At 46.7% G+C, this 57,671-nt stretch carries 50 protein-coding genes and 1 riboswitch (2 of these 51 cut by a window edge); of the genes, 22 read left to right on the forward strand and 28 right to left on the reverse strand.

Annotated elements, in window-relative coordinates:
• Positions 1–95, forward strand: the 3' portion of a protein-coding gene (locus G464_RS0102025) for a hypothetical protein (protein WP_022856535.1). 2,149 nt of this gene lie to the left of the window's left edge; only the last 95 of its 2,244 coding nucleotides appear in the window; its start codon lies off the left edge, out of view; its stop codon occupies positions 93–95.
• On the opposite strand, the gene G464_RS0102030 is transcribed toward G464_RS0102025, so the two are convergent.
• The 3 genes from G464_RS0102030 to ppgK form a co-directional block, all read right to left on the reverse strand.
• A complete protein-coding gene (locus tag G464_RS0102030) occupies positions 82–666 on the reverse strand; it encodes an FUSC family protein (RefSeq protein ID WP_022856536.1) in 585 nt (194 codons plus the stop codon). The genes G464_RS0102025 and G464_RS0102030 overlap by 14 nt on opposite strands.
• A complete protein-coding gene (locus tag G464_RS0102035) occupies positions 663–1,853 on the reverse strand; it encodes a pyridoxal phosphate-dependent aminotransferase (RefSeq protein ID WP_021617993.1) in 1,191 nt (396 codons plus the stop codon). The genes G464_RS0102030 and G464_RS0102035 overlap by 4 nt, the downstream gene beginning before the upstream one ends.
• Positions 1,854–1,929: 76 nt before the next feature.
• Complete coding sequence (ppgK, locus tag G464_RS0102040) at positions 1,930–2,688, reverse strand: polyphosphate--glucose phosphotransferase (RefSeq protein WP_022856537.1); 759 nt, start codon at positions 2,686–2,688, stop codon at positions 1,930–1,932.
• 214 nt (positions 2,689–2,902) lie between these two features.
• On the opposite strand from ppgK, the gene G464_RS0102045 reads away from it, so the two are divergent.
• From G464_RS0102045 to G464_RS0102055, 3 genes are all read left to right on the forward strand, one after another.
• Positions 2,903–3,703 (forward strand): nitroreductase family protein, encoded by an 801-nt coding sequence (locus G464_RS0102045; RefSeq protein ID WP_022856538.1) that lies wholly within the window; start codon positions 2,903–2,905, stop codon positions 3,701–3,703.
• A gap of 379 nt (positions 3,704–4,082) precedes the next feature.
• Positions 4,083–4,203, forward strand: a riboswitch (FMN riboswitch).
• A 6-nt stretch (positions 4,204–4,209) separates the two neighbouring features.
• Positions 4,210–4,806, forward strand: a complete 597-nt coding sequence (locus G464_RS08540; protein WP_230467078.1) for an ECF transporter S component — start codon at positions 4,210–4,212, stop codon at positions 4,804–4,806.
• Positions 4,807–4,837: 31 nt separating this feature from the next.
• Positions 4,838–7,126 (forward strand): energy-coupling factor transporter ATPase, encoded by a 2,289-nt coding sequence (locus tag G464_RS0102055; RefSeq protein ID WP_022856539.1) that lies wholly within the window; start codon positions 4,838–4,840, stop codon positions 7,124–7,126.
• 343 nt (positions 7,127–7,469) lie between these two features.
• Here the strand turns inward: G464_RS0102055 and G464_RS0102060 are convergent, their stop codons facing one another.
• The gene (locus G464_RS0102060) at positions 7,470–10,001 is read right to left on the reverse strand and encodes an ATP-dependent Clp protease ATP-binding subunit (protein WP_022856540.1); all 2,532 of its coding nucleotides are present in this window, start codon (positions 9,999–10,001) and stop codon (positions 7,470–7,472) included.
• Positions 10,002–10,229: 228 nt separating this feature from the next.
• On the opposite strand from G464_RS0102060, the gene G464_RS0102065 reads away from it, so the two are divergent.
• Positions 10,230–11,180 (forward strand): universal stress protein, encoded by a 951-nt coding sequence (locus G464_RS0102065; RefSeq protein ID WP_022856541.1) that lies wholly within the window; start codon positions 10,230–10,232, stop codon positions 11,178–11,180.
• A 40-nt stretch (positions 11,181–11,220) separates the two neighbouring features.
• Here G464_RS0102065 and G464_RS08545 read toward each other — a convergent pair whose 3' ends face one another.
• From G464_RS08545 to G464_RS0102085, 4 genes are all read right to left on the reverse strand, one after another.
• Complete coding sequence (locus tag G464_RS08545; protein WP_021617986.1) at positions 11,221–12,111, reverse strand: DUF3027 domain-containing protein; 891 nt, start codon at positions 12,109–12,111, stop codon at positions 11,221–11,223.
• Between the two features lie 30 nt (positions 12,112–12,141).
• A complete protein-coding gene (locus tag G464_RS0102075; RefSeq protein WP_021617985.1) occupies positions 12,142–12,531 on the reverse strand; it encodes a cold-shock protein in 390 nt (129 codons plus the stop codon).
• 65 nt (positions 12,532–12,596) lie between these two features.
• Positions 12,597–14,642 carry a sensor histidine kinase gene (locus G464_RS08550; RefSeq protein WP_022856542.1) on the reverse strand — a complete coding sequence of 682 codons (2,046 nt, stop codon included), beginning with the start codon at positions 14,640–14,642 and terminating at the stop codon, positions 12,597–12,599.
• Positions 14,643–14,693: 51 nt separating this feature from the next.
• Complete coding sequence (locus tag G464_RS0102085) at positions 14,694–15,425, reverse strand: response regulator transcription factor (protein WP_021617983.1); 732 nt, start codon at positions 15,423–15,425, stop codon at positions 14,694–14,696.
• 198 nt (positions 15,426–15,623) lie between these two features.
• On the opposite strand from G464_RS0102085, the gene G464_RS0102090 reads away from it, so the two are divergent.
• Complete coding sequence (locus G464_RS0102090) at positions 15,624–15,914, forward strand: WXG100 family type VII secretion target (RefSeq protein WP_022856543.1); 291 nt, start codon at positions 15,624–15,626, stop codon at positions 15,912–15,914.
• A gap of 139 nt (positions 15,915–16,053) precedes the next feature.
• Here the strand turns inward: G464_RS0102090 and groL are convergent, their stop codons facing one another.
• Together groL and G464_RS08555 are read right to left on the reverse strand one after the other, a co-directional pair.
• On the reverse strand, positions 16,054–17,667 hold the full coding sequence (groL, locus tag G464_RS0102095) for a chaperonin GroEL (protein ID WP_021617981.1): 1,614 nt from the start codon (positions 17,665–17,667) through the stop codon (positions 16,054–16,056).
• Positions 17,668–17,903: 236 nt separating this feature from the next.
• A complete protein-coding gene (locus G464_RS08555; protein WP_021617980.1) occupies positions 17,904–18,569 on the reverse strand; it encodes a LytR C-terminal domain-containing protein in 666 nt (221 codons plus the stop codon).
• Between the two features lie 144 nt (positions 18,570–18,713).
• Here G464_RS08555 and G464_RS0102105 point away from each other — a divergent pair, with 144 nt between their 5' ends.
• The 12 genes from G464_RS0102105 to G464_RS0102160 all read left to right on the forward strand — a co-directional run bounded on the left by G464_RS0102105 (position 18,714) and on the right by G464_RS0102160 (position 31,934).
• Positions 18,714–19,439: a uracil-DNA glycosylase gene (locus G464_RS0102105; RefSeq protein ID WP_022856544.1), complete on the forward strand. Its 726-nt coding sequence runs from the start codon at positions 18,714–18,716 to the stop codon at positions 19,437–19,439.
• A 108-nt stretch (positions 19,440–19,547) separates the two neighbouring features.
• Positions 19,548–20,639, forward strand: coding sequence for an AAA family ATPase (locus G464_RS0102110; RefSeq protein WP_022856545.1), 1,092 nt, complete (start codon positions 19,548–19,550; stop codon positions 20,637–20,639).
• 115 nt (positions 20,640–20,754) lie between these two features.
• Entirely contained in the window at positions 20,755–21,714 is a 960-nt protein-coding gene (locus G464_RS0102115; protein WP_021617977.1) for a DUF58 domain-containing protein, read from the forward strand.
• A gap of 28 nt (positions 21,715–21,742) precedes the next feature.
• Positions 21,743–22,273, forward strand: coding sequence for a hypothetical protein (locus G464_RS09610; RefSeq protein ID WP_022856546.1), 531 nt, complete (start codon positions 21,743–21,745; stop codon positions 22,271–22,273).
• Complete coding sequence (locus G464_RS0102125; RefSeq protein WP_021617975.1) at positions 22,274–23,359, forward strand: vWA domain-containing protein; 1,086 nt, start codon at positions 22,274–22,276, stop codon at positions 23,357–23,359.
• A complete protein-coding gene (locus G464_RS0102130; protein WP_022856547.1) occupies positions 23,359–24,387 on the forward strand; it encodes a vWA domain-containing protein in 1,029 nt (342 codons plus the stop codon). Before G464_RS0102125 ends, G464_RS0102130 begins: the two co-directional genes overlap by 1 nt.
• Positions 24,384–24,965 (forward strand): DUF6466 family protein, encoded by a 582-nt coding sequence (locus tag G464_RS0102135; RefSeq protein WP_022856548.1) that lies wholly within the window; start codon positions 24,384–24,386, stop codon positions 24,963–24,965. The genes G464_RS0102130 and G464_RS0102135 overlap by 4 nt, the downstream gene beginning before the upstream one ends.
• Positions 24,966–25,501: 536 nt before the next feature.
• Positions 25,502–25,879 (forward strand): hypothetical protein, encoded by a 378-nt coding sequence (locus tag G464_RS0102140; protein ID WP_021617971.1) that lies wholly within the window; start codon positions 25,502–25,504, stop codon positions 25,877–25,879.
• Positions 25,876–27,324, forward strand: a complete 1,449-nt coding sequence (locus G464_RS08565; protein WP_021617970.1) for an esterase/lipase family protein — start codon at positions 25,876–25,878, stop codon at positions 27,322–27,324. The genes G464_RS0102140 and G464_RS08565 overlap by 4 nt, the downstream gene beginning before the upstream one ends.
• Before the next feature lie 38 nt (positions 27,325–27,362).
• Positions 27,363–28,796: an adenylosuccinate lyase gene (gene purB / locus G464_RS0102150; protein ID WP_021617969.1), complete on the forward strand. Its 1,434-nt coding sequence runs from the start codon at positions 27,363–27,365 to the stop codon at positions 28,794–28,796.
• A gap of 136 nt (positions 28,797–28,932) precedes the next feature.
• Positions 28,933–31,467, forward strand: a complete 2,535-nt coding sequence (locus G464_RS0102155) for a lysylphosphatidylglycerol synthase transmembrane domain-containing protein (protein ID WP_021617968.1) — start codon at positions 28,933–28,935, stop codon at positions 31,465–31,467.
• Positions 31,468–31,649: 182 nt separating this feature from the next.
• A complete protein-coding gene (locus G464_RS0102160; protein WP_018143076.1) occupies positions 31,650–31,934 on the forward strand; it encodes an HU family DNA-binding protein in 285 nt (94 codons plus the stop codon).
• 46 nt (positions 31,935–31,980) lie between these two features.
• Here the strand turns inward: G464_RS0102160 and G464_RS0102165 are convergent, their stop codons facing one another.
• From G464_RS0102165 to arc, 5 genes are all read right to left on the reverse strand, one after another.
• Positions 31,981–33,468 carry a proteasome accessory factor PafA2 family protein gene (locus G464_RS0102165; RefSeq protein ID WP_022856549.1) on the reverse strand — a complete coding sequence of 496 codons (1,488 nt, stop codon included), beginning with the start codon at positions 33,466–33,468 and terminating at the stop codon, positions 31,981–31,983.
• The gene (locus tag G464_RS10455) at positions 33,468–33,614 is read right to left on the reverse strand and encodes a ubiquitin-like protein Pup (RefSeq protein WP_420834441.1); all 147 of its coding nucleotides are present in this window, start codon (positions 33,612–33,614) and stop codon (positions 33,468–33,470) included. The genes G464_RS0102165 and G464_RS10455 overlap by 1 nt, the downstream gene beginning before the upstream one ends.
• Positions 33,615–33,741: 127 nt before the next feature.
• Positions 33,742–34,599, reverse strand: a complete 858-nt coding sequence (locus G464_RS0102175; protein WP_021617965.1) for an inositol monophosphatase family protein — start codon at positions 34,597–34,599, stop codon at positions 33,742–33,744.
• A gap of 108 nt (positions 34,600–34,707) precedes the next feature.
• Positions 34,708–36,267, reverse strand: a complete 1,560-nt coding sequence (dop, locus tag G464_RS0102180; RefSeq protein WP_021617964.1) for a depupylase/deamidase Dop — start codon at positions 36,265–36,267, stop codon at positions 34,708–34,710.
• Positions 36,268–36,292: 25 nt separating this feature from the next.
• Positions 36,293–37,885: a proteasome ATPase gene (arc, locus tag G464_RS08570; protein WP_022856551.1), complete on the reverse strand. Its 1,593-nt coding sequence runs from the start codon at positions 37,883–37,885 to the stop codon at positions 36,293–36,295.
• A 112-nt stretch (positions 37,886–37,997) separates the two neighbouring features.
• Here arc and serB point away from each other — a divergent pair, with 112 nt between their 5' ends.
• The gene (gene serB, locus G464_RS0102190) at positions 37,998–38,648 is read left to right on the forward strand and encodes a phosphoserine phosphatase SerB (protein ID WP_022856552.1); all 651 of its coding nucleotides are present in this window, start codon (positions 37,998–38,000) and stop codon (positions 38,646–38,648) included.
• Here serB and G464_RS08575 read toward each other — a convergent pair.
• The 5 genes from G464_RS08575 to rpoZ all read right to left on the reverse strand — a co-directional run bounded on the left by G464_RS08575 (position 38,645) and on the right by rpoZ (position 45,428).
• Positions 38,645–40,144: a transcription antitermination factor NusB gene (locus tag G464_RS08575; protein ID WP_021617961.1), complete on the reverse strand. Its 1,500-nt coding sequence runs from the start codon at positions 40,142–40,144 to the stop codon at positions 38,645–38,647. The genes serB and G464_RS08575 overlap by 4 nt on opposite strands.
• Positions 40,137–41,087, reverse strand: coding sequence for a methionyl-tRNA formyltransferase (fmt, locus tag G464_RS0102200; RefSeq protein WP_022856553.1), 951 nt, complete (start codon positions 41,085–41,087; stop codon positions 40,137–40,139). Before fmt ends, G464_RS08575 begins: the two co-directional genes overlap by 8 nt.
• A gap of 71 nt (positions 41,088–41,158) precedes the next feature.
• A complete protein-coding gene (locus tag G464_RS09615) occupies positions 41,159–43,618 on the reverse strand; it encodes a primosomal protein N' family DNA-binding protein (protein WP_022856554.1) in 2,460 nt (819 codons plus the stop codon).
• 12 nt (positions 43,619–43,630) lie between these two features.
• Positions 43,631–44,887 carry a methionine adenosyltransferase gene (metK, locus tag G464_RS0102210; RefSeq protein ID WP_022856555.1) on the reverse strand — a complete coding sequence of 419 codons (1,257 nt, stop codon included), beginning with the start codon at positions 44,885–44,887 and terminating at the stop codon, positions 43,631–43,633.
• A 271-nt stretch (positions 44,888–45,158) separates the two neighbouring features.
• Positions 45,159–45,428 (reverse strand): DNA-directed RNA polymerase subunit omega, encoded by a 270-nt coding sequence (rpoZ, locus tag G464_RS0102215; RefSeq protein ID WP_018143087.1) that lies wholly within the window; start codon positions 45,426–45,428, stop codon positions 45,159–45,161.
• Positions 45,429–45,836: 408 nt separating this feature from the next.
• Here rpoZ and ilvD point away from each other — a divergent pair, with 408 nt between their 5' ends.
• The gene (gene ilvD, locus G464_RS0102220; RefSeq protein WP_026472541.1) at positions 45,837–47,696 is read left to right on the forward strand and encodes a dihydroxy-acid dehydratase; all 1,860 of its coding nucleotides are present in this window, start codon (positions 45,837–45,839) and stop codon (positions 47,694–47,696) included.
• A 36-nt stretch (positions 47,697–47,732) separates the two neighbouring features.
• Here the strand turns inward: ilvD and G464_RS0102225 are convergent, their stop codons facing one another.
• From G464_RS0102225 to gmk, 8 genes are all read right to left on the reverse strand, one after another.
• On the reverse strand, positions 47,733–48,677 hold the full coding sequence (locus tag G464_RS0102225) for a DUF6788 family protein (RefSeq protein WP_022856557.1): 945 nt from the start codon (positions 48,675–48,677) through the stop codon (positions 47,733–47,735).
• 28 nt (positions 48,678–48,705) lie between these two features.
• Positions 48,706–49,761 carry an NAD-dependent epimerase/dehydratase family protein gene (locus G464_RS0102230; RefSeq protein ID WP_022856558.1) on the reverse strand — a complete coding sequence of 352 codons (1,056 nt, stop codon included), beginning with the start codon at positions 49,759–49,761 and terminating at the stop codon, positions 48,706–48,708.
• An 88-nt stretch (positions 49,762–49,849) separates the two neighbouring features.
• The gene (locus G464_RS0102235; protein ID WP_022856559.1) at positions 49,850–50,806 is read right to left on the reverse strand and encodes a ribokinase; all 957 of its coding nucleotides are present in this window, start codon (positions 50,804–50,806) and stop codon (positions 49,850–49,852) included.
• Positions 50,807–50,940: 134 nt separating this feature from the next.
• The gene (gene uriH, locus G464_RS0102240; RefSeq protein WP_022856560.1) at positions 50,941–51,882 is read right to left on the reverse strand and encodes a uridine-preferring nucleoside hydrolase UriH; all 942 of its coding nucleotides are present in this window, start codon (positions 51,880–51,882) and stop codon (positions 50,941–50,943) included.
• Positions 51,883–52,555: 673 nt separating this feature from the next.
• Positions 52,556–53,665: a LacI family DNA-binding transcriptional regulator gene (locus tag G464_RS08585; RefSeq protein WP_022856561.1), complete on the reverse strand. Its 1,110-nt coding sequence runs from the start codon at positions 53,663–53,665 to the stop codon at positions 52,556–52,558.
• A gap of 94 nt (positions 53,666–53,759) precedes the next feature.
• A complete protein-coding gene (locus G464_RS08590) occupies positions 53,760–55,337 on the reverse strand; it encodes a L,D-transpeptidase (protein WP_022856562.1) in 1,578 nt (525 codons plus the stop codon).
• A 157-nt stretch (positions 55,338–55,494) separates the two neighbouring features.
• Positions 55,495–56,046 carry a flavin reductase family protein gene (locus G464_RS0102255; RefSeq protein ID WP_022856563.1) on the reverse strand — a complete coding sequence of 184 codons (552 nt, stop codon included), beginning with the start codon at positions 56,044–56,046 and terminating at the stop codon, positions 55,495–55,497.
• A gap of 12 nt (positions 56,047–56,058) precedes the next feature.
• The gene (gene gmk, locus G464_RS0102260; RefSeq protein WP_022856564.1) at positions 56,059–56,649 is read right to left on the reverse strand and encodes a guanylate kinase; all 591 of its coding nucleotides are present in this window, start codon (positions 56,647–56,649) and stop codon (positions 56,059–56,061) included.
• 239 nt (positions 56,650–56,888) lie between these two features.
• On the opposite strand from gmk, the gene G464_RS09620 reads away from it, so the two are divergent.
• Both G464_RS09620 and G464_RS0102270 read left to right on the forward strand, forming a co-directional pair.
• The gene (locus G464_RS09620; RefSeq protein ID WP_022856565.1) at positions 56,889–57,374 is read left to right on the forward strand and encodes a hypothetical protein; all 486 of its coding nucleotides are present in this window, start codon (positions 56,889–56,891) and stop codon (positions 57,372–57,374) included.
• A protein-coding gene (locus G464_RS0102270; RefSeq protein ID WP_022856566.1) for an MFS transporter crosses the window boundary here: on the forward strand, positions 57,361–57,671 show its beginning. The gene runs 955 nt beyond the window's last position; only the first 311 of its 1,266 coding nucleotides appear in the window; the start codon lies at positions 57,361–57,363; the stop codon falls past the right edge of the window. Before G464_RS09620 ends, G464_RS0102270 begins: the two co-directional genes overlap by 14 nt.

The following is a 57,671-nucleotide window of genomic DNA, read 5'->3' on the forward strand; positions in this document are numbered from 1 at the left end:
CCAGCATTATGGTTCCTAACCGTTTTGCATCTTTCACCCAGTATGCGCCTGCTGTATATTCGAGCGTGGTTGATGCGCTGACTATTCTTGGTTAGCGTCTTCTTTTTCTGCTTTCCAACGTTCAATAGCCATTTCGGTATGCGCCCATACTGTAGTAATAATCACGCTGAGAATAACGCCTAAAACTGTTCCAATCAGACGAGAAACAGCATAGAAAATACGGTCATCGCCGAACTGCACGAGTATAACTAAAGCGAGCGAAATCATCGTAATTTTCCAAGACGCGGACGGCAACTGAAAAGCGTAAAATAGAGCGCCAATAATCAAAATCGCTGTAAAAGCTAAAGCAACGAATACATACGGATCATTGCCTAATTTATCGTCCAGAAGAACGACTCCTAAACCGAAAATACCGCCAAACATTGTGCCAATAAGACGGATCCAACCGGCTTTACGTGCTTGTTTTCTATCTATCTGCGTGCACACAACTACTGCAGTAGCCATAGATGTAGTCATGTAATGGCTAACAAAAAGAGATACAACTGCCACCACTGCAATGCCTAAAGCTACTTCTACTTCTAAAGTAGTTAAGTGCGGTTTATCAATTCGTTCAGATATTTTATCGATTGTAGAAAAGGCTCTATCGCGAAGCTTCTTCACACTCATATCTCGTCAATCATGCTTTCAATTACGTCAATAGTTTTCGTCATTATTGTGCTAAAAATTTTAGCTTCTGGCAATAAGGATATTGCCATATAGCCATTAGCGTGAAAATCAAAGAAATATCCAGGAGCACTCATAGCATGGAGAGTGTCGAGTAATCTTTCTCCTACAAGGTCATCGTCTAAGCTCGACGGTAAGCGTAACAAAGCGCTCCATCCACCTTCAGCACGCAACACACTCACTAATCCGCGTGTAGCAGACGTATTGCGCGTATAGTTCTTGAGCCATTCGTAATTTCCTTGACACCGCGCAGCTATATTTTGCGTTTGGTTATCAGCGGCAGTCAGTAACGCCGGTATCTGCGCCGTAATCAGTGAAGACATAGGAAGAAAATCATCGGCAATATAATCCAAACGACGCACTGCTTCTTCGAGCATCTCATGCGGCCCACTGGCGTAAATCCATCCGATCTTCACATCCGCAGCAGCTAACATTTTCGAGAAACCATCTAAAGCAAAAGTTAAAACAGAGTTCTCTCCTGCCCAGCGCGATCGCGAGTCGAAAGCATCAAGAGGAAAATCATAAAAGACTTCATCTGCAATAATTGCCACATCATAGCGCTGACACAGAGAAATAATACGTTCGCGCTCCTCAGCTTTTACATACGAAGCTGTGGGATTATTCGGATTAATCAACACTATTGCTTTAATGGGATGCTCTGCTCCTGGCTGATTATAGCGCTCTAAAGCCTGCTCAATACTCACGTAATCAATCATCCACGAACCGTCATAGCTCAGGCGGTAAGAAACGGCATGTGCAGAGGTGAGAGCGCAAATAGATTCAATCAGCGGGTATCCCGGCTGAGGAAAAAGTATGCGGTCGCTCGGATCACACAGCAGCATCATAAGCCACGCATAGGCTTGGGATGTGGAGCTGAGAATATAGAGATTATCGGCGCTCAGCGTGCGGTTATAACGCTGTTCGAGATAACTGATAAGAGCGTCACGCGCGGATTTATCGCCATGCGGATCTGCTGTATACACAAAATCTGAACCATGAACGCTTAATCCAAAATGCGTTGGGTTGGAATCATTGAGGTTGAGCACACTAATGCCCTGTTCTTTGAGCTGCTGCGAGCGTAAAGACAGGGCATTAAGAGATTGCTCACCCGTGCGATGCGAAAACTGCACAAGCAAGTCCTTTGTTGATTGAATTTGTCGGTTGCGGTGTGGAGGTGTTGCGGTGTGGAGGTGTGGGGCGTGCGCTCTATTGCTTGGTCGATGCAAAATATGCTGCACCCACAATACCTGCATCGTTGAGCAAAGCAGCTGGAACAATCGGTGTTTCTATATCGACATATTCGAAGAACTTCTCATGTTTCTTAGAAACTCCTCCGCCAACAACAAAGACGTCAGGGCTAAAATACTTTTCAAGCAAACGATAGTACTTCGTTAAACGCTTACCCCACTTTTTCCATGTCAATTCTTTAGCAGAACGAACAGAATCGGCGGCATATTTTTCTGCATCTCCACCATCTAATTCGAGATGACCTAATTCAGTATTTGGCACGAGCACACCATTAATAATCAAAGCCGTACCAATACCTGTTCCTAACGTTGTTGCAATAACAAGACCCTCAGAGTTCTTCGCTGCACCAAACTGCGCTTCAGCTAAACCGGCGGCATCAGCATCATTAACCACATGAACTGTGCGTCCCGTATGTTCAGACATGAAAGCATTCAAATCCACGCCCACCCATGACTGATCCAAATTAGCCATAAAATCAAGAGGCTTACCTGGTTTTACTGGAGCTGGGAAAGCAATACCAATCGGTGTTCCATCGTGCACATCAAAATGATCTAAAATCTGCTTCACAACTTCTGCCACAGCCTCAGGAGTGGAATGTTCTGGAGTTGGAATACGCAAGCGTTCGTCGGCGAACTTACCATGAATCAGATCAACGGGAGCACCTTTGATTCCCGAACCGCCAATATCAATACCAAAAGCTTGAGCTGTTTCAATCATGAGAATCTCCTCCTATGGGTTTCTCTCCATTGTCTAGCTGGATGTGAATCCATTCGTGTGTGTAGAACCGTTCGTTGATGTTCGTTGCTGTTCGTTGTTGCAAGAGCACTCGATGTGTTTGCGTTGCACTGCAAACTCGTCAGAGATGTTCTTGCTACGCAGTCTTCTTACTACATCAACCTCGGTTCTCTCTTCGCCCCATTATAATGCAAGTATGAGCACTACGCATTCTCAAGTCATTGATGCTATTAATGTTCGCATCTCTAACAGGATTTTTAGTCCTGACCTCATTGAAGAGGGTATTTTACGTCAGCTCATGCAACATATGGACGCGATGAGCGTTATTTCTGGGATTCGCATGACTTTTGTTGAAAATCATCCAGAATTATTTGAACGCATTGTGCGTGAACGTGGCGAATTTGTAGGCGCGGCACACGTGATTGTGTTAAGCGGACCGAAAGACGATCTGCTTGCTTTAGAAAAAGCAGGTTTTTATGGCGAGCGTCTTATTTTAAGTGCAACCTTAATGGGCTTAGCTACGAGCTGGGTTGATCACAGCATTGATTTAGAGTTAGCCAGCTCATTAGCAGGTATTCCTTCTGACGAAATTGCGTATGCCTGCTTAACTGTGGGATATTTCGAAGACCAAGAACACGTTTTGCAACTATCTTACGAAGCTCGTGCACAACTGCAAGCCACCCACCGTGGCGGACAGAATATGTCTGCTTTGGGCGGCGTGACTCCGGAAAGTCCAAGTTGGTATGCCAGTGCGATTGAAGCGGTGACGAAAGCGCCTTTCCCTGCACATATGCAGCCTGTTCGTTTCTTGCTGAGCGATGACGCCACAAGCATGCGCGCCTTTATTGATCTAGATTTCTCATTAGGCACTACCCGTGATTACTTAATTCTCGGCATTGATAAATTACACGCTCAGATTGGTGCAGGTTCGGATGAAAACAATCCAACTGCTGGTCAGTGGCAATGGGGAAATGGCGGAATCTTCAGGACGAAATAGGCGTAGTGGCGTTGTAGTTTATGACGCATCGGATGCACCCTCGCTCACAACGGTTAAAATCCTCAAAATGGACTGATAAAAGTTGTGAGTTATGACGGGGTGAACGCGACCTGTCTCACCACGGGTTTTAGCCGCGTTATTCGTCTTTTTCATGGTGTGAGTTATGACGCATCGAGCGTGCCCTGTCTCACTGCACTCAGAACCCTAACACAATCCCTAGCACGCCTTTCTCTAGCGTAACTTCCCAGCGAGGCCTCCTGTAAATTCCCGACAAAAACACGCCCTCTCAAAAACACACGCCTCGATGCCCAGAGCGTGACCTTACCCACGGACAGCATAATCAGCTCTCATTGCTCTGTCTGGCATGATACAGTAAAAAGGTAGGTTTCAGGGCGAGGCGAAAATCCTCGACTGGCGGTACAGCCCGCGAGCCGCTCACGCGGTTGATTTGGTGAGAGTCCAAAGCCAACGGTTATAGTCCGGATGAAGAGAAACAGGAGTTAGCTATGCCTTCTCGCATGCCAAAAAATAATTCATCGCAGAATACTCAACCATATTGGACCAGCCAGCGCATTGCTGTGTACGCACTATTTTCCACGCTGGCAATCGTGCTGAGTTTTATTCAGATTCCAATTTTCCCTGCAGCACCGTTCCTCAAATACGATCCGAGCGGAATTATTGTTTTGTTAGCAGGCTTCGGATATGGTCCGTATGCAGCCGTTATCGTCAGCATTATTAGTTCGCTGCCTCATCTTGTCACCGATCCTGTTGGCGGCTTAATTATGCTTGCTTGCTCGTTGGCTTTTAGCGTGCCATCGGCGTGGCTCTACAAAAATCATCGTACCCGTGCTTTTGCTTTAATTTCTATGCTGGTGGGAGCTGTCAGTTTTATTGTTGTTGCGCTACTGCTGAATTTAGCGATTACTCCTTTGTATACCTCCACACCGGTGAGCGCAGTAGTGTCTATGATTCTGCCGTTTTTGCTGCCTTTTAACGTTATTAAAGCAGTTATTCATTTGGTTATTACCACTGTGTGCTATAAGCCTATTACTGGTTTGCTCAAGTCATTTATGAAATCTCAGAATGCTCAGCGCCGTGTTTAGCGCATTCTATGCATGAGGAGGGAGCATATAGATGACTGAGTATGAAGCTTTTGCTCTACGGCATGTGAGCTTTGTTTATGAGACTGCTGGGATTAACGCCCATGGAGAGACGGATGCTGCTAACCGTTTAGAAACTGACGCTAATCGAACCGCTGTAGCAAAAAATACTGCACGTGCCGCCGTAGATGATGTGAGCTTGACTATTAAACGCGGTGAGTGGGTCACGATTATTGGTTCGAACGGTAGCGGTAAAACGACTTTATCGCGTATGCTTGCTGCTGTGAGCGCTCCGACCAGCGGTCAGATTAATGTGCTCGGCGAGCACTTGTATGACGAAGAGCGCGGTGCTCAGCGAAGCGTGTATGTACGCGCGAGACGGCATATCGCTTACGTGACGCAAAACCCCGAAGATCATATTGTGGGCGAGACAGTAAAAGACGATGTTGCTTTTGAACCGGAGAATCTAGGCTGGGCACCTTGTGACACTGCACGCACTGTAGACGAGTCGCTGCATGCCACGGGCATGATGTACGCCTCTAATAGTGACCCGCACAATCTGTCTGGAGGCCAACAGCAGCGAGTGGCGCTTGCTTCTGCATTGGCGGCACATCCAGACATCCTTATTTTGGATGAGCCTTTTGCCTATGTGGACGGTTCGGCGAGGCGAGCTTTGCTTGCAACTCTAGAGCAGGCGCATGCGCGCGGGGTGACTATTGTTATTATTTCGCATCACCTGTCTGTTGGGCGCTATGGTCAGCGCGTGATTGAATTGAGTCGCGGGCGCATTGTGCGTGACCTGAGCGCTGGCGAGTTTGAGGCAGAGTTTGAGGCAGAGTTTGGCAACGGGGATTCTTTCCACGCATGTAATCGAGAGAATATTGAAAAGGCAGGGATTGCCGTCAACGCTCAATCAAGTTCCAAAGAACCACTTCTGTCCACGCAAAATCTCAGTATTACATTCGCTGGTCATGCAGTGCTCTCTAACATCAATCTGAGCGTTAATCACGGTGATTTTCTAACAATCAGTGGCGCTAACGGAAGCGGTAAAACTACCCTCGTATCCGCTCTTGCAGGCATTACTCAACCTCAATCAGGCAGCGTGCACTTTCATGGTCAGCGTATCGGCATAGCCATGCAGAAGGTCGAAAAACAGCTTTTCGCATCGACGGTTTACGAGGATATTGCTTTCGGCCCGCGCAATCTCGGATTATCCGAAACAGACATTCACCACAGCGTGCAGTCTACCACCGAGCTCCTAGGAATTACTCATCTTCTGGATTCATCTGTATGGAATTTATCGGGTGGACAGCAAAGGCTGGTTGCGCTTGCAGGAGTTCTTGCTATGCAGCCTGATTTAATTATTCTCGATGAACCTACAGCAGGTTTAGATGCATCGACCACGCAACGCATTCTCGGTATTTTACGCTCTTTGCATAAGCAGGGGTTAACCATAATCATGGTGACGCACGAGCTGGAGCATATTAAGACTCTTGCCACGCGCGCTTTTGTTTTGGATGTTCCTGCACAGCGTGCTGACGAGGCGATGCAATCGACTGTGCGCGCTCCACAGTCCACTTTCGACCCTCGTGCTTTAACGCTGACTACACTTGCCATACTTTTCACGTTTTTTGCTCTGCAATCGCCTGCACAGCTTCTGCTTGGATTAGCAGTAACGGTTGTCTATGTATTCATGACTCGCATTCGACTGCGCGATCTTCTCACATGGGTTACACCATTTCTCTTCTTCATCTGTGTGATGGGATTATTCAATCTCTTTGTAGATCGTAGCGGTTCTGCTGTGTTCGCTACTCCCATCTTCACTGTTACGACCGGCGGAGCTTGGTCAGCACTTTTGTATGCAGGACGTTTTGCTCTGCTCGCTGTGATTGCTGTGTCTTATCTGCATATTCTGCCGCCAACACGCATTTCCGATGCTGTAGAAAATATGGCTCAGCCTTTAACGCGCGTTGGAATTCCTGTGCATCAGCTTTCTTTAATGTCTACGCTTGCTTTGCGTTTTATTCCTCTTTTATCCAGAGATTTTAAGGATTTAACCGCGGCTCAGGAACTGCGTGGCGCTACGATTACTCATGGTCCACTCGGCACGCGATTACGGTCGCTCCAAGCGCTGATTGTTCCTGCTTTTGCGAATGCTTTGCGTCATGCTGATAAGTTGAGCGTTGCGCTTGATGTGCGCGGATATGATCCGGATAATGCTCGTGTTCCGTGGCGCGTTATGCGCATGACATGGCGTGATTATGCGCTTATCTCTGGGTATGTATGCTATCTTGCGGTTATTGTTACCTTAGCATTTATATAGTTTTTGCTTTCTCATGCGCTGCTGATTGCCTCAGGACTGATAACAGTAACGTACTTTTTGATGAGGTTTGCGTTTTCTGCTTTATCTTTCATAGCTGAGCTTAGCAGTGAGTGGTAAAGCTTTTACCAGCTGTGATTTGGGTGGTCAAATAGCTTTAACGAGTAGCGCTATCGATAGCGGTGAAAGATACAGCACAGAGCATTAATTCTTGCTCGCATCGCATGCAGGTCTACCTTACTACCACTTCACGAGCACATAAGATTGAATCACCCAACCATAGAAAACGGCTATCACTAGGTATTCACCAAGCGATAGCCGTCTATTCAGAACAATAAATCAGAAGTTATTCTGCTTCAGCAGTCTCAGGCTCAACCACTTCTTCAGTTTCGACCTCAGACTCAGCTTCTACAAAAGGCTTTGCTGAGAATGTGAATTCACCAAGAATACCTTCACCTTCCGAATCCACCGTAATCTGCTCATTATCGTGCAAATCACCCAGCAGAATCTTCTCGGAAATAGCATCCTCAATATCACGCTGAATAACTCGGCGCAAAGGACGCGCGCCCAAAAGTGGGTCAAATCCCTTTTGCGCCAGCAAATCCTTAGCCTGATCAGTCAACTCAACAACCATATGACGCTCGAACAAGCGGTCGTTCAAGCGCGCCACGTCCAAGTCAACAATCTGACGCACCTGAGATTCGGTGAGCTGCTGGAATACAATAATGTCGTCCAAGCGGTTCAAGAACTCTGGGCGGAACTGTCCCTTCAGCTCAGTGGACACTTGATCCTTCATACGCTGGTAGGACGTTTCCGTATTGCCCCCAATATTGAAACCGGTATTTGCACTTTGAGCAATCTTGCTTGTTCCCAAGTTGGTGGTCAAAATAATAATCGTGTTCTTGAAGTCCACTTTACGACCCTGACCGTCAGTCAAATGACCGTCATCCAATACCTGCAACAAGGTATTGAAAATATCAGGGTGCGCTTTCTCAATCTCATCGAAAAGCACAACGGAGAATGGCTTACGGCGAACTTTCTCAGTCAGCTCACCGCCTTCATCGTATCCCACGTATCCCGGAGGCGCACCAAAGAGTCGAGAAGCAGCGTACTTTTCGCCGAACTCAGACATATCAATGCGAATCAAAGCATTTTCATCGTCAAAGAGGAACTGAGCCAAGCTCTTTGCCAGCTCGGTCTTACCCACACCTGTTGGGCCAGCGAAAATAAACGAGCCAGATGGACGCTTCGGATCCTTCAAGCCCACACGTGCACGACGGATAGAGCGTGCCAAAGCAGACACAGCCTCTTCCTGACCTATAATACGCTTATGTAACTCAGCTTCCATGCTCAGCAACTTCTGAGATTCTTCCTGAGTCAGCTTAAAGACTGGAATACCCGTGGTGGAGGAAATAACTTGAGCAATTACTTCTTCGTCAACCACCATGGACACATCAGATTCGCCTTCGCGCCATGCCTGTTCACGATTTTTGCGCTTTGTCTCCAAAGTTTCCTGCTCGTCGCGCAAAGAAGCAGCTTTCTCAAAGTCCTGCTGAGCAATAGCGTCGTCCTTCTGAGTCTTCAACTCAGTAATGCGCTTATCCATCTCCTTGAGCTCAGGTGGAGCAGTCAAGCGACGAATACGCAGACGAGCGCCGGCTTCATCAATCAAATCAATCGCCTTATCTGGCAAATGACGGTCTTGAATATAGCGTGCAGACAGTTCCGCAGCGGACTGCAAAGCCTTATCCGTAATAGTTACACGATGATGATCCTCATAGTTCTTACGCAGTCCCTTGAGAATTTCAATCGTATCGGCAATACTTGGCTCATTAACCTGGATAGGCTGGAAACGTCGTTCCAAAGCAGCATCTTTTTCAATGTACTTACGATATTCATCCGTAGTTGTAGCCCCAATGGTCTGCAGCTCACCACGCGCAAGCATAGGCTTGAGCATGTCGGAAGCGCCCATCGCACCATCAGCAGATCCAGCGCCCACAATAGTGTGAATCTCATCGATAAAGAGCACAACATCACCGCGAGTTTGAATTTCCTTCAGCACCTTCTTGAGACGCTCTTCGAAATCACCACGATAACGCGAACCAGCAATCATCGAACCGAGGTCGAGAGAATAAATCTGCTTATCTTTCAGTGTTTCTGGTACATCACCATTAACCACTTTTTGAGCCAAACCTTCAACAACAGCGGTTTTACCCACGCCAGGTTCGCCAATAAGCACAGGATTATTCTTCGTGCGACGGCTCAGCACAACCATAACGCGCTGAATTTCCGCACTACGTCCAATAACAGGATCAAGCTTACCGTCACGTGCCTGCTGAGTAAGATTACGTCCAAACTGGTCGAGCAGAGCAGAGCCTGACTGATTCTGTTTATTCGCCACGCTTCCCGAGTTTGCCAACTCACCTTGAGCACTCGAATCGTGCGTATCACGAATAGCATCAATAACAGAGGTACGCAGTTCGGTGAGATCTACATTCATCTTCACCAGAACTTGTGTGCCCACGCCTTCGCCTTCGTGAATAAGCCCTAAAAGAATATGTTCAGTGCCAATATAGCTGTGACCCAATTGCAAAGCTTCACGCAACGACAGTTCCAGCACTTGCTTAGCATGAGGTGTAAAAGGAATATGACCAGACGTTGTGGCATTACCCTTGCCAATCATCTCCTCAACCTGAGCTTTGGTTGCCTCAAACTGCACGCCTTTGGCTTCCAATGCTTTAGCAGCAACACCCTCACCCTCGCGGATAAGACCCAGAAGCAAATGCTCCGTACCAATATAGTTATGCTGGAGAGAGCGCGCTTCTTCCTGAGCAAGCACGATAACACGTCGCGCTCTGTCAGTAAAACGTTCAAACATAAAGTCCTCCAAAAATTTTTCCTAGCTTAGATTGTACAGATAATTGTGCCGAGCTGCTCAATTTTTATGACTTTTCCACCCTAGAGCCAAAAAACTTGAGTGTTTGCCGCGCAAGTTCAGTAGTTCAACACGGTAAGTTCGGCGTTTTCCTTGAATATCTGTGCGTGTCTTTTATGTAGGACTGTGCATTCAGTCTAAGCGCGGTAGACTAGAGAAAAGGAGGGAATTATGACTGACATAACAATGCATACCCCTACGCCTCTTGGTGAGTTAGCCGTCGGAGTGGACGGCACCGCAGAATCTTTTGCTGCTTTAGAGTGGGCAATGCAGGAATCTGTGGTTACTGGTCAGAAAGTTCATGCTATTTATGGATGGACTCATTCTTGGGATTTAGGTGATGAGCCTACTTCTGCTGAAGAATGGCAACGAGTTCGCGCAATAATCAACGCTGATTTACGCACCTGGGCAGATCAGGCAGCTGAAGGCATTAATTTTGATCAATCCTTACTCAAGCTCACTTCGGTGCACTCTGCAGGCACTACCGCTCTGCTCGATATAGGTTCGAGAGCACACCAAATTGTGGTTGGACGACGCACTATGAGCATTGTGGCTCGCTGGTTCCTCGGCTCTATGAGCGAAAATTTGGTGTATCAATCCTCTACCCCGGTTACTGTGGTGCGTGCTGTCGATGCTTCTGATTCTTCTCGGGACCAGCAAAAAGCATCGGTTTCCGAAGAATTGTTGCTCGGTTCTAACCATCATTTACCGTTGGTAGTGGCGGTAGATGGTTCGCAACCAAGTTTACGCGCTCTAGATTTCGCTGTGGAATCTGCCCGTGCAGAGCATCGCGATATTCACGTGTTATATGCGTGGCAAACAAAGACTTTAAGCCGTTATATGGAACAAGGACATGCTGTTCCATCTGTTGATGAGGGGCAACAGGTTGCCCAGCGCGTTCTGGCAACGCTCGTTGAGCAAGCTGAGATTCCGAATGAAATTTCTGTGGTGCAACATGCAATTCATGCGGCTCCTGCTAAAGCGCTGATTGATGCTTCTCATTATTCACGCCGCATTATTATGGGTTCGCGAGGTTTAGGCAAGTTTGACCAGCACGTTCTGGGTTCAGTAAGCCGTAAACTGCTTGACTGCTCATGGGCTCCGGTGACGATTGTTCATTAACAGATAAGTGCGGGTCGTATCTAACGACCCGCACTTATCTTTATTCTTCATCTACTAAATCATCTGGATTATCTACATCTTCCAAAATATCGGCAATTCGCCTCTCTTCTGCAGTAGGCTGAGCAACACGTGGACGCGAAACAATAATAATGTCATCTCCATCATCCACTGTAGGCTCTGGCTGTATCCATAGCTGAGAAGGTTCTGGAGGATTAATATCTGAATGTTCGCCACACCCGTGATCAAGCGAAACAATACGACCGTCGTCTTGACTCCACTTATTGGCACAGACACCAAACATCGTGCCTAACTCACCTTGAAGTTGAACGAAGAAACCGCAAGTTTGGCATGTTTTACCCGCAGCTACACGTGTAGACAATGATTTTGGACCATGAGGACCGTTATACCAACGCTCAGCTGTTTGTGCGCGACCTTCAGCAGATAATACGCGAGAGCGAGATAAATTCAGTTCTTCTACTATCTGAGTGTATTCTTCTACCTCGGTTTTTCGAAAGCTATCTGAGGCTTGACCGCCACTTACTCCTTGCTCTAAACGCTCATCGTCAGGCTCAGTCCCCAACACATCTGTGGGAGAAATATCGGAAGGAAGTAAACGATCTTTCCACGGTATCCACTCAGGAGCAAGCAAAGCATCTGCAGTAGGTACAAGAGAAGACTCGTTAACAGTCCACTTATCTGCCTGAATATCGTGATACATGGTGATGGACCACTGCCATCCCTCGTATCCTTTCAAAGCAGAGACAAAACGCATATCGAGAACATTGCTGTCTACTATCCACGCGCCAACAAAGTCTCCAACATGGTCTGCACTGTCTGCAATATCAAGTAAAGCAAAGCGAGCCTGCTCAATAACAGGCTGTTCCACCTCTACTGCTTCGTCAGCGCTCTTGTGCGGGGATTGTTCCGTCATGATTTCTCTCTTCCAGATGTGTGGTCTGGATTAATCCTGCACATCAAAATTATCTGCTATAGCACGCAAAACATGTGCTAGCTTTTGCGATTCACGTGCCTGAGGGTAGCGTCCTCGACGCAAACTATTACCAGCCGAGTCAAGAAGCTTAATCACATCTTCCACAATACTTGCCATATCTTCAGGCTTTGGTCGCGTTGCCTTCACCACAGACATAGCAGGACCAATAACGCGAATATCCATCGCCTGAGGTCCTCGACGGCTTTCAATACGCGAAAACTCAACTTTTGTTCCCGGACGTAAAGTTGTTGCCCCAGCAGGTAAAGCCATTGCTGGGACGAAAACATCTTCGCCGTCTTCGCTACTGATAAAACCAAATTTCTTATCAGCATCAAACCAACGTACTTTTCCGCTTGGCATTTTCGTCCTTACCTCTTACGTGTATCTAAAACTCTTCGGTCTATTATTGTAACGCAAAGATAATTTTATTTCTTGGTTGATGTGTCCTTATTCGACCCGAGCGAAATTTTGATTTCAGTTGTAGTCATATCCGCATCAGCGTTTTTCTTACGTCGTCCAAAAATAGCAGGAGCAGTATTTTTCTCGCGCATCCGCTCCTGAGTAGGGTTCGTACTACTAAAAAGAACTGTTTGCGAAATAGGAACTACAACAGTTGTAGTCAAACCTCCGCCAGGGGTTTTCATAGCGCAGATAAGACCGTGATGAGCCTTCACAATGGATTGCACAATAGACATACCTAAGCCAGTGCCACCCTTATCGCGAGCGCGGGAAGGATCAGCAGTATAGAAACGTTCGAAAATCTTGGTATATGCCTCGTCTTTAACGCCTGGACCGTGATCTCGTATTTGAATAATCACGTATTCCAAAGTATTAGATGCCGTGCCTGATTCTTTCACATCTTTCAAGAACTTATCTAGCGTTTCAGCAGTGGACGCTTCATTTTCTAAATCTCTCACAAGCGCACTGGCACGCACCACAGTTGCTCCCACTTCTACTGGCGAATCAGAAGGAGTATAACGGTGGATATTGCCGATAATATTTGTCATCACTTGACGCATACGAACAGGGTCTCCCCCAGCATCAATGTGTGGCAACTGACCAGGAATAAAGGCAAGAGTATTATCTGTAACCTGCTCATCACTGTGGGTATCGTTCTGACCTTGCACCGGCTGCACTGACTGCATAATCGAGCCCATATCGAGACTCAAACGTCCTAAAGTAATAGTGCGCTCAGGATCGAGGGCATGTAAATCTTCTACGGAATCACTCAAAATATCAGTCATATGCACTGTTTGAGCTAAATCAATTCCTCGCCCTTCATCTAAACGGGCGAGCGATAAGAGATCTTCAACAAGCGCGGACATACGTGTGCTGGATTTATCGATATGGTCAATAACCATATCTGCACTTTCTACAGGATCAGCTTGAGGTGATTTTCTCTGCATTTTATACAGTTCTGTGCTGCCGTGAATAACAGCAAGAGGAGTGCGCAACTCATGAGAAGCATCTGAAACGAAACGCTTCATTTGCAAGGTAATATCTTCCTGCTTTTTAAAGCTTCTCTCAATCTGCGAAAGCATCGTATTGAGGGAATTAGAGAGAGAACCAATCTCGGTATTTAACGGGGCTCTTTCTACACGCTGAGATAAATCACCGGCAGCAATTTTTTCTGCTGTCTGTTCCATCTTCTTCAAAGGACGCAGAGAGCGACGTACAGCAAGCAAGGCCAAAAATCCTGCAGTAATAACAATACCTACAGCCGACCAAACGAAATACACTGTTAAGGCTTGGATCGTATCGTTCACATCAAACAAAGACAGACCAATATAGACCACATATTCCATTCCTGTTGCACGGTTCACGTATTGCGCTGCAATAACACGCCACGGTGAATGAGCCATTATTGCTTGACGTTCTGTTAACGATACATTTTTCGACACATGAACACTAGCGGCAACAGTTGTTGGTTCACCATACAAGAAAGTTGCTGATTTACCTTCTTGAGGCAAGGTTGGTATGGATTCTACGCCATCATGTGCAATAGGAATAAGTGGCGTGCTCAACACATTATTATCGTTATCACGGATTTGCACAAAATAATCTGTTGGTCCGAGGTTCTGATTTCCTGTTGTAGAGTATGGAGAAGGACGTTTCTGTGATGCTGTATCAGAATTCTTAAAAAATTGTTCTTTTAGTTGATTTCCTAAAGACGGACTCTGCTCGCTACTGCTCTTTTGGTCGCTTGCATTTTCTGACTGTAATAAATCAATATTGTTAATAACCAGCGTTGCTTGACGCATTAACTGGGTATCTGTTTTCTGCATCAGCGCTGACGATACGAGTTGCCTCGATGCCAAGACAAGCACAGAACTAGCAACAATAAGAAAAGCAAGCACCAGAGTCATGAGCCTAGCAGCCAAAGGAATACAACTAAGTTTCCATTGAATATTGCTCAAGAAACTGCGTTTTTTGCTTGACATAGGCGCAGTTTTATCCGTAGATTTTCCCATGACTCATGCCTTAGTACTTATGCTGTTATGTGCAGATAGTAATGACTACAATTAGTCGCGTGGCTCGCGAATCATATAGCCGATACCGCGTTTTGTTAAGATAATTGGCTCCACTTTTTGCGTATTACCTTCGTCATCCGTATACGTTACGCCATCAATCTTTTTGCGCAGATAAGAAATATATGATTCAACAATAGCGGCGTCTCCGCCCCAATCGTATTGCCATACATGATCGAGAATCTGAGCTTTGCTGAGCACACGACCCTCGTTATCCATGAGATAACGCAGTAATTTGTATTCAGTTGGGCTTAAATCAATGAGTTCTCCATGACGAGTAACATCGTGAGAATCTTCGTTAATCTCTAAATCAGCCACACGAATAACAGGATTATCTTCAACTTCTTCGCGTGTACGGCGCAAAATAGCGCGAATACGTGCCACTACCTCTTCAAGACTAAAAGGCTTGGTTACGTAATCATCACCACCAACGGTTAATCCCATCACCTTATCTTGGGTATCGTCACGTGCTGTGAGGAAAAGAACTGGCGCGTCAATTCCTTCTTGACGAATACGGCTTGTTACCGTAAAGCCGTCGATATCTGGCATCATCACGTCCATAATGATGAGGTCTGGTTGAGAGTCAACAATAACCTCAATAGCTTCAGTGCCGTTAGACGCGGTAATGACTTCAAACCCGGAAAAACGCAAAGAAGCGGACAGGAGCTCGCGAATCGACGGCTCATCATCTACAACTACCAAACGTGCTTCTTGATTATTTACCATAATGACTATAGTGACAGAGCTTCCTGAAAATTAACTGAAAGCAATCTTGGATTTTAACGAGATTCTCTGTTCTTTCTCGGCGTGTTATTCACATTGGTTCACATATTCATTTTAATTTTATTCCTGCATATAAGACTCCTAAAGTGAGAAGTACTTCTTTCTCGCATATCTCTACCCCAACCTCGAAAGGAGGTTATTATGTCTACATATCATGTAGATTCTGAGCATATTCTCAATGCCAGCACACAGGTGAATTCATCAATCGAATCTATTCGTTCTTCTGTGTCCACCATGTGCGCGCAACTGGCTGATTTAGAAGCTTCTTGGCAAGGCAGCGCTGCCACACAATTCCACGCTGTTATGCAGCAATGGCAAGCTGCTCAACGCACCATGGAAGAGTCTTTAGTATCTATTCAGCAAGCAATGACGCATGCCGCGCAATTGTATGCAGATACAGAAGCGCAAGCTAGTCAGCTCTTTGCTCAGTAGTTCAGCATCTCTGCTGCTCAGAAGTGCAATATAGGTAGTGCAATATAGGAGAAGTCCTACCGCCCGTCGGGACGATAGGACTTCTCCTCTACTAGCTTCTATCAGCTCTATCAGCTAAAGTTCAGTAATTTCGAACTCTTTAGTAACCCATGTCTGGTGCTGCTGGAGCTGGAGCAGCTGGTTCTGGCTTGTTAGCCACAACTGCTTCAGTGGTGAGGAACAGACCAGCAATAGATGCTGCATTCTGCAGAGCAGAACGAGTTACCTTTACTGGATCGGTAACGCCTGCTGCCATGAGATCTTCATATTCGCCGCTTGCAGCATTGAGACCATGACCTGCTGGCAAGGAGCGTACCTTGTCGATAACAACGTCGCCAGACAAACCTGCGTTAGAAGCAATCTGCTTGATTGGAGCTTCTACAGCACGGAAGACGATGCTTGCGCCAGTTGCTTCGTCGCCTTCGAGCTGTACAGAGCTTTCCACAGCTGCAGCTGCCTGAATAAGAGCAACACCACCACCAGGTACGAGACCTTCTTCGATAGCTGCCTTTGCGTTGCGTACTGCATCTTCGATGCGGTGCTTGCGTTCCTTAGCTTCAACTTCGGTTGCAGCGCCAACCTTAATAACTGCTACACCACCAGCGAGCTTAGCCAAACGCTCCTGCAACTTTTCGCGGTCGTAGTCGGAATCAGTTGCGTCAATCTCTTGACGAATCTGAGCTACGCGAGCAGCTACATCGTCAGCAGATCCTGCACCAGAGACGATGGTTGTTTCATCCTTAGAAACAATCACCTTAGCTGCGTGACCAAGAACAGTTTCGTCAATAGAGTCAAGCTTTAAACCAACTTCTTCAGAAACTACCTGCGCACCAGTCAAAATAGCCATATCCTGGAGCATAGCCTTACGACGGTCACCGAAACCTGGAGCCTTTACAGCAACAGTGTTAAAGGTACCGCGAATCTTGTTGAGTACGAGAGTTGGAAGAGCTTCGCCATCAACGTCTTCAGCGATAATAAGCAATGGCTTACCAGACTTCATAACAAGTTCAGCCACATGCACAATATCCTGCTGAGAAGATACCTTGCCAGATGTGAGCAAGATGTATGGATCTTCCAAAACAGCAGTCTGGTCTTCTGGGTTGGTTACAAAGTAAGGGGAAATATAACCCTTATCGAAGCGCATACCTTCAGTGAAATCAAGATCGAGACCGAACTTATTGTTATCTTCAACGGTTACAACACCGTCCTGACCAACCTTGTCCAAAGCCTCAGCAATACGCTCACCAACCTCTGGATCTGCAGCAGAAATAGTTGCAGTTGCTGCAATCTGTTCCTTGGTCTCTACGTCCTTTGCAGACTCAAGCAAAGACTTAACAATGGCGTCTGCAGCCTTTTCAATACCACGACGCAAAGCGATTGGGTTAGAACCTGCAGTAACGTTCTTCAAGCCTTCGTGCACCAAAGACTGAGCCAAAACGGTTGCAGTTGTGGTACCGTCACCAGCAACATCATCAGTCTTCTTTGCAACTTCCTTAACGAGTTCTGCACCAATGCGCTCGTATGGATCTTCCAGATCAATTTCCTTCGCAATGGATACACCATCGTTGGTAATAGTTGGAGCACCATAAGTTTTGTCAAGAACAACATTGCGACCCTTTGGTCCCAAAGTTACCTTTACAGTGTCTGCCAACTGATCAAGACCAGCAAGCATACCCTGACGTGCTTCATCATCATAAGCAATAATCTTTGCCATGATTATCCTTTCCAGACGAGTTTTCTGTCGAGTTTCTTCAAAACCTGAGTCAATTACACTCAAGTTTTGATTTCTTCCTATAGATTAGCACCCCTATAGAGAAAAATGCTAATTTTTATTCAGCGTTTTGCCTTCAGCCTAAGTTTTCTTTACAGAGCAACTTTATGTGCTCCTTTTATGCGTAGCTTTGTACACAATCTCTACGCCCAATTTATACGCAAATTTATGCACCTTGTCTACTGCTGCATAATAACAACCGCGATATCGCCATTGCTCAGTCCAGACACTTTCTGCACAGCAGAAATACCTAGTTGAGCAGCAATATCATCTGCTGTTGCTTTATCAGCATCATTGACATACCACACAGTATTTGCACTTGGTAAACCTGTGCCGCTTGGGTTTGCAGGAGTGACGTTTGTATAGCCAGCGTTCTTTAAGGTCTGAGCTTTCGTAGCAGCTAAACCAGATACTCCCGTACCGTTATATATATACACTGCTTTTGATTTATCAGCTTGAGCTGCTGGCTGCTGTTGCGCTTGCTGATCTTGCTGAGAATTTTGCGATTCCGAGCTATTCGACGAGCTATCTTCTGTAGTTTTTTCTGACTTTTCAGATTGCGCGTCTGCATCCTTCTTAGATGTTGTATCTTTAGATGCACTCTTTTTAGCAGAGGCTACTTTTTTTGATGTAGTTGTGCTCGGGGAAATATTAAGACCATTTTCTCCCAACCAATCATTCGTCCATGTTAAGAAAGCCAAAGCGCATAAAGCAGCAACTATCATGGCAATAATAAAAGGCATCACACGTGCCAGAATGGTTTTCTTTCCGCGGTGTGCACCACCAGCGACTGCGGAAAATGCATCAAATTCATCACGTGGATAATCCGATTTTGCTTGTGCCATATCTTCTCCTTATATAAACTGTGCTCTATTCTACGAAATACTATGCACTTGGTGCTTTTACTCGCACTTTTCTCGTAAAATCTTCATTTTTGCTCACTCTTGGTATTGCTGCATTTCTCAGACCTTACTCTTACACTACGTAGTATGACTACAGCTAAAGAAACCTCATCGTCACAGCACACCGCACCATTATCGAGTATTATTCACCCTTCATGGGCGCAGGCTTTAGAACCAGTTGAACCACACATTCGTGCTATGGGAGAGCTGTTGCGCGCTGAACAGGCTCAAGGAATTCGTATTTTGCCTGCTGGCTCTTTGATTTTGCGTGCGTTTACTTATCCGTTGGATTCCATCAAAGTTCTTATAGTGGGTCAAGATCCTTACCCTACTCCTGGTCATGCTGTGGGATTGAGTTTTTCTGTTGCTCCTCATGTTCACCCTCTGCCGAAAAGCCTTATAAATATTTTCAAGGAACTTGTTGATGATATGGGTGTTCCTGAACCGTCTAACGGCGATTTAACTGCATGGGCAGATCAGGGAGTAATGCTTTTAAACCGTTCTTTGAGCGTGCGTGCTGGCCAGGCAAATTCTCATGAAGGATTAGGCTGGGAAGTTATTACTGAAGCCGCTATTCGCGCTTTGAATAACCGCGTTGATTCCCACGGCAATCCCTTGCCTTTCGTAGCCATTTTATGGGGTCGTAATGCACGAAATCTTAAGCCGTTGCTCACCCATGCAACTGTTATTGAGTCAGCTCATCCTAGCCCTTTATCCGCTTATCGCGGCTTTTTTGGTTCGCATCCTTTTTCGCGCACAAACGAAGCTCTCGCGAATATGGGTGTTCAACCAATCAACTGGCAGCTACCCTAAACAAATAAATCAAACAAAGTCATCAATCTTGCAGATATCCTGTGCAGATTACTTAGCACACAGCGCAATACGGTATATCTGCTCGTCAATCTGCTTTAAGGTGGAACTATGTCTATTTTTTCGCACACATCTGAAAACAGCGATGCACTTGGTCTAAATCTGAGCTCTTCTGCTCCCCAACCTCCTGTAGCATCACCTCTTTCCTCTACATCCACGCCAGAAAGTCCACAACGTTCCATGCAATTAGCTCAGCGTATGCGCGAACGTTTCTCTCAAGGTCTGGTGGGTCAAGAAGAATTACGTGAATCTCTTATTGTTACGCTTATTGCTGGCGGACATATCCTTATTGAATCTGTTCCTGGCTTAGCAAAGACCACTGCCGCTCGCCTACTCGCTTCTTGTGTTTCGGGAAGTTTCAAACGTGTTCAGTGCACTCCCGATCTTATGCCTGCTGATTTAGTAGGAACACAAATTTTTGATTTTGCTACGCAGAAAATGATTACACAGATTGGTCCTGTGCATGCCAATATTGTGCTCTTGGATGAGATTAACCGTTCTAGCGCAAAAACTCAGTCCGCTATGCTCGAATCTATGGCAGAAGGCGCAACCACTATTGGTGGTGAGCGTATTGCTCTGCCGCAACCATTTATGGTTATTGCTACGCAAAATCCTGTAGAAGAAGAGGGCACATATAATTTGCCTGAAGCTCAAATGGACCGTTTTATGATGAAAACTGTTATGACGTATCCAAGCGCCGAGCAGGAAGTAGCGATGCTCTCTATGCTCGGTCGCCAAGCTAGCGATTCTGTGCAGTTTGAGACACAAGAAGCTCATGCTATTTCTTTGAGTGACGTCAGCTATTTGCGTTCTACCGCTCGCCGTGTACATGTGAGCGAAGAAATTAAAAAATATGTTGTCGATATTGTCAGCACATCTCGAGGCTCTGGTAATCATCCTATTAAAGGATTATCGTCACTGGTTCGTTTGGGCGCATCTCCTCGTGCATCTATTAGTTTAATTCGTATTGCTCAAGCTCAGGCATTAATTAACGGTCGCGATTACGTTATTCCTGAAGATGTGAAGTCTCACGCTCATAGTGTGCTGCGTCATCGTATTTTGATGACTTTTGAGGCTTTAGCAGACGGCATTACATCCGATCAAGTTATTGACACCATTATTAGCACTATACCCGTTCCATAAAGGTGTTAGCAGCTCCTGAGCATAGACTATGCCTTCGTTGTATGAGTGCGTCTGTGCTCATGTTTGGATATATGTGAGAAGACTTCGTAAAGCTTTTGGATTATAAGGACGCGCTGTGACGTATCAAAAACATGTTGACCCTATTCGGCGAAAAATTGAGGCTCTTGGACCTCGTTTAAGCCTGCCTATTGTGCGCAAAGCCATGGGTATTATGGAAGGAGAGCATCCAACTCATCGCCGCGGTTCTGGAGATGAGTTCCTTGATTTACGCCCTTATATTATTGGCGATGAGGCACGCTCAATTGATTGGAAAGCCAGTGCTCGTAGCGGTTTACCAATTGTGGTGTCTCGCGAGCACAACGCCACCAGTAATGTGTGGATGATTATTGACGCAGGACGCCAACTCTTAGGAAGCACTCCGGCTGGCGAACGTCATATAGATGTGGCTATGAATGCTGTGCGCATGTTTTCCATGCTCTCGCTTAAACGCGGAGACAATGTGAACTTCGTGCTTGGAGATTCGCATTCTATTACACGCATGCCTTTTACTGGGGGTTACGAACAGTGTGACGCTCTGCTTGAACAGATTTCTCATCATGATTTTCCTTATTCCAGCGATTGGGATGCCATGCTAGATTACGCTGTGCATCTGCGCGATAAGTATTCTTTGATGATTCTGATTACTCGTGATAAAGCATGGTCTTCTGCTGCTTTGCATCGCGTCAGCATTTTAAGCCAAACGCATCCAGTTGTTGTAGTTAATATCAGTAGTGCCAATCCGTTTGAAAGCTCTGCTCATTTTCACAGTATTTATGCTGAAGATAGTACGCGCAACCATATTATGGCTAAAATTCCTGCTTTTATGCGTCATAGTGCGGTCAGCACTGAGGTTGCTATTTCTCGTCAGTTAAGCGCCGACGAACTTCATCACCGTTTAGCGAAAACTGGCGCAACTTTATTTCATGCTGAGTCTAACGAATCAATGTTCTCAGATTTTATTCACCGCATTTCACAAACTCAACGTTCCCCTCATTTCGGTGTGCAGCCTTCACCGGTAAGCACATCTGCGCGCTGAGTTAGGAAGGATACGGTTTTAGTCTTTTATGATGTATTCAGTGACTTTAGCAGGCACTTTCCAAGGAAATCCTGCTGCCACTTTTAGTTCTACTCCTGTGCTTATTGCGCTGCTTGTGGCAGCAGTACTGGCAATAATCTGTATTATTGCCAGCGTTATTACTTTCTTACCTCGAACTGATAAAAATCGTCACCAAAACGAGCATAAGAAAGCTGTTGGCGGTGCTGATTTCACACGTCGCGTGCAGACTGTTAATAAATCTTTCGATGCAGGAAAAATAAGCAAAACCGAGGCTTTCCATGAATTAGCAGCTATTGCTCGGCAATTTGCGTCTACCCGTCTGCACACAGATATTACTTCACATACTTTGGCGGATTTGGAGCATATGAAGCACGCTCATACTCAGCATGCAGAAGGCATGAATCTGTTACGCTCCACTATTGAGGGATTATATCCACCTGAATTTGCCTATGAAGCAACCAACGCGCGTAGCGCTCAAGTCACGGTCAATGATGCATGCCGATGGGTTACATCCGTGATTGAAAGGTGGGATGCTTAAATGTTTTCTTTCCTACCTACACGTCTTATGTGGCCGTTTGCAGGGCTTATAGCTCTTATTATCTGTGCAATAGTTTTCGCTGTTGCGGCGCTTGTTATGCGTCGAGTCCAGGCTTCGTCTAAGCAACCTGATGCGCGCGATAATAATACTGCTATTGTTTATGATGTTGATTCTGATTTAGCTGGAGAAACAGCTTCACGTTTCGCACGCACATACCGTCGTATGACGCGCCTCGTTGTTTCGGCTATGAGTATTGCTCTTGTGTGTGCGCTCATACTTGTGGCACGCCCAGCGTCAGTATCTGCAGAAAAAACTCGCTCCGCTTCGCGCGATATAGTGCTGTGCTTGGATGTATCTGGTTCGGCGCTATCGTATGACCGCCAAATTATCGCAGCATATTCTCAAATTGCACGGAATTTAAACGGAGAACGCATTGGATTGAGTATTTTTAACTCAACATCTAAAACTGTTTTCCCTTTAACCGATGATTATGCTGTGATTAGCAATCAGCTCAATTATGCGTACACCTTGCTGAGCCGAGTGCAAACCCAAGAGTCTATTGATGCCATGAGCGATAAAGAGTATCAGGAGATTAACGATTGGTTGGAGGGCACTCAAAATATTGAAAATTCAACCTCTCTTATTGGTGACGGTCTTGTGTCCTGCACTATGATGCTTCCCCAGCTGACGAGTTCTCGCTCTCAGAACGCTCGATCTGCTTCGATTATTTTAGCCACAGATAACGTTCCTTCTGGCAAGCAAACTTTTACTTTGGAAGAAGCTTTGGATATTGCTAAAAAAGCGCATATTAATGTTGATGCTCTCTATGTTGGAACAGATAAAACCAGTGATTCCGAAGCAGCAGTAACGATGAAGAAAAGTATTGAAGATTATGGCGGAACATATGTTGATTTGAATTCTCACGATACCGTAGATGCGATTGTTCGCGATATTAGTTCTACAAAGTCAGGCGCTCAACTTCATGATGATGTGTCTAATCTTTCAGATGCTCCTGCCTTAATTCTCGCAGTATTAGCAGGTGCGGTGCTTATAACATGTATTGCTGCAGGAAGGATTCATCGATAATGAGTTTTATTCCTGTTTTTGGTCTTATTCCTTCCCTTTTCGTTTGTGTTGTTCTGCTGGCAGCCATGGGATGGCTGAGCATACGCTTCGTACGCGAGCGCCCATATACTGACTCTACTGTTGGCATGATTATTCGACGCTGGATTCTTATTGTGCTTGCTTGCATTATGATAAGCGGACCAAGTATCGTTCAACGTACAACAACGCGCGCTATTAATGCTACTGACGTTTTTATTGCCGTGGATGTAACTGGCTCTATGGCAGTGCGTGACGCTACCTATGGTTCGAGTACACAAATCACACGTATTCGCGCCGCACGAGATGCAGTACGCGATATTGCCGGACTGTATCCAGACGCTCAATTTTCTACACTGAGCTTTGGCGCCAATGCCACGGTTAACTTACCTTTAACTCCTGATGTGAATGCTGTAAATAATTGGGCAGATAGCTTAACAACTGAACCTACCCAAGTATCTGCAGGTTCCAGCCTTGATGCTCCGCTCAATGCCCTGACGGTGGCACTGAAAGCTGCTCAAGATAATCATCCACAAAACGTGCGCGTGCTCTATATTATTTCTGATGGCGAGCAAACCAGCGCAGAATCTGTGAAAAGTTTCTCTGTTTTGCGCAAATATGTAGATGAGGCTGTGGTTATTGGCGTGGGGTCTACTCAAGGCGGTAAAATCCCGATCACACAAACAGGAATCAATGCGATGAGTGAGCAGACGACAACTGCATGGGTTCAAGATCCTGATACTCAACAAGATGGTATATCTCAGCTGAACGAATCGAATTTGAGCACGATTGCCGATCAGCTTTCCGGTATCTACGTACATGCCGATGCTACTGACGCTTTTAAGGCGCAGCTTAAGCAAGGTACGTCAGATAAATACCGTCTCACCGTAACTACACGTACATCTCAGCAGACCGTATTACTTGTGTGGCCATGGGCAATTGTTTTTATTGCGGTTATTGCTTGGGAAACTATTGCGTGGTTCATGCAATCGAGAAAGTTGGTGCGCTTATGAGCATCCCGACACGTGCAAACATTTCATCATCACATACAGAACACCGCGGTGGGCTTGCTACACGCATTTTGTGGATTATTGGAAGTATTGTATGCGTGTTTGCGGTTGGCGTGTGCGGTTTTAACCTCATGGCGGCACGCATATATAACACAGCTACTGAGCAACTCAATAATGCCATTGCTGAGTATTCGACTACAAATCCTGATTTAGCTGCTTTAGCAGCGAGTCAAGTGAGTACTGATAACTTATTTAGTCGCGCTTCTTCCCTATCGTGGATGAAAATTTCTGGCTTGCAATCATCTATTGCGCATAATCAGAAATTATCTGCTCAACTCACCAAGCAGATTGAGGAGGACTTAAAGAAGAAAGATAGTTCCTCCAGCACAGATAATAATCAGGTATCTTCTTCTCCTGATTCATCGAATTCTTCTGGGTCGTCTGGGCAATCGGATAACTCATCGACCACGTTAGATGAAGATACGCAGGAGCGCATGAAAACGCTGTTAGCACAAAATGCAGGTGCGAATAATAGTGTAGAGCCTCAATCTCCTCCAACAAAAACTAAAAAACCGTGGTAAAAACTGTACATGTGGAAAAAGCCGATGACTGCCTTAATCTTGAGCAGTCATCGGCTTTTTATGCGCTCCTCTATCGTTTTGGTACTTTCTAGGCTCTTGGAACTTAGTGGGGTTTAGGGGAGGAAGTTGCTCAGTAGGTTCTAGTTGATTTCTCTGGCAGTCATGTGTCAAGATGTGGTTGCTGTGTGAATGTGGTTTGTTTTCATGAGTGAAGTCGATACGCGCAACCGATATGCCAGTTTTGAAGCCATTTTTGTGCTTCAAAACTGGCATAACAGGTGTATTAATCGGTTAAGCAGAATGCGTCAGAGCAAGAGATCTTCCCAAATCAGAGTGGAATGAATGCTCCTCGATGCATGAATAGACGAAGTCACGATTCACGAACCATTCACACACAACCCCGCTAAAAACCCAAGAGCCACTTTCTAGCACGACGCAGCCGCGCTCTCCATGCGCCCCTTATGGCGTGTTATCCACATTGGTTCACATATTCCTGATAATTTTTTCTTCAGTTCGCAGCGCAAGACAATAGATATATGAACGCTTCTTTTATTGACCTTCAAAAAACATTGCGCCGCCCTCTTATGGAACGCTTAACACCTCAGCGTGCGCCTGCCCATACGCAAGAAGAATTTGATGCCGCATATACTGCAAGTTTTATGAGAGATCCATCAATTCTTCCTCTCACATGCACATGTGCGGATATGTATGCAGATTGCCGTTATCTTGCGGCTAGCGCATTACGTACAAGTCATGACACTATGGTGCAAGCATTATCCCTTGTGCAGTCCAGTTCTCGTATTGTATGGTATGGCGATGCAGGCACGGCTTTTCGTGAGCAATGTGCTGTTTTGGCTAGCGCTTTAGACTGCTCAAGTTCACGTATCTATGCAGATCAGGTGATGATTACATGAGCAGTCCAATCTATACTTTTGCACATATTTTTGGCGGTACCACTGTGCTGGATAATCCTGATGAGTTGCATACATATGCCTGCCAGATGATCAATTATGCCGAGCAATTAGAGATGAATACTAGTGCTATGCAGCAAACGCACAGCTATATACATCAACGCAGTATGACTATTGCCACGTGTGCTGCACACAGCGGAGCTTCGCATCCTTCATCAGCACATTGCGCGAATCTATGCACAGTTCTTGCGCAGCATGTGCAATCAGCGCTCAGTGTTATTGCTCAACTTCGTCATATAGCTGATTGCATGATGCGCTCATATAATCTGTATTCTCAAACCGAGGCACAGACCTCTCGTATCATATCCGCTTTAACTATGGCTGCCGCGTATCACTATCCAGTACCCACAGCCTTTGCTCTGGGCGCGTGGTCTACTATTCGCGAGATGACATCGCCCCACGCTTCGCTCATAGGAGCTCTAACAAACTCACGGTCTGCACAAGAAGACTACTTGAGTGGTGTCAGCCGTATTTTCTCTCCATGTGAAGGGATTCCTGGAGTTGCTGATGCTCTTGCTCATCCCGTCTCACCGCTCAGTAGCACACATACCAGTTACGCCATGAATATTAAAGCTGTTTCAGTTAGCGCTCCTCTGCCCGCTGCTCACAATCTGCACGACACCATAGTCAACCTCGAAAAACTCAGCATTGGACAGCCAGGAAACTCGTACGGAACTGTAGCAATCCAACGCTACATGCACACCGATGGGTCACACTCGTGGATAGTGACTATTCCAGGCACCGACGGAAAGAAAGACTCACCTTTCGGATGGAGCCAAAATCTCAGTCTTATGTCTTCGCGTGAACAAACCCGTGAGCAGGCACATAGTCTTCTTGCCGTGCGCACTGCCATGCATCGTGCTGGAATTAAAGCGGGAGAACCGGTTGCTCTCGTTGGTCACTCTCAAGGGGGAATTGTGGCTGCTGCTTTAGCAAGCGATGCACAGCAGCCTTATACGATTGCTCATGTTGTAACCGCAGGCTCTCCTATTGCGCATCACCCTATTGCCACAAAAACAACGTGGGTGACCAGCATAGAAACAGATCGAGAAATCGTTTCGCATCTAGATGGACGCAGCAATCCAAAACATCCTCATTGGCTTACTGTGCGCGGCGTTATCAGCGATTCTGCGTCAGGATTAGCAAACAACGCGACCGCACCAAACCCCGCACCTGCACACTCCACCTTCCCATCGCCCACGCCCGTCGCTCACGCCGCTGAAAAGCACGAGCTCACGCACGGCATGAACTATCATCGAGCAACCTTAGAAGACGCCCAAAAACTGCACAACGAAAATCTCAATGAACACGATCAGCATATCCGCACACTCACGGAGGGAACTATGGATAAAAACATGTATTTCAGATGCCGAATATCGAGCAACTAAACGCTCTGCGCGTATATGCCTTGCCGTAGGCTGGGGATATGAACTTAACTGACATTACCCCACATATTGCTTTAAGTCCTCTCGATGGCCGCTATCAATCTGCCACATCTCCACTCGTTGAATATTTAAGCGAACCTGCACTCAATCGCACACGTATTCATGTGGAAATTGAATGGATGATTGAGCTTGCCAATGGTGACGGCGGCAATAGCGTTATTCCAGGCGTAGAACCATTCGCCCCAGAAGAAATTGACTATTTGCGCTCTATTGAAGCAGATTTTAACGATGAAAGTATTGCAGAGTTAGCCTCCATCGAGTCTGTAACTCATCACGATGTGAAGGCAATCGAATACTACATTGACCGTCGCTTGGATGCTGCTCCAGACGTTTTAGGTTCAACACAGCTTCCTCGTTTGAAGCCTTTGGTTCATTTTGCCTGCACCAGCGAGGATATTAACAACCTCTCTTATGCATTATGCGTTAAGGGTGCTGTTGAAAATATCTGGCTGCCTGCAGCTCATAAGCTCGTCGATCAGTTGACTGCAAATGCAGAACAATATCGCGATTTACCTATGCTCAGCCTCACCCACGGTCAGCCAGCTACCCCAAGTACTTTGGGCAAGGAAATGGCTGTATGGGTCTATCGCTTAAGCCGTCAGATTCGTCATGTAGAAGCTCAGGAATATTTGGGAAAGATTAACGGAGCAACGGGTACTTTCGGTGCACATACTGCTGCTTTGCCAGAGGTTGATTGGGCCAGCTTGTCTCATCGTTTCGTCTCTCAGCGTCTGGGGCTTACATGGAATCCTCTGACCACTCAGATTGAAAGTCATGATTGGCAGGCAGAACTGTATTCATCTATTAGCCATTTCAACCGCATTGCACATAATCTGGCACAAGATGTATGGATGTATATTTCTCGTGGCGTTTTCGCTCAAGTTCCTGTCAAGGGTGCAACAGGCTCCTCCACCATGCCTCACAAGGTCAATCCTATCCGCTTTGAAAATGCCGAGGCTAATTTGGAATTGTCTTGCGCTCTATTCGATTCTCTCAGCGCAACGCTCGTAGAATCTCGCTGGCAGCGTGATTTAACTGATTCCACAACTCAGCGTAATATTGGTGTGGCCTTCGGCTACAGCATGTTAGCTCTCTACAACTTGTCTGGTGGCTTAGACGCGATTCACCCTCATGAGTCGGTGATTGCTGGAGAGCTGGACGAGAATTGGGAAGTTCTCGGTGAACCTATTCAAACTGCTATGCGCGCTCAAGCCCTGAAGGGCGTCGAAGGAATGGATAATCCATATGAGCGCGTGAAGGAACTGATGCGCGGTCATTCTATTTCTTCCGACGATGTTGAGCAGTTTATTGGCACACTGAACTTCGATGATGATACTGCTGCACGTTTAGCAGCTCTCTCCCCATCTACCTACACAGGTGTGGCAAATAAGCTCGTTGATTTTATGCATCGGTAGATTATCGGTAGTATAATCGGGTCATAAGGAGACGAGGCAGTGGCACAAGTTACTGCCTCATTTTCATTGGCTACCTAACGGTTACCCATGAACTATCCACTGACTATTGACTGATTATCCAGCGCTAAAGGGTTTTATGAAGACAACTGATTCACGTATTAACGCGAATGAACACAACTCCTCTACCCCGCAGACAGAGAAGACACAGCACACGTTTCGTTCGGAAAACACGCTTCGTTCCGAAGAACAGCTTCACTCCCACACTCACAGCGACACCGTGCTCATTCACAATATAAAACCTCAGCGCGCCCACGATATTGCAGATTTAACAAACGCCATATTTTCCCTGCTAGGAGCCGTTCTTCTCACCCTACTGTCTTTATATTTGCATGGTATTACTCGTGGTGTGGAAGCAGATGCTCATGCTGTGGGCTTGGTATTAGATGACTGGCTTTTCGCTGTTCCTCTGGCATTTTTGCAGCAAGCAACCATGACTATTATTATTTTGAGTGTTGTTGTACAGCTTCTATCTCAGCGCGAATGGGGTCAAACAGCAATTTCTCTAGTCGGATTTCTTGCCGGAATTGCCGGAGCTGTGGGCATATCACAGCTTATTATGACCATCCATTATATGCCACTTATCGATGCGTTATCATCACCAAGCAGCATTCAATTTCTCTTACCTGAACTCTTTAGCGGATTGATCGCTTTCCTCACATGCGCTGGACCTCACCGTCTGCGCTCCACTCTCACATGGAGTTGGAATGCCCTCATCATCGTGTCCGCCGTTTTAGTCATGTTATCAGCAAACTCGTTTGTGGGCATGATGGTGTCTTTGCTTGTAGGCCGTTGCATAGGTCTGCTTATTCGTTTTACGGTTGGCTCGCCCAATATTGGTATATGGGGTCAAGGCATTGTTCATGCTGCTCAATCAGTGGGACTTAATCCTATACGTATTGATTTTGCTGGAGATACCGCGCTTAATGCTCGCAACTTCAGCGTTGATGACGATATTACTTATAATTCGCGCCGATATACGCTCACCACTGGCGATGGTCATCAATTTATTGCGTCGGTAGCAGATGCGCAAAATCATAGCAAAAGCTATGTGCGTCAGGTCTGGCAAAGCGTGCAGTTATCGCATTTATCCTTGCGTCGCGACCGTTCTGTAAACGATATGACGCATCATCATATGCTTATGCTTCTGGCTGTGCGCAATAGTGGTTTAGATGCTGTAGAGCCTTATGCAGCTACGCAATCGAAAGATTCAGCCATCCTTTTCTTGCACAAAAACACAGCTATTACCGCTGCTAACACGGATACAATTAGCGACAATGATATTGCTCATGTGCTGCGATTCCTCGACACTGCTCATGCGCATGGCATTACTCACCGCCATATTTCTGTGGAGTCTCTGGCACGTAACGCTCAAGGAGAGCTTATTGTGTGCGGTTGGGAAAATGGCGACGTTACTAGCAGCGCAGCTCATATTGCTGCCGACCGCGTTCAAATCTTAACTGTTTTATCCGCTCTTGTAGGAGTGGAGGCAACTATTCGTGCTGCACGTACTGCTTGGTCGGACGAAAAGTTGCAGAGCATTACGCCTTTTGTGCAAAATGTTCTTATCCCATCCTCTGTGCGCGATATGAGCACTTGGAACCGTTCTATTATGAAGGACTTGCGCTCTCAACTCAGTGCTCTGGGTTCTCAGGATGATACTGATGATGTTGACCTCGTTCCTCTATCGCGTTTCAGCTTACGCAACTTCATTACGGCGGTTTTGGTCGTTATTGCTCTCTTTGTTGTTCTCACTCAGCTCAATATGCGCACGGTTATCGATAGCGTTCATCACGCCAGCCCTAGTTTTGCTGCTTTAAGTTTTATAGCAGGCTGCGCTTCATGGATTGGCTCGGCGATTACTTTGGGCACATATATGGACAGCGATAAGAGACGTGCATTAGATGTTTTTATTTCTCAGGTTGCTCAAAGTTTTGCGGCTGTAAGCATGCCTGCGGGCATTGGTCCTGCTTTTGTGAACTTGCGTTTTTTGCGTAAAACTGGGCATAAAAATAACTCGGCTACAGCAGTTATGACGGCAACTGTTGCTGTGCAGTTTGCTACTGTTTTTAGCATTTTGATTATTTTCGGCTTGTTTACTGGTAATAACGGTATTACTCGTTTAGTACCAACAGGAACTTTAGCTATTGTGCTCGGTATTCTTGGCTTGATTATTGCGTTAAGTATGATTATTACCCCTGTACGCAAACTAATTATGACGAAGCTTGTTCCTCCATTGAAAAATTTTGCTCGTCAGCTCCTCTTTTTGATTACGCAACCGCAGAAACTTGCGCTGGCAGTTATGGGTTCGATTATTCAAAACCTTTTGCTTGGTTTAAGCTTCTGGGCTGCTTTACGTGCTTTTAATATTCCAGCAAACTTTATTGATACTACTTTTATTTTCTTGGTTGCTAATACAGTAGGATCTGCTGCACCAACACCGGGTGGTTTAGGCGGTGTGGAAACCTCGTTAACTGTTGCATTTACCGGTGTAGGTATTCCATCTGCTATGGCATTATCCGCCGTTTTGCTTTTCCGCGTAATGACCTACTGGATCCGTATTCCTCTCGGCGCTGCAGCCATGAGCTACATGAATAAACACAATCTTATGTAGCTATAACACCCAAAAAACACACAAATAAATTACAAAAGTGTAATTTTGACTCACAAAACTGAGAATTTTCTAGATTTTTGGCTATTTTTCGCGGTTTTGTACGGAAAATCGGGTATTATCAGGAGAGTGTGAATACATCGGGCTTATTTCGTATAAGCCCCTGACAAGAAGGATGTTCTATTATGGCATACAACAAGTCTGACCTCGTAGCAAAGATTGCACAGAAGACTAACCTGACCAAGGTACAGGCTGAAGCTGCTGTGAACGCATTCCAGGAAGTTCTCGCTGAGTCCTTGCAGTCCGGCGAAGGCTTGCGCCTCACTGGTGTTCTCTCTGCAACTCGCGTAACCCGCGCAGCTCGCACTGGTCGCAACCCACGCACTGGCGAAACCATCGAAATCCCAGCAGGTTACGGTGTAAAGCTTTCCGCAGGTTCCTTGTTGAAGAAGGCTGCTCAGGAAAACTAAGAAGTTTTCTGTACATATAAGAAAAGCTCCCTACGGGGAGCTTTTCTTATATCAACGGCAAAATAGGATTACTATCGTCTAAACCTCGTACGGCTCGCATCACAGCATCAAACTGTTCATCTCCCCGACTATCAAAAGGATCGAGCATATGAGCAGTCATCGTATGCGTATTGCGCAATGGCGTTACGCTCACACTCGTCCAATCGGCATTCCATCGCATAGACGTAGACCGTACAGCATGAACAAAAGCACCACGCGCAGCAGCACGAGTATCTGAAGGAGCTCGCAATACCGCTGAACGAATCTGCTCCTTTGTAAAAACAGAATGCATACGCTCATGCTGTACCAAAGCACTGAATACGCTGTCATGCGCTATATCATGATAAGCAAAATCTATTTGTTGAGCGCGCACACTATCGGCTCCTCTGCGGCACATAGCCTCAATCAGCTCATACTTAGCTACCCAATCCACCCATAAGCCCAAAGCATGCAAATTACCTTGCTCTAACTGATCAAGAGTTTTTGCCCACAACTGTATGCATTGAGCGGCTTCTTCACGCACGTCAGCACGTAAATCATCGGCATGCCTGCTCATAAATAGCTCAGCAGCACGGCAGTATTCACGTTGTATAGCTATGGCTGAAAGTTCTCGACCGTCTGCAAGCCGAACGCAAACCGCCCCATTCACATCGCGCGCTATCACCCGCATAGCCTCACCCGGATCGGCAAGTGCAAGCTCCTCCAAACCGTAATTTTCGCCGCGCGTTCCTGCCTCAATCATGCACAGCACCAGATGCGCAGTCATCAGTTTCATCCAATTGGCACGGGGAGAACGATTCGAATCACCCACAATCACATGTAATCGCCTATACACACGTGAATCAGCATGCGGTTCATCGCGGGTGTTAATCATGGGACGCGAGCGTGTAGTCGCGGAAGAAATAGTGTCATCCAAAAAATCACTACGCTGAGAAATAAGAAACTCGTTGCCGCGCACAGCTCCAGACCCAGCATAGATAATACGCGAGGTTAAAAACGGAATAAAGCAACGTTCTAACATATCTAAGCTGACGCTGCGACGCACTAAATAGTTTTCATGGCAACCAAAAGAGTGACCTTGAGAATCCGTGTTGTTTTTATACACGTGCACTTTCAGCCCGTTATTGCCCGTGCGTTCACGCAGCATACGTTCGGCGTTGTGTGCTAAACCCGCCATAAGATTTTCGCCGGCAGCATCTAAGAGCACAGCATCGCGCACAGTACGCGCTTCCGCCGTGGCATACTCAGGATGCGAACCCACGTCCAGATACAGGCGCGAACCATTCTCCGTATACGTGTTGGTGGAACGCGATTGCGAAATAACAGGTTCAAACATAACGGCTGCAGCATGAGCAGCATCAATACCATGCTCTCCCCCAGTGACACTCACCCCGTATTCTGTTTCAATACCAAAAATTCTTTCGAAGGAGGTATCGTGAACTGCAATGCTGGGGGACACCTGAGATGAGGTGCTGCTATCGCGAAGTTGGGGCACTATTCGCCACCTTTTTGCGCGAAACTATTAACGTATTCTTCGGCGTTTTCTTCCAATGTGGACTCAATATCATCGAGCACAGCATCTAAATCTAGTGCAGCATCCTCTAATTGCATATCGGTAGTAATATGCTGCTCGTTTTGCACACTCTCTTGAGCCGCGCCAAACGACTGCGCGCCTCCCAACGATTCAGCACTAAGCGACTGCGTAGATTGAAAAGATTGTCCGCTCGTATTATTTTCAGGCATAATTCTCTATCCGTTATTTCGTTGTTTAGTTTTCAGCTTGAACTGGAAGCAGGTACTCACGCAATTCGTTAATAATTAAACCATTCGATGCCACAACATCATTTGTGCGATACCAACTCATTGGTGAACCATCCCATTGCCTTAAACGTCCTTGAGCTTCCCCCACCACCACAGCTGCTGCAGATACGGCAGGAATATCCCACGAATGCAAGCTTGGTTCAAAATACGCATCATACGTACCATCCGCCACCTTGCACAAATCTAAGGAAGCTGGACCCATACGTTTAATATCAGATGGTAAGCCTGCTAATGCAGATACCGTGTGCAAAGCACGCTTGGATTCATGCGAGAAGTAAGACATTCCAAAGCACAGCACGGAGTTCTTTAATGTTGCAGTGCTGGTTGGCATAATCGCGCTACGCTTATCTCCTAATGCAGAGTGGCGAATACGAATAGCGCCATGACCTTTAGCTGCTACATACGTTACATTTAATGCTGGCGCATGAACAACACCAATAACTGGTGTTGCTTCACCTGAATCATCAATAGCAAAAACAGATACAGTAACCGTCCACTCCGGCATATTGCGCATATAATTAATAGCACCGTCAATGCGTCCAATACACCAATAATAGGAACCTGGAGTACGCTCAGAACCTACTTCTTCCCAGAAGCCATCTAAAGGATTGAGTTGCACTACTTTTTCACGCAAATAACGCACTACTGTATCGTCAATATCTGAACTGTATTTTTCACGATTAGCTTCGTCATCTGCACGTGAATTTGTTTTCAACAGATGAGGGGTAAGCTGATCTTGTGCCGCATGACGACCAGCATCTTGAGCTACCTTCGCCACCTGCATAGCAAGTTGCTGCAAGTCCATTATTCCTCCCCAGCGAAAAACTATAGGCGTCTCATATTCGCAGTGTAGTTCACTCGTAGTTTAGTTTGCTCGAACTGTATTCCTACGAAGTCAAAGCTCTTACGAAGTCTACTTCGTTAAAGTTGTGAGGCGCTTTTCTACTTCTTCTATACTAAAGTCAGCCGTAAACGTGTCCGCGCTGTCTGCGCGCGTATATGTTAGCGGATGAGCCATATCAATAATACTGCGTCTACCCTCTATATCCAACACAACTATATCCCAAGAGACAGAGAGCACATGCGCAGCATACTGCTGTAAGAGTAGACCGCGCGTATATGCGCGCGTTGATGCAGGAGGAGTGTGCGTAGCGTGCTCTAAAAGAGACGTATCGAATAATCGCTCTGTTTTCTGTGCTACTTTCGCAAAAAGGGATTGCGCATCTATGCGTGCCCAAGAAATATCCATAGCTTGCAAAAGCGGGCTAGACCACTGAATATTTTTCCTTCTGCGCATAGATTCACACACTTGCCATTTGAGAAGCCATTCTAAACGGCTAGCTGCCTCGCTAAGCTGTAAACGTTGCGTATCATCAGCATGCGCTACTTCCAAGCAGTCCAGAAGTACTTTCTGCCATAACTGCACTATTTCATGTGTATCTTCATCTGGCCAGCGTGGTTCTCCGCGCGAATCTGTATCGTACTGTGCTGCAGCCACAGCATACACCCATGAACGAAGTCGCAGTTGTATATCTATAGCACTCAGTTTGTCTCCATTACTCATAGCTACGGGAGCAGCAAGGCTTAAGTCATGCGAAATACTATGCATGGCTTCAACAGGATCTTCCATACTCATTGAGCGCACAAAATCGCGTGTTTCATCAGTATCGTAGCTATGTTCCAGAGCCCAGAACAGTAAACTGGTTACACCAAGTTTAAGCAGATCAGGCACATCCATACGGTTAGCATCGCCCACAATCACATGGAAACGACGATATGTATCGGTGGAATGTGATTCATCGCGTGTATTAACAATAGGACGATGAAAAGTTGTTTGTAGCCCTTCTTTCATAGCAAAATAATCAGCACGTTGACTTATTTGGAAGCCAGGAGTTTCACTTTCTTCTCCCAGCCCCACTCGCCCTGCTCCTGTGTAAATTTGGCGGGAGACTGCATGAGCTGTAAACAATGCAGAAAGCATATCGAAAGGCACAGCACGCTCCACCTGGTAATTTTCATGGCTTCCCCAGCTGGCTCCCTTACCATCCACATTATTGCGATACAAGGTTATAGGCTGCTGTGCTTTTACCATAGCATGCTGCATAATCGCATCTCCAGCATGATTGTAGAGCACAGCTTCACGAGGACTGATTGTTTCAGGAGAGGAATATTCTGGATGGCAATGATCCACATAGATTCGTGCTCCATTAATATGAGGAGCATTAGTGGCGCGCAGTTCTTCACGGTCGGTGAGCAGATCAGAAGATACGTGAGCGCGAGGCATATGATAGCCGCGTGCATCATGCACAGGATCTTCATGACCATAATTCCATACCACGTGTGCAGTTGACGGAGAAAGAGCACGCACAGCTTCAATCACATCAAAAGATAATTGCGCATGATTTTCGTACTTGCCGCCCACTCGCGATACGCCATACTCGGTTTCTAAACCCATCACACGAAGAACACTCATCGATGCTCCTACCCTATCTGTCTTCCTATCTGTCTTCCTCACGCACAGCCATATGAACTTCTCGCACTCGCCGCCCTGCTAAATCAAGCAGCAAAGCCCATCCTGAAGCAGGTGTATGTGCGCACGTATCATATATATCATCAAATTCATCGCGCACAGCTAAACGCATCAGGTCACGGTTGAGCAGCACATACGAATTATGGTCAGCATTCGAAGCGTTATACTCATTAAGAGACTGTTTAATAGCCATCATTTTGGCGCGGTCAGTAATATTTTTCAAACGCGCGCCCGATATCAAGTCACACATACGCACCTGAATATCGCCTTCATCTGAGCGCAACAGTGCCACATGACGTGACGGATCATACACATCGTCTATCACAGCGCGAACCAAACCATCAACATCTGCAGCCTGCGTCATATTAGCACCCACATAGCGACGCACAATATCGCTTGCCGCCTGCTTATCGGGAGCGCCAATCGAAATTTTAATATCTAAACGTCCTGGACGAAGCACAGCCGGATCAATCATGTCTAAACGGTTTGACGCACCAATTACCACAACATTATGCAAATCTTCTAAGCCATCTAGCTCAGACAAAAATTGCGGAACCACAGTTGTTTCCACATCCGAGGAGATACCCGAGCCTCGCGTGCGCAGCAAAGAATCCATCTCATCAATAAAAATAACCACAGCTTTATCGTGGGCGGCAATATCGCGAGCGCGGTCAAAAACCATACGGATCATATGTTCTGCTTCGCCCACAAACTTACTGAGCACTTCAGGACCTTTAAGAGAAAGAAAAGCTCCGCGTCCTTCTTCTGCGAGGGAATGAGCAATAGCTTTAGCCAGCATGGTTTTACCATTTCCTGGAGGACCATACAGCAAAATACCTTTTGCACCTTGCAAACCGTAGAAAGAGTAGAGTTCGCGATGAGTAAAAGGCAGTTGCACAGCATCGCGAATCTGACGAATTTGAGTGTGCAGACCTCCAATATCGCCAAAACTAATATGCGGATATTCTTCGAGGAGAAGTTCTTGGGCTTTATGCGATTCCATAAGACGCACAGCAAACTCGCCTGATTCATCGAGCATCACTGTATCTTGAGCTTGAATAGTCTCGTTCGCAGTATCGTAGCCTCGGCGAATAACAACTGTATTACCGCTTGCATCGCGCACGAGCAAACGCGAACCTTCTAAAACCTGGGTAACTGTGACCACACGTCCAATAGTTGTTACAGTATCAGCACGCACAACGCGCATATTTTCGTCGAGTAGCACCTGCTGTCCGGCGCGCAACTGCATAGGATTCACGTCCGGTGCTACTGCCACCACCATATGACGGTGATTATTGACGATTTCCACAGTAACGTGGCGCTGACCATGCACAGTAGTATCAGAATCTATGCGTACGAAAGTTGCGCGAGTAAGTGGCGGCGAGCTCAGGGCTGCCATTTTTTCGCGAGCGCCTTGGAGCTGGTCTGTTGCTTTGCGTAAAGCGCTGGCAAGAGAGTGATTACGCATGCGCAACTGGTCAATTTGGGCTGCATAATCGTGTGCGCGCGCATTTTCAGCCGAGACGTTTTCAGCCGCTAAGTTTTCAGCTGTCTGATCCATTATGCCTCCCTGTGCCTTCTTCTCTTGCGATACATACCATATTCCTCCCTTAAGGCTACCGCACCGTGGAATTACACGCCACGATTGGCTCAGGCCACGATATTATCGAAACATGGATAAGCGCATTATTGTGATGGATATTGATTCCACCCTGATTGATGAAGAAGTTATTGATGAGCTGGGTGCTGCCTGCGGTTACGGTGAACAAATTGCCGATACTACTGCTCGCGCTATGAATGGCGAGATTGATTTTCGCCAAGCATTGCATGAACGTGTGCGCTTATTAGATGGTTTGAGCACAGATATTTTTGAGAAAGTATATGACCGACTGCATGTGACGTATGGAGCGCGCACCTTGATTGATACTGCGCATGACCGCGGATGGGTTGTGGGCATTGTGTCCGGTGGTTTCCATGAGGTAGCAGATATGTTGGTTCGCGATTTAGGAATTGATTATTGCTATGCTCATCGTTTAGGCGTGCGCGAAGATGAGCAGGCAGGTTTAGTTCTCGATGGAACCGTTACATCAGACGTGGTAACCAAGGAGACAAAGAAAGCTCGACTATTCGAGTGGGCTGAGCAAGAAGGCGTTGATATTGCACACACTGTGGCTATTGGTGATGGTGCAAACGATATTCCTATGATTCAGGCTGCCGGCGTGGGTATTGCGTTTTGTGCAAAACCAGTTACACGCCAAGCAGCACCTTTCCATATTGATGAACGTGATTTATCGCTTGCTTTAGACATTATTGACGCGCACTAAGCGTTTGTGTCCGTTGTATCTTTGCGTAGAACAGCAATGAACATTTGATCAGTATCGTGAATATGCTCAAATAATTGCATGTCTTGTGCGGCTCCATCTGCACGTGGTTCAGGAACAGGAATAGATGGATTAATGTCGCGCATAATACGTGGCACATCCAGACGTTGCATAGTGCGTCGCTCAGCTAAAACAGCATCAACAATATGACGTGTTTCATCTAATACAGGTGAGCAGGTGACGTATGCCACCACTCCCCCTGGTTTCAGCGCATCCACAGCGCTGATAAGCAGTTGCTTTTGGAGAGCGCATAACTCACGCACTCCTTCAGGCGTTTTGCGCCAGCGCGCTTCAGGACGGCGACGCAATGCTCCCAAACCTGAGCATGGCGCATCCACCAAAATTTTATCGAAAGAATTGGCATAGTGCTCGCCAAATTCAACACCATCAAAACCTGTAATATCGGCAATAACCTCGGTATTAATTGCTGCAAGATTATTGCGTACCAGTTGACGACGGTGATCATGCGGTTCGTTCGCTGTTATGCGCGCATTCTGCTGTGTGGCAAGAGAGGCAAGAAGGGCTGTTTTACCTCCTGGGCCAGCACACATATCGAGCCACTGCTGATTTACGCTCTCGGTATGCGTGCTCGCATGTGCTAAAGCTAAGGCAGCAAGTTGACTTCCTTCATCTTCAACGCCTACTGTTACGTTTTTAACGCCAGTAAGACGAGCAGGATTAATACCGCGCATGCGCACAGCATAAGGAGAGAGCATTCCTCGTACCACGTGCGCTCCCTTTGATTCTGCCTGATCATATACCTCATCGATAGTGGCAAGACCTGGACGCACGCACAAGGTGACTGATGGAGCTTCATTATCTGTGGCAAGTAACTCATACAGAGCATTGCCTTGACTATTCTGCCACGCATAACCTCCAGCATTCCATGCTTCGCTAAGCTCGCGCACAATCCAGCTAGGATGTGAAAAACGCACTGACATTCGTGCTAAGGAAACATCCTCAGCGCTCATTGTATCTGAACGTTGAATGCGTGACGTAATATTAACTTCCCATTGCTGTCTGTTATACGCCGTAATTTTTCGCATCAGCACATTCACAAAACCCCTAGATTGTGCTCCTACTACGCGACGTGCTAAGCTCACGCTTTCGTTCACGCAGGCGTAATCAGCTCCATGCATAAACAACCACTGATACGCTCCTATGCGCAGCACATTAATCAGCTTTGTATTAATCGTGCGCAAGGATTTCTTATGAGCAGCTTCAATCACACGATCGAGGAGAAGACGCCAACGCAAGGTTCCGTAAACAACATCAGTAACAAAAGCTTTATCTGCATTACTTAAACCCGATTCATCCAGAACCTGCGGCAGTAACAAATTAGCATAAGCATCTTTTTCTTCTAAACGAGACAGCACACTGTATGCCACGCTACGCGCGGTATGTTGCACCTTATTGTGAGACGATGCGCGCTTATTCACAATACGCTCCCTCAGCTAAACGCGCTCCACGCGCCCAATCTGCAGCAATCATCTGTTTTTTACCTTGAGCTTTAACCTGCATTAACTCTAATACTTCGGTAGCTGTGCCCACCCACACATGTTTTTTCGTAACAGAAAGCATACCTGGCTGAAGTTTAGGTGCTAAATCGCGCTTATCTATGCGAGCCTGAGCAATATGCAGATTTACCTCATCGTCACCGTTATGCAAAACCGTCCACGCACCTGGCTCCGGAGTGCAAGCGCGAATCTGACGATCAACAGCAAAAGCTGGAACGCTCCAGCGAATACGAGCATCATCAGGATGAATTTTTGCAGCATGCTCATATGAGCCGCTTTCTTGCTCTACCGGTTTAATCTCACCCGATATCAAGCCTTGTAAGCACGAACGTAACAGTAAAGCGCCATCATGAGATAAACGCTGTAACAGTTCTCCTGAAGTTTCATGCTCGCCAATGCTCACGCTGACTTGACCAAGCAGCGGACCGTCATCCAATCCTGGTCCAATACGGAAAACAGATGCTCCAGTCACCGTATCTCCCGCCCAAATAGAGCGTTGCACAGGAGCTGCTCCTCGCCACAGAGGTAATAAGGAGAAATGCAGATTGTACCATCCGCCAGCAATAGCATCGAGAGCTTCTTGCTTAAGCAAATTACCATATGCCACAACAGCTGCCATATCTGGCTGAAGCTGCTCAATCTTCTCGAAAAATTCAGGAGATGTAGGTTTATCTTCAATCACAGGAAGCCCCATCTCTAACGCCACCTGCTTAACAGGGCTCGGCATCAGTTTACGTCCGCGCCCCTGAGGCGCATCCGGACGTGTAAGCACAGCAACAACCTCTATATCGCCTCTTGCTTCAATGAGGGCACGCAAAGGTTCTACAGCAACATCAGGAGTTCCAGCAAAAAGAATACGAGTCATTTTTCCTCCTAGAGTAAGTTCTTTGAAAGTAGGTTAAGTAGATTGAGTAGGTTGTTTTAGTATCAGTTGTCCTAGAGTAAGCTCTTGGGGTTCACATGAACGTGTAGTTCGGCGGCATAACGTGTGGCACTATGCTGAGCCTGAGCGCGATGAACGCTGCGTACCAAGGTAGATAGTGTATCACGCTTGACACGAATAACGCATTGCACACGCTCATAGGTTTCGTCCATATACTGCTGTTTCAGATGGGCGGGCGCAGGTTTAGATACTGGTCCAAGGATAGCAGGAAGTTCACCTTCAGGTGTGCTGATAGTAGCAAATTCAGGATGTTCAGCTAACACTGTTTCTACGAGAGTGGTTACGCTATGTTTTTCGCCCCAGACCACCACGGCAGCAACGCTTGGAGGTAAAGCTGTTTGTTCAGCATCAGCCAGTTCGCGTTGAAGAAGCGCGCGATAATCCCCCGTCATTAAACTTTGAGCAATAACAGGTTCTGCTTCGCCCAAAATAAGAACTTGACCACCTTGAGCATGAGGCACGCTCATAGCTGCGATTTCGCTCCACACCGTAAGAGTATCAATGCGCTGGTCGAGTGAAGTGCCATACAAACTCGTCCATGCGTCAACGAGGGCAACGCATTGGTAGCCCGATTGTTGATTGGATGTGTGGTGTGCTTGTGGTGTTGATTGTGGTGTTGGTTGCGCGCTGTTTCGGTCGCTGTCTTGCGCGTTTTGCTTGTCTTTTGCGCTGGCTTGCCCGTTTTCTTGCGCACGCACGATAGGTTCTGCACCTGCCGTAGCAATAACAAGAGAAGGCTTATTACTTATCTCTTCCACCACGCCGCGCGCCAAATGAGGTGAAGACATAATCACAGGTACACCAGGAATCAGGGTGGATAATTCCATCGCTGTGCCTTCTGTTCCTACGTTAAGTATGCGCATACGCGATGAACCGCAATGACGGCAGCTCCATGATTCTGCGACGTGATTGCACCAGCCACAGTGTGGTGGGGTGTGAGATACATTTTGTGGAGGAAGATTCTGAGGGAGTTTATTTTGTGGGCGCAGATTCTGAGAGGGCGTGCCCTGTGAAGGCACTGGTTGTGAAGGCATTTGCTGTGAAGACGCTGACTGTGAAGGCACGAGGGGCCCCATGCAACGTCTACACTGTGCTCCTTTACGGCATTGTGCACAGCACACAACTGATGCACGCGAGCGCGCAGGTAAGGAAAACAAAACAGGGCCTTTACTTGCAGCATCGCGTAGCGCGCGAACAGCCACAGAAGGAACTCGCGCTCCCACTGCTGGATCTGCTAAACGTTCCAGTTCCGCCCTGTTGAGATGGCGAACCCACGCACTGCGATTTTTGATGACTGTGGGCAAGCCATGAACTTCAATAACGCTGCGTTCATGATGGCTTGCTTGCCATTGATTTTCACGGCTGCGCACATATCCTGCACTGATGACTATGCCTTTGTTGCGTTGCGCTCTTATGCGTAAGACATCAGCCACATTAGGATACGGGGTAAAACCATCCCAGTTCTGGTAAACCTGATCATGGAAAGAGATATACACCGCATTATGACCTGCGGGAGCATACATTGTGGCTCGTGTACCGACGATGATGTTTACCAGTCCGTCAGCCACAGCTCGATACGCGCGGTACCTTTCTGCTGCCGATAATGAGGCATTTAATATGGCGAAATCTCCGATCCATTGCCCCAACGCATTGTCTCGGGAAAATTGTTTGAAACCCACACTGCGTAGACGCTGAACCATGTGCTGAACATGACGCATGTCTGGTAGAACCATTACCACGGTTCGACCTTGGAGGCGGGCGGCGCTAGTAATCCAAGCGAGGTCGTAGGTCCACTGTCCGACTCCGGCGATTACATCCCATATCACGTGAGACGATGTGGTGTGCATGCTCAGAGCATGAGTAACGTCGTTGATGCCGGAATATAAGCCTGCTAACTGGCTAGCTGCCTGAGCAGCAAAATCCTGTACTCTATCAGATACCGGCTGCTCAGAATCATGAGAGAGTGCGCGTAAAGAGGGAGCTAATTCTTTTTCTACTTTAGCGACGCGAGGAGGAACCGCTAACCGCACAATATTGGCGCGGCTGCCACCAAAATACTCAGCAATCCCATCAATATCTGCGCGCATCGCCGCGCCCACATGAACACCGCCGCCCAGCACACGCTCAATCGTTTTAAGCGCCGAACGAGGAGCATTGCTGGAATCAGCGCGCTCCCACACAACGCCCGTGCAGTGTTGATGTCCAAAGCGAGCTCGAATCAGCGCTCCAGGCACAGCAGTTTCGGAGAACTTTTCCGGAATAACATAGTCAAATAGTTTGCCTAAATGCGGAGTTTGAATATCTAAAACAACGCGCGCAATAGGCTGATGCGCAGCTGGTTTATTGTCTGCTTCAGCTTTTTCACGGGCTTTTTGAGCAGACTTGCTGACGCGCTTACGCACAGCCAAGCCATCTAAAGCTGGCTGATGCATACTGCGCGTATCTTCGCTCATCTGCTCTATCCCCTATCTTTTCTCTACTGCTGCACGTAAATCTGCTGCTTTATCAGTGTTTTCCCAACTGAATTCAGGGCGACCGAAATGACCATACGCAGCAGTTTTCCCATAAATCGGAGCGAGTAATCCTAACTCATCAATAATCGCAGCCGGACGCAAATCAAACACACGTGTCACGGCCTTCTCAATCGCCGAACGGGTGATGCCCTCGCTCTGCGTACCAAAAGTATTCACATAAATGGATACAGGATCTGCCACTCCAATCGCATACGCTACCTGCACTTCAACACGATGCGCTAAACCTGCAGCCACAATATTCTTTGCAACCCATCGAGCTGCATACGCTGCGCTGCGGTCTACCTTGCTTGGATCTTTACCAGAGAAAGCTCCACCGCCATGATGACCTGCTCCACCATAAGTATCCACAATAATTTTGCGGCCCGTCAAACCCGCATCAGCAGCTGGGCCACCCATAACGAAAGAACCCGTAGGATTCACAAGCAGCTTATAGGAATCATAGGCCACTGCATTGCCGCACACTTGTGCAAGAACTGGCTCTACCACCTGTTCACGCACTACATCGCGAATCCATTCTTGCGTAACATCAGGGTCATGCTGCGTGGATACTACCACTGTATCTACATACAAAGGCTTGTTTTCGCTATCGTAGGCAATGGTCACCTGAGTTTTGCCATCAGGACGCAAATGAGGCACTTTGCCGCTATGACGAACAGCCGCCAGATGAGACGCCAGTTTATGTGCTACAACAATCGGCAAAGGCATGAGTTCTGGGGTTTCATCGGCGGCATAGCCAAACATCAAACCCTGATCGCCTGCCCCCTGCAGTTCATAGCGCTGCTGAGCGCTGCGCACCTTACCCAAGCCTGCTGCTTGTGCACGCACATGCGAGCTGACTCCCTGATTAATTTCTGCAGACTGCTCCACAATGGACTCCATAATGCCCACCAAAGATGCGTCTAAGCCAATTCGAGAATCGGTGTAGCCAATACGTTCAAGCACTCCACGCGCAACAGAAGAAACGTTGATGTGCGCGGTTGACGACACCTCACCAAAAATAACGAACTGTCCGGCTGTTGCGCATGTTTCCACAGCCACATGTGAATGAGGATCAGCAGCCATATACGCATCCAAAATAGCGTCCGAAATCTGATCGCACACTTTATCTGGGTGACCTTCAGTTACCGATTCAGAGGTAAACAGATGTACGTCTGTGTTTACCGTTGACTTTGCTTGTTCTGCTGCCATCGTTTATCCTTCATTACTTTGACTATGGTAGTTACGTTCTACATGTGCGATATCCCTCATATGAGCAGATGAGAGATACGAGCAGATGAACCAATTGGCTGAGGAGAAGCCTGAGCTGCTCTGTATGCCACGCACCAAGTCGCTCGCTCACCGCTACTGAATTCACCGCTGCTCACTCACACCCGCTCATTCACCGCTTCATGAAAAAACCCGCGCCAGCAGCTCTTGTGGCGCTGAACGCGGGGTATGCGCGGTTAAAACCAACGACTATTTACTCGTCTTCACCCAAAGTCTCTTCGAGCAATCCTTCGTTAATCTCACGGAAAGCAATAGACAATGGCTTTTCCTGATTCTGGTACTCAACCAAAGGACCCACATTCTGAAGCAAGCCTTCATTCAGCTGAGTAAAGTAAGAGTTAATCTGGCGAGCGCGGCGAGCTGCAAACATTGCTAATGCATACTTGGAATCCGCATGCTCCATAAGCTCATCCAATGGAGGATTTACAAGTCCCTGTGGTTCAGGGTTAGTTCCCAGTGCCATTTTTCTCCCATACATACAGTGGTCTTTTTAGTCTTTCCTAGTGTACTCATACCTCGGTATAAAACAAAGGCACGGCTGCCAGTTATTACTTCATTTCTGCCGTAGCATTCACAGCTGAGCGTAGCCGTACGTGGTACAGCTTTTACCAAGCCTGATTTAAGCACTAAAACAACTTTACGACGTACACTTGCGGTTAGCTATGAAAGATAAAGCTCGAACAGCCCTCGCTGCGCACACACCAACGACATCCTCACCCACTCCACCACGCACTTCGACCAACGCCAGCCGTGTCACGCACCAGTCCCCAGCGTGAACATACACAACCACGCTCAGCCCCACCCCACCCCAACTTTCCACAACGTGAACGCGGCATGCTCAAAACTACCCCAGCTATTACTATTAAGCAGTATGAAAATGAGATCAGCAACAATTATGAACGGCAGAATGTTCGCTGGCGCGCGCGCTTTATTCCGTGCTGCCGGCGTGGATGAAAAAGATTTCGGTAAGCCTATTATCGCCGTAGCAAACTCCTTCTCCGAGTTTGTTCCAGGTCACGTGCATTTGAATAAAGTAGGTCGTATCGTATCCGAGGCTATTAAGCAGGCTGGCGGTATTCCTCGCGAGTTCAATACTATTGCTGTGGATGATGGTATTGCAATGGGTCACACGGGTATGCTGTATTCCCTTCCAAGCCGCGATATTATTGCCGACGCTGTTGAGTATTCCGTCAACGCTCACTGTGCTGATGCTTTGATTTGTATTTCCAATTGCGACAAGATTAGCCCAGGCATGCTTATGGCTGCTTTACGTCTGAATATTCCAACAATTTTCGTGTCGGGCGGCCCAATGGAGTCGGGTATCACTACTCTGTCCGATGGCACCACAAAGAGCACTGATTTAATTGATGTTATGTATGCTTCTGCAGATGATAACGTTTCTGATGAAGATCTGCTCGAATATGAACGTACTGCTTGCCCAACTTGTGGCTCGTGTGCAGGTATGTTCACTGCTAATTCCATGAACTGCTTGATGGAAGCACTCGGTTTAGCTCTTCCTGGTAACGGCACCACTTTGGCCGATCACGCCGCTCGTACAGCTTTATTTGAGAAAGCGGGGGCTAAGATTGTTGATTTAGCTAACCGTTACTATCACGAGGATGACACTTCTGTTCTTCCTCGCAATATCGTAACCAAGCATGCCTTCGAGAACGCTATGACCATGGATGTGGCTATGGGCGGTTCTACGAATACTGTTCTGCACATTTTGGCTGCTGCTCAAAGCGCAGACGTTGATTTTACGCTCGAAGATATTGAGCGCATCTCCCACACGGTTCCTTGCATCTGCAAAGCCAGCCCATCGGGTCCGTGGGAAATTTCCGACGTTCACCGCGCCGGCGGCATCACCCGTATTTTGGGCGAGCTTGACCGCGGTGGTAAGTTACACCGCGACGTTCATTCGGTTGATTACCCAAGTTTGGAAGCAAAACTTGCTGACTGGGATATTCGCCGCGATACCGCTACTGAGGAAGCACTTGATTTGTTTACCGCAGCTCCGGGAGGTCATCGCACTGCTGAAGGTATGAGCCAAAACGCTCGTTTCGATGATTTAGACCGCGATTATATTAACGGTGCTGTTCACGATATTGAACATCCGTCCGTCACTGAAGGCGGTTTAGCTGTTCTGCGCGGAAATATTGCTCCTGATGGTTGCGTAGTAAAAACTGCAGGCGTTGATCCTTCGATTTGGAAGTTCAGCGGTGAGGCTTTGGTTGTGGAGTCTCAAGAACAGGCTGTGGAAGTTATTTTGAACGACACCTTAAAGCCTGGTCAGGCCCTGATTATTCGTTACGAAGGACCGAAGGGTGGTCCAGGCATGCAGGAAATGCTCTACCCTACTTCCTTCGTAAAGGGTAAGGGCATCGGCAAGCAGGTTGCACTGCTTACCGACGGACGTTATTCTGGTGGTTCCTCTGGTTTGTCGATTGGTCATATTGCTCCAGAAGCAGCTGCTGGCGGCCCTATTGCTTTGGTGGAAAATGGTGACACTATTGTTATCGATATTCCAAACCGTACGATTAACGTAGATGTTCCAGATGAGGTTCTGGCTCAGCGTCGCGAAGCCATCGAAAATGGTTATGGTTATCGTCCACACCGTGACCGTCAGGTTTCGCTGGCTTTGAAGGCGTACGCTGCTTTTGCACGTTCTGCCGATAAGGGAGCTACGCGAGATCCAGAGCTGATTAATCAGCTGGCTCACCAAGCCGACTAAACGTTAATGGAGGATTCTTTCGGGAATCCTCCTTTTTTATGCATCCATTCTTCTCCAACAATGCGTACGCATAAAAGCTCGAATAGCTTCCTCATTCGTCCCCTCGTAATAACGAACAAGCAATTCTTTGAACTCAGATACTTTGTTTTCGGGGACAACCAGCAAACCGGATCCTCGTGTGATGAGGAATTGACTAGCGAAGAGCACAGCAGCACGCTTATTACCATCATTGAATATCTGAGTTTTCATCACATACAAACACAGATCTATAGCAATCTCAACGTCCGCTTTGTTCTGTAAGAGCAGCTTTCCCACATCATCACGCACATCAGGTTCATATGGAATTGGCGGTCGATAGCTTGTTCCTCCAATAGCAACGGGAACGCCCCGCACCATACCGCCGTTGCGATAAAAACCTTCATTTACTAACTGCGCAATGTGGCTGAGTGTATCGAAATGAGGACCATACGAAACCACACCATCATCGAGAATAAACTCCCACGCATGTTTAAGATTCAAGATCTTATTCACATCCGAAGCAGATACGCCCGAGACAATTCCATTGTCGATAATATCTTCCGTTTGAGGAAAAGTAGTACCCACTCCTTCGAGCACAGCTTGATCGTAAATGCTTGTCTTTACATTTATGCGAGCAAAATCAATATTCATGCGCACACGAGCAGAGATTTCTTTATCTTCGTACCCCAAGCGGGCAAGCTCACGTTCTGCAGCACGAATATTCTTCTTTAATTCACGAGCCTGCTTGCTATATCGTAGCAGTTCTTGGAACAACTCTTCGGAATACTTCTCCACATAGGACGAGGTAAGTTTGCCTGCTTCACGCTTGCGCATATAAATGTAGCGACCACTGGCTGTTTCTTTAATCTCAGGAGTGCCCTCATAGGGCATGAGTTTTAAGCGTGCCTGTAAATCCGCACGTTGTTGAAGCAACTCTTGAATACGAATGTAGTCTTCGCTCACCAGCACTCCTTTTAGGGAACATTTTTATCTATTTTACCAGAAGTTGTTCCCTAAAATTAATGACGTCATCACACCATTGATTGAATTCAGGATTGAGTTGCTGGCACTCTTCATGTGACAATACGTACTCAACTGTTCGCTTCATACCTTCAGCAAAGGAAATCTGCGGATTGAATTCAGGAACGAGTTTCTTTATTTTCGAGTTGTCGAATTTGACTGTATACGTTTTGTCGCCCAGCAGCTCCCCTTCGAAATCATAACCAGCACGCACACCCAACTCAGCGAGAGTATAAGAACTCACATGCACAGCCTTGAGCTCAACACCTAACAAATCAGCTAAAGTCTGGAAAATCTCATTCCATGTAATCGACTCGTCACTCGTAATCTGGAAAGCTTCGCCGATGGCTTCTTCCTTGCCGAGCAGCCCAACGTAGCCAACAGCAAAGTCGCGACTATCGGTCATCGTCCACCATGTTGTGCCATCGCCATGAATCAACACTGGTTTCCCACGCAACATGCGGTCGAGAACCTGGTAACTTCCCTTATGCCCATTCAAACCTAACGGCACTTTCCTCTCGTTATACGTATGACTTGGGCGCACAATCGTTACTGGAAAACCGTCCTCGCGGTAACGTTCCATCAAGAAGTTCTCGCAGTCAATCTTATTGCGCGAGTACTGCCAGAACGGATTAATCAGCGGCGTCTCTTCTGTAATAAAACCTGCAGGCACAGGCTTGCAATACGCGGAAGCTGAGCCAGTATACACATACTGAAGGCAGCGATCCTTAAAAAGTTCATAATCGCGCTCAACTTGCCAGCGCTCATAGCCAACAAATTGACACACCGCGTCAAAAATAACTCCGGGAGCTGCCTCATCCAGCGCGTCTTTTAAGCTCTCTATATCACCGTTGATATCCGCCTGAATATACAGTGGCGCATCGCCCAAAACATCGGACAAGCCGGTGCGGTTGAGCACATACAGTTCGTGACCTTCGCGCAGCAGTTTCTTAGAAATTTCTGTACTAATCGTGCCCGTGCCACCAATCATGCAAATCTTCATCGCTTCATCCTTACTCGACAACATCGTCCTTAAAGATTATAAGCAAAAACTCTCGCCCGCGGCGTCTTTGGCCACGAGCGAGAGTTACTGTATATGAGACCTCTGAGAGAAATTAGAGAGAAAAGGTCTCATAAATCTGTTGAGCGGTTCCGTATGATGCCTGGGCACCATAACCGCAGGCTGCATAAGCCGCCACATAAGCCGCCAAGCGAGCGCTATCTGCCAGAGAGAGGTCGCTAGCCAAACCAGCGAGTACGGTTCCCATGTAAGAGTCACCGCAACCGGTGGTATCGACTGCATCAACGCGCACACCGTCGACGCGTTCAATCGTCTCACCATCGATAACGCAGGAGCCTAAAGCGCCCAAAGTAATAATCGCGCGGTCGAATCCGAGCTTGTGCAGAGCCTGACCAATCGCAGACCAATCAGCACTGACCCACTCAATATCTGGATCCAAGCCGATAATCTGCGCAACCTCATGCTCGTTGGCCAAGAGTATATCGACGTTCTCAATCAACTCAACTGGAAGATGTGCCATAAATGGCGAATCGTTGAGCAGAACGGTCATTCCTGCTTCTCGAGCGGTGCGTGCCGCTTCAATCACCGCATCCATAGGAGATTCGAGGCACAGCCCCAGCACACTGTAGCTGGTGAGCTCTGCAACGTGCGAGCGCACATAATCCACGGTGAGCTTGTGATTCGCACCTGGAGAATACACAATCGTGTTTTCGCCATCGCTCTCAGCCACAGTAATAACGGTAGTGCCGGACGGACCGTCCATGCGAGCGATGTGTTCAGTACGCACACCTGCGCCAGCGAGCTTGGACGCCAAAAAATCAGCATTCGTATCGGTTCCCAAAGCACCGAACATACCCACCTGAGCACCCAGCAGAGCTGCCGTTGCCGCCTGATTCGACGACTTACCACCTGGCAAAATCTCCAGCTGACCACCCGCCACGGTCTCCCCTGGCTGTGGCAGACGCTGCGTGCGCACAGTATAATCAGCGTTCATCGAACCCAAAACGGCTACACGACCGTTCAAATGATGTAAAGAGTCAAGCACTGTCATGCGTTTTACGCTCCGAATCTGTGTCGTAAAAAGGATTGAAAGAAATGTCGAGGAAACCGGCAGTCATGCGAGCACACATATAAACACCCACAACCCATGCACTGCATGCTGCCGGCAACCTCAAGTCTTGTTGATTAGCCGATGCGCTTAATTGCGTCTTCCACCAAATCCCAGAACTTGTCGAAGTCTAACTTCGTAGCCACCTGAGTGTGGCATTCATCTTCTGAAGGCTCTGGCCCGCGCAAATCTGCTACGGTCATACCCACAGTTAATGTACCTGCAAGCTCCACATCTACAGGGCAACGGCGCGTCTGCACAATCGATGGATCAATGAGGTATGCAATCGTGCATGGATCGTGCACTGGAGGATCTACGAAGTCCTGATTTTCACTGTATGCCTTGCGGAAGAAGTCCATAAGACCAGAGACGAACATGGCCAGGTCGGAGCCAACAGATTCAATCTGCTTCTGCACAGCAGGTGTGCACAGCGCCTGATGCGTCAAATCCAAGCCGACCATGGTAACCTTCCATGGCTCGTTAAACACAATGTGCGCCGCTTCTGGATCAACCATAATATTGAATTCTGCAACCGAGCTCCAGTTACCCACATGGTAACCGCCGCCCATGAGCACAACTTCCTTCACGCGCTCAACAATGCGTGGCTCCATACGCACGGCCATAGCAATATTAGTGAGAGGACCAGTTGGAACAAGTGTTACTGTGCCAGGCTCTTCAGACATAAGAGTGTCAATAATGAATTGAACTGCACTCTTGTCTTCGAGCGGACGGCTTGGCGCAGGAAGTTCTACGCCATCAAGACCAGTTTCGCCGTGGATTGTTGCCGCTGCCTGAGCGTCGCGCAAAATCGGACGATTAGCGCCGCGATATACAGGAACATCTGTTGCGTGCGCTTTTTCGAGGACTGCACGTGCGTTATATGTAACTTTATCGAGGCTCTGATTGCCACCTACAGTAGTTACGCCCAGTAAATCAATGTTTGGGTTTCCTGCAGCCAACAAAATTGCCACAGCGTCGTCATGACCAGGATCGCAATCTAAGATAATTTTTGTAGACATCGAAGTCTCCTTTGAATTCGTTACTTTTGTCTTTTCTTATTTCTCGTATTTTGTATTTTATATTTCTTGGTTAAGCGTTTAACCACTGATATAAAAGATAGCAAGCTTTTATGATTTTGGAAAATACTCCACCGCTCGCGCGTGTCGCACATTAAGAACACAACTACGCTGAGCACTCTGCTTTTACTGGTTGGTTTTATCAGCTGAATCTTAACTAAGTAAATGCGTCATATGTAGAGCGCTCTCTGCTACACCAAGCCCCGATACATACCTCGATGCGTGAAGATTGTCAACGCACCGCGCACACAACGATTGCACCCACACGCCTTAGAACCTTGGACTCAGAAACCGCCAATCTCAGGGCAATTCCACTCCAAAATTCTTGAGAATCTGAGGAACCGCAATCAGCGGAACATAGACTGTTAACAGACCGCACCGCGCGCAGAAAAACATCGTTGAACGCAGCTCAACGATGTAAGAACTGATATATCTGCATGCAGCGCATATAGCAGAAATCTGTCCGACCTCGTATGCGACTCATGCATCCGTTATGCCATCTTGATGCGAAAAATGGTATAACGGACACATATATAAAATTTGCGCCTACGAAGCCACCAGCACAGAGAACCTACAACGTGAACCTAACACCGAGACCCCAGCTCTCTGTCAGAACTCACACCTTGGCTACGCTATACCCTTCACTTAATTCAGGCTTCAAAAGCACCACATTGCCCTGACCTGAATCAACATAAGCCGCATCCAACATCATCTCGCAACTGCGTTTCGCCAACTGTTCAACATCCTGACGAATAGTTGTCAGCTCAAAATCTAATCCGAAAGCACCCATCACATCGTCATAGCCAATCAAAGATATATCTGCTGGCACAGCATAGCCTTGTTCTCTTGCTCGGCGAAGGAAACCCACAGCTATCAGATCATTTCCACAAAATACAGCGCTCACACCCGCATGAAGCAGGTTATCAGCAAAATTGTATCCTTGAGCCAAGCTGAAACCGCTATCAATAATCCAATCATCCTGTGGAACAATATTATGAGCAGCAAGTTCATCGAGGAAAGCTTCAAAACGTGCGGAATGATCCACGCTATTATCCGCAGTAATTTCCACGCTATTATCCGCAGTATTGTTCCCACTGTCCAACGCATGTCGTTTCACAGGGCCAATCACACCGATTTTCGTATGCCCAGAACGAATCAAATGCTGAGCAGCTAAACGTCCTCCTACGCTGTGATCGTATGCCAATGCGCGCCATTTTCTATCCGCCACACCTTGGTTTATTTGCTCAGGAATACGGTCAATAAAAACAACCGGAACATGCGTGGACGCGAGTTCATCAAGTAGCTGAGCATTATACTCAGCTGTTCCAAAAGTTGGCACAATAAAAAGACCGTCAATACCCAACTGAGTAACGCGGCTAATGGCACTGGACTGCTCGTTCACATCTTCACTGGTATCAACGATGAGCAAAGAATAGCCTTGACGTCGGCATTCATTTTCCATATGTTTAGCCAAAGAAGCAAAGAAGAGATTCTCAATATCGGGAATAATCAAAGCTAACAGACTTGAGGATTGTGTTGCCAAACTGCGAGCGGTTTGGTTAGGAAGATAGTGCATATCTTCTGCGATGGAACGAATCAAATCGCGCGTTTCCTCAGTGAAACGGTTAGGTTTATTATTCAAAACCAAAGAAACAGCAGTGGACGAAACTCCCGCTTTACGAGCAATATCTTTGAGCGTAGCCCTCTTTGGCTGCACATTTTTCATAACATCCCTCCAAAAGTCACATCTTGTAGAAGAGTAACACAAAGGTGGTGAATATTCTTCAATATTCACCACCTGAAGGTTTTCTCAGAAGAGTTTAGCGAACTGGACCTGTTGGCTGACTACCCACTACCTGAACAAGAGTTCCTTGAGGACAGTTCTCGTAAATCCACTTGGAATCCTGCTCATACATGTTAATGCAGCCGTGAGAACCATGGCCTGCTGAATCTCCTGACGCAATACCACCATAATTCCATGTTGCAGTATGGAAGCCTTCACCGCCGTTATAGTAGCTAACCCATTTCACGCCCTTAGACAGATAGCGAGAACCATCATCATTCAAACCAGTCATATCTTGGGTTGCATACTTGAGGTAGATAAAGAAGTTACCGTTATCTGACTCATTGCCACCGTTTTTACCCGAGCAAATAGGGAAACTGCGCACAAGCTCATCGTTACGGTATGCATAAGCCATTTGAGTGCTTTTATCTACAACAATGCGCATCTCAGACTTGGTCTGTTTTGTTTCAAACTTCGTAATAGTAGATTCAACCTGCGTGCTTGCGCCCTCGCCCTTTGTAAGAGCGTCGTAGAGCGTATTAACAACAGCATCCGTCCGACCAATTGTTACGCCATTGGCACCTTTAACCTTGGTGAGAAGAACCTTGCCGGAGCCATCAACAACATCTTCTTGATCTACTTTAGCCTGATTGAGTTGTTCAGGAAGAGTAGAACTTATATAGTCGCTCACCTTCTGTTTATCGTATTGAAGTTTGATTGTTCCCTGAGCAGGATCGGCATCTACAGTAATCCACTGAGCAATCTGATCTGCTGGGATTTGGAAGTTTTTACCGTCGCCATTAGAAACAACATACTGAGCAGATACTCGCGCGTTAGCTTGGTCTGCAGCTTGCTGAGCAGATTCTACAGAGATTGGCATGCTCACGTTTTTATAAGAAATTTTCACGCTGCTCGGGTGACCAGGCTCTTTAACAAGCTTATTAACTTGTGTGAGAACCTGTGTATTTTCAGGCATTTTACCGCTCTTACCAGTTACAACAGAGTAAGACTTTGATTCAGAATCAAAAGCAATGGTAGAACCGACAGCACGATTATCTTCATTAACGAAGCTTTTGGCTAAATACTGACTCGTAGCGTACTTATCGACCTTCGCATTCAATGGCACATTATAATGAATAAAAGGATTAACCTTCGCAAAAATATTATCGTTTTTAGCAGTCAACAGATTTTTTACAGTCTGATTCACATTTACTGCTACGCCTAAGTCTTTCAGGTTTGCCTTAACGCTCTTGCCATTATCATCAGAAACAGTTACGGAGGAACGAGCCACCGCATTGCTTACAGTTACTCTAAGCTGCTGAGCATTTTGACCCGCAACACTCACACTACCAAATTCAACTCCTAAAGGAGCCTTGTCTTGGTAATACCAACGCGCACCGAAGAACCAACCGATAAGGGAGAGAAGAAGAACAGCAAGCACTGCTCCACTAGACCACAATGCAATGCGTGTACGTCGAGATAAGCCTTGTTTCCCTGATGGGTTGTTAGGCATCTGCTCAGCGTCAACTAATGGATTATTTATCACCATTGTATCTTCGCTTAACTCCCCACCGGCGGCATTGAACATAGCGTCGTCATGTGAAGCGATCGTCATACAAAATCCCTTCTCTTCATTTCCTCCTTCTAAGAATATTCCGATATCATGACGCTGAGGAGGAAAAATATCTCTGAGCGCAATCTGTTGTGTCGTATTTTCACTAATTCATGCAAAAAGTGAGCAATATCACATACTCTCACCCCTGCGAGAATCATTACTTCATATAGTTACCCATACGTACACGCCCATGCTGTGTAAATTTATAAGCACATTCTGCTTCGTCACCTGCAAAAAGCACGGGAGCATAATCATCAATCTGTAACGTGCCATCATCCTTGAGCAGGCTATCGTCAATCCATCTCTGCTTAATAGCGGCGAAGATATGATGCACGTTATCCATTTTTTCAATTTTCTTCACCGTGCATTCGAAGATAATCGGAAAATCGGTAAGAAGTGGCGCATTAATCATGCTCGCAGTTTGCGCGTTCAGATCCAAGCGTGACAGTTTATCTTCCTCATGCCACCAGCCAGCAGATTCTACGGAAGTCATAACAGGTTCAGCTGCCACATTGACGGTGAATTCACCATACTTTTCAATCTGCTGAGCCGCTCGACTATCGGAGCTTACTCCCAGCACAATATTATTGCGCAAAGAATATGTAGAGCTGTTCGTCGTTATATTGTAGCCGTAATCGTCATCTTTATAACCAAGAACCACGACAGGATAACCGAGATAAAATTTTCCCGTATTAAATTCAACGAGCATAAGCTACTCCCCTTAAGCAGTCTTTCCCATAGCTTGCTCAAAAACAGACCATAATTGCTCAGCTGCACGCTCTACTTCATCATTAACAATGACTATATCGAACTCATTTTGTAGCTCAAGCTCATGACGTGCAGTAGTCAAACGTCGCTGCTGCTGTTCCGCGGTTTCCGTGCCGCGTCCTTTTAATCGAGCTACAAGTTCCTCAAAACTAGGAGGAGCAAGGAAAACAAATATAGGATTCAATCCTACTTCTGCAGCACGTTCGCGCACTTTATGCACACCTTGCACATCAATTTCCAACATAGACGGGATACCCGCTGCTAAATGTTCTTTTACAGGAGCAGCAGGCGTTCCATAATGATGCACACCATGCACTACTGCTGTTTCTAGGAATTCACCGCGCGCTTCTTTATCTAAAAATTCTTGCTCGGTCATAAAGAAGTAGTTCACACCATCTACTTCACCAGGTCGAGGATCGCGCGTGGTCGCAGAGACACTCAACCAAATCTCAGGATGGTCTTCAAACAGTTTAGCTTCTACTGTTCCTTTACCCACTGCCGTAGGGCCAGCTAATACAACAAGGCGATGCGTTTGTTCAGTCATGGATTTTACTATACCCTCAACCCTCATTTTCAGCGAGAGGACAGAATATTAATACATACAATCTCACTATATAAAACGCATAATAAAAACACAATAATGAGCTTATTGTCTATACTGATGTTAGAAAAGTTAACATCAGTATGATTGAAAGGAAGTGAACTATGAGCAAGCAAGGTGGAATCAATCCTCGACCACTGCCTCCAAAACAATAAGTAAAGCCAAACTAGGAAAGAACAAACATGCCTTCTTCTGAAGAAATGTTTGACGAATATGTGAGAACAAGTGCAGCATATTGTGCTGATTTATTCAGAACAGCAGAGCTCTTCTTTAGAGCCAATGTTGCACTTGAATCCACTATCGTTGACGAAAATACATCACACTGTGGAACTGTTGAAGAAATACGTAAGATATTTATACACTGTCGAGAGATTACCTCTTCGACAATCACTTCTTTAGCTACTTTTAAAAGGTGCCACACAGCATTACCCGAGCAACTTGACATAGATTTTTCATATCAAGAACAATTACTTGCTAGCATAGTTGACTCTCTTAATCGTATTGTTAATTTGTTTGATTCCGTTAGTGATTTCGAGAATTTACAGAATCAGATTTGGGACGATGATAATTTTACGAATGAATTTACGAAAACTGCTCAATCTATATCTCATGCAATACTCTGGCAATGCAGTTTTGCACGTAAGGCAAATCTAGATGAACTTTCTTAACCATTTTCGTGGATACTACCGCCTTGCAGCAAGTGATTTTCTCTCTAACTACGCCACTACAGTTGCGGCTACCACTATTAAGCTCTGGCTTGTTAACTCTTTATTAGCTGGTGTACAGGAGTCAAGCAAATACCTGACTATTTATTTAATGCTCAGCGCTATCAGTGAACTTATTACTGGTTTATTTTCCGGAACCGTAGCTGAACATTACGGAGTATTGCATACCACTATGAGCGCATGCTTACTGCGTATGGGAGCAGGTATAGGCGTTATAGTTGTTATCGTCTGGTCGCAACC

The organism is Alloscardovia omnicolens DSM 21503 (assembly GCF_000420505.1).
In the GTDB taxonomy this organism is placed as follows: Bacteria; Actinomycetota; Actinomycetes; order Actinomycetales; family Bifidobacteriaceae; genus Alloscardovia; species Alloscardovia omnicolens.

What these genes read in the sequence shown, in the direction of transcription:
- G464_RS0102030 (WP_022856536.1), bottom strand. Translation starts at nt 666, where the DNA reads ATGAGTGTGAAGAAGCTTCGCGATAGAGCCTTTTCTACAATCGATAAA.
- ppgK (WP_022856537.1), bottom strand. Translation starts at nt 2,688, where the DNA reads ATGATTGAAACAGCTCAAGCTTTTGGTATTGATATTGGCGGTTCGGGA.
- G464_RS0102045 (WP_022856538.1), top strand. Translation starts at nt 2,903, where the DNA reads ATGAGCACTACGCATTCTCAAGTCATTGATGCTATTAATGTTCGCATC.
- G464_RS08540 (WP_230467078.1), top strand. Translation starts at nt 4,210, where the DNA reads ATGCCTTCTCGCATGCCAAAAAATAATTCATCGCAGAATACTCAACCA.
- G464_RS0102055 (WP_022856539.1), top strand. Translation starts at nt 4,838, where the DNA reads ATGACTGAGTATGAAGCTTTTGCTCTACGGCATGTGAGCTTTGTTTAT.
- G464_RS0102060 (WP_022856540.1), bottom strand. Translation starts at nt 10,001, where the DNA reads ATGTTTGAACGTTTTACTGACAGAGCGCGACGTGTTATCGTGCTTGCT.
- G464_RS0102065 (WP_022856541.1), top strand. Translation starts at nt 10,230, where the DNA reads ATGACTGACATAACAATGCATACCCCTACGCCTCTTGGTGAGTTAGCC.
- G464_RS08545 (WP_021617986.1), bottom strand. Translation starts at nt 12,111, where the DNA reads ATGACGGAACAATCCCCGCACAAGAGCGCTGACGAAGCAGTAGAGGTG.
- G464_RS0102075 (WP_021617985.1), bottom strand. Translation starts at nt 12,531, where the DNA reads ATGCCAAGCGGAAAAGTACGTTGGTTTGATGCTGATAAGAAATTTGGT.
- G464_RS08550 (WP_022856542.1), bottom strand. Translation starts at nt 14,642, where the DNA reads ATGGGAAAATCTACGGATAAAACTGCGCCTATGTCAAGCAAAAAACGC.
- G464_RS0102085 (WP_021617983.1), bottom strand. Translation starts at nt 15,425, where the DNA reads ATGGTAAATAATCAAGAAGCACGTTTGGTAGTTGTAGATGATGAGCCG.
- G464_RS0102090 (WP_022856543.1), top strand. Translation starts at nt 15,624, where the DNA reads ATGTCTACATATCATGTAGATTCTGAGCATATTCTCAATGCCAGCACA.
- groL (WP_021617981.1), bottom strand. Translation starts at nt 17,667, where the DNA reads ATGGCAAAGATTATTGCTTATGATGATGAAGCACGTCAGGGTATGCTT.
- G464_RS08555 (WP_021617980.1), bottom strand. Translation starts at nt 18,569, where the DNA reads ATGGCACAAGCAAAATCGGATTATCCACGTGATGAATTTGATGCATTT.
- G464_RS0102105 (WP_022856544.1), top strand. Translation starts at nt 18,714, where the DNA reads ATGACTACAGCTAAAGAAACCTCATCGTCACAGCACACCGCACCATTA.
- G464_RS0102110 (WP_022856545.1), top strand. Translation starts at nt 19,548, where the DNA reads ATGTCTATTTTTTCGCACACATCTGAAAACAGCGATGCACTTGGTCTA.
- G464_RS09610 (WP_022856546.1), top strand. Translation starts at nt 21,743, where the DNA reads ATGATGTATTCAGTGACTTTAGCAGGCACTTTCCAAGGAAATCCTGCT.
- G464_RS0102125 (WP_021617975.1), top strand. Translation starts at nt 22,274, where the DNA reads ATGTTTTCTTTCCTACCTACACGTCTTATGTGGCCGTTTGCAGGGCTT.
- G464_RS0102130 (WP_022856547.1), top strand. Translation starts at nt 23,359, where the DNA reads ATGAGTTTTATTCCTGTTTTTGGTCTTATTCCTTCCCTTTTCGTTTGT.
- G464_RS0102135 (WP_022856548.1), top strand. Translation starts at nt 24,384, where the DNA reads ATGAGCATCCCGACACGTGCAAACATTTCATCATCACATACAGAACAC.
- G464_RS0102140 (WP_021617971.1), top strand. Translation starts at nt 25,502, where the DNA reads ATGAACGCTTCTTTTATTGACCTTCAAAAAACATTGCGCCGCCCTCTT.
- G464_RS08565 (WP_021617970.1), top strand. Translation starts at nt 25,876, where the DNA reads ATGAGCAGTCCAATCTATACTTTTGCACATATTTTTGGCGGTACCACT.
- purB (WP_021617969.1), top strand. Translation starts at nt 27,363, where the DNA reads ATGAACTTAACTGACATTACCCCACATATTGCTTTAAGTCCTCTCGAT.
- G464_RS0102155 (WP_021617968.1), top strand. Translation starts at nt 28,933, where the DNA reads ATGAAGACAACTGATTCACGTATTAACGCGAATGAACACAACTCCTCT.
- G464_RS0102160 (WP_018143076.1), top strand. Translation starts at nt 31,650, where the DNA reads ATGGCATACAACAAGTCTGACCTCGTAGCAAAGATTGCACAGAAGACT.
- G464_RS0102175 (WP_021617965.1), bottom strand. Translation starts at nt 34,599, where the DNA reads ATGGACTTGCAGCAACTTGCTATGCAGGTGGCGAAGGTAGCTCAAGAT.
- dop (WP_021617964.1), bottom strand. Translation starts at nt 36,267, where the DNA reads ATGAGTGTTCTTCGTGTGATGGGTTTAGAAACCGAGTATGGCGTATCG.
- arc (WP_022856551.1), bottom strand. Translation starts at nt 37,885, where the DNA reads ATGGATCAGACAGCTGAAAACTTAGCGGCTGAAAACGTCTCGGCTGAA.
- serB (WP_022856552.1), top strand. Translation starts at nt 37,998, where the DNA reads ATGGATAAGCGCATTATTGTGATGGATATTGATTCCACCCTGATTGAT.
- fmt (WP_022856553.1), bottom strand. Translation starts at nt 41,087, where the DNA reads ATGACTCGTATTCTTTTTGCTGGAACTCCTGATGTTGCTGTAGAACCT.
- G464_RS09615 (WP_022856554.1), bottom strand. Translation starts at nt 43,618, where the DNA reads ATGAGCGAAGATACGCGCAGTATGCATCAGCCAGCTTTAGATGGCTTG.
- metK (WP_022856555.1), bottom strand. Translation starts at nt 44,887, where the DNA reads ATGGCAGCAGAACAAGCAAAGTCAACGGTAAACACAGACGTACATCTG.
- rpoZ (WP_018143087.1), bottom strand. Translation starts at nt 45,428, where the DNA reads ATGGCACTGGGAACTAACCCTGAACCACAGGGACTTGTAAATCCTCCA.
- ilvD (WP_026472541.1), top strand. Translation starts at nt 45,837, where the DNA reads ATGAAAATGAGATCAGCAACAATTATGAACGGCAGAATGTTCGCTGGC.
- G464_RS0102230 (WP_022856558.1), bottom strand. Translation starts at nt 49,761, where the DNA reads ATGTTGTCGAGTAAGGATGAAGCGATGAAGATTTGCATGATTGGTGGC.
- G464_RS0102235 (WP_022856559.1), bottom strand. Translation starts at nt 50,806, where the DNA reads ATGACAGTGCTTGACTCTTTACATCATTTGAACGGTCGTGTAGCCGTT.
- uriH (WP_022856560.1), bottom strand. Translation starts at nt 51,882, where the DNA reads ATGTCTACAAAAATTATCTTAGATTGCGATCCTGGTCATGACGACGCT.
- G464_RS08585 (WP_022856561.1), bottom strand. Translation starts at nt 53,665, where the DNA reads ATGAAAAATGTGCAGCCAAAGAGGGCTACGCTCAAAGATATTGCTCGT.
- G464_RS08590 (WP_022856562.1), bottom strand. Translation starts at nt 55,337, where the DNA reads ATGACGATCGCTTCACATGACGACGCTATGTTCAATGCCGCCGGTGGG.
- G464_RS0102255 (WP_022856563.1), bottom strand. Translation starts at nt 56,046, where the DNA reads ATGCTCGTTGAATTTAATACGGGAAAATTTTATCTCGGTTATCCTGTC.
- gmk (WP_022856564.1), bottom strand. Translation starts at nt 56,649, where the DNA reads ATGACTGAACAAACGCATCGCCTTGTTGTATTAGCTGGCCCTACGGCA.
- G464_RS09620 (WP_022856565.1), top strand. Translation starts at nt 56,889, where the DNA reads ATGCCTTCTTCTGAAGAAATGTTTGACGAATATGTGAGAACAAGTGCA.